This is a genomic window from Haloferax sp. ATCC BAA-644, assembly GCF_000336975.1.
Taxonomy (GTDB): domain Archaea; phylum Halobacteriota; class Halobacteria; order Halobacteriales; family Haloferacaceae; genus Haloferax; species Haloferax volcanii.
This window is the reverse complement of the sequence record NZ_AOLF01000032.1, coordinates 1-53,864: the sequence shown is the minus strand read 5'-3', so window position 1 is coordinate 53,864 and position 53,864 is coordinate 1. Positions and strand designations below refer to the sequence as shown.

Here is a 53,864-nt window from a genome sequence, read left to right as displayed (position 1 = left end):
GTCAGTTCTGCGAGAGCGCGAGCGACGCGAGGAGCGCTTCGAGCTGGACCTGCTCGTTCGCGCCCTCGGAGATGCGGTAGTCGGCCTCGCCGATGCGCTCCATGAGGCGGACGGCGTCGCGCTCGTCGAGGTCGAACTCCCAGACCGAGCGGTGGAGCTGGTCGATGATGTCGCCGCCGGCCATCCCGGTGTCGACGATGAGCGTCTCCAACTGCTTACGCGCGGCCGTGAACTCGCCGTCGATGGCGGCCCGGACCATCTCCTCGATGTCCTCGGGGCGGGCGGTCGAGGTAATCATGTAGACCGCTTCTTCGTCGACGACCTCGCCGGTCGTCGCGGCGGCCTGCAGGGAGTTGATGGCGCGGCGCATGTCGCCGCCGGCGGCGTAGACGAGCGCGTCGAGGCCGTCTTCCGTGACCTCGATGTCCTCGGCCGCGGCGATGTCGCGGACCTGCTCCGCGACGGCGTCGTCGCCGAGTGGGGAAAACCGGAACACCGCGCAGCGCGACTGGATGGGGTCGATAATCTTCGAGGAGTAGTTACACGAGAGGATGAATCGGGTGTTGTCGGAGAACTGCTCCATCGTCCGGCGGAGCGCCGACTGCGCGTCGTTCGTCAGCGAGTCGGCCTCGTCGAGGAAGATGACGCGGTAGTCGTGGCCGCCGAACGACGAGCGCGCGAAGTTCTTGATGCGGTCGCGGACCACGTCGATGCCGCGCTCGTCGGAGGCGTTGAGTTCGAGGAAGTTGCCGCGCCAGTCGTCGCCGTAGATGGCGCGGGCGATGGCCGTCGCGGAGGTGGTCTTGCCGACGCCCGCCGGCCCCGCGAACAGGAGGTGCGGCAGGTCGTCGCGCTCGATGTAGCTGCGCAGGCGCTCGACGATGTCGTCCTGCCCGTAGACGTCGTCGAAGGTCTGCGGTCGGTACTTCTCGATCCAGATTTCACGACCCGTCGGGGCGTCGCCCGACTCCGCGGCCTCGCTCATATCCGTTCTACCGACCGCCCCGCACATAAACCGTGCGAGACGGAGAGCCGAACAGACACCGCTCCGGCGGCGGGCCGAACGCCGGGGCGCGAGGCCGCCGGGGCGGCCGAAGCCGACGGACTGAAACCCGCGCCCGACCCACGAGCGACCATGAACGTGACCGTCGAGGTCGTCGGCGAGGAGACCCACGAGGTCGCCGTCGGCGACGGCGGGACCTACGCGGACCTCGTGCGGGCGGTGGACCTCAGCCCCCACGAGGTGACCGTCCTCGTCGACGGCCGCCCCGTCCCCGAAGACCAGCCCGTCGAAGTCGAGCGCGTGAAGGTGCTCCGCCTCATCAAAGGCGGGTAATCGCCGGTATGGAAGACGCCGAGAGCGACCGTGAGGCCGACGGAGTCGGCGACACTACCACGGTCCGCGAGGGCGACCCCGACGAACTGGTGGCCGTGATGCGCGTCCTCGACGCCGGACTGCTCGAAGCCGACGCGGGCGCGGTCCGCGACCGACTGGCCGCCGGCGACTGCCTCGTCGCGGAGGCGTCCGCCCGAGTGGTCGGCGCGCTGGCGCTCGACGGCGACTATATCGAGGCCGTAGCCGTCTCCCCGAGTCGCCGCGGTCGGGGGGTCGGAACCCAACTCGTCCGGGCGGCGCTCGGCCGCCGGGGCCGACTCGCCGTCGACTTCGATGGGGGCGTCAAGCCGTTCTACGAGTCGCTCGGATTCGACATCGAGGAGCGAAGCGACGACGAGGGGCGGTTTCGCGGCGTCCTGCGCGACGAGTGACGGCTGTGTCGCCGCGGATGTTAGGAGTTAACAATCGACACAGATTTAGCCGCCGGTCGTCAAGCGCTAGGGAGTCAAGGCCATGGCACACCGAGACCGGGGCGACCGTATCCTGACCGACTGGGACCGCGTGTTCGACGCGCTCGCGGACCCGTCGCGCCGCTACGTGCTGGAGTACCTCCACGACCGGTCGGAGCCGGCGACGGTCTGGGACCTCGCGGTCGCCCTCGCGGTCCGGACGACCGACCTCCCGCCCGACGAGGTGGACGTGCAGGTCGTCCAGCAGGCGGAGGTCGGCATCGTCCACGTCCACCTGCCGAAGCTTCAGGCCGCGGACCTCGTCGAGTCCGGGGGCGACGGCGTCTCGCTGACCGAGCACGCGGAGACGCTCCCGCTTTTCACGCCGGCGTACCGCGGGGTCGTCAGACCGGTCGGCGACGAAGAAGAGAGACGAGAGCCCTGAACCGTCCGCTCAGACGAGCGGTTCGACGAGTTCGCGGCCGGCTTCGAGGAGCGCCGAGACCGCGTCCTCGCTGCCGGCTTCCGCGTAGACGCGCATCTTCGGCTCCGTCCCCGAGGGGCGGACGAGGAGCCACGAGCCGTCTTCTAAGAGGAGTTTGAAGCCGTCGAGCGTGACGACCTTGGCGATGTCGCGGCCGGCGACCGTCTCCGGAAGCACGTCTTCGAGGTCGTCGATGACGCGCGCTTTTTCGGCATCGGGGCAGGCGACGCTTATCTTGTCGGCGACGATGTCGCCGTGTTCGGCCTCGATGCGGTCGAGGCGGGCGTCGAAGTCCTCCTCGGCGGTCGCGGCGGCCGCGAGCAGGCCCATGAGGACGCCGTCCTTCTCGCGGACGTGCCCGCGGACCGAGAAGCCGCCGGACTCCTCGCCGCCCATGAGCGCGTCGTGTTCGCGCATGCCGTCTGCGACCCACTTGAAGCCGACCGCGGTCTCGAACACCTCCTCGCCGTGGGCCTCGGCGATGCGGTCGATGAGGAACGTGGTCGAGACGGTCCGGATGGCCGGCCCGGCGTCGGATTCGAGCAGGTAGTCGTAGACGGCGGCGAAAAAGAGGTTCTCGTCGAGGACGCCGCGGTCGGGCGTGGCGATGCCGATGCGGTCGGCGTCGCCGTCGTTGGCGACCCCGAGGTCCGCGTCGTGTTCGGCCATCGCCTCGGCGAGGCCGTCGAGGTTCTCCGCGGAGGGCTCCGGCGAGATGCCGCCGAAGTCGGCGTCGCGTTCACAGCGCAGGCGGACGACCTCCGCGCCGGCGGCTTCGAGCAGCGCGTCGGTGACGCCGCGGCCGCTGCCGTGCATGGCGTCGTAGACGACCGTGAGGCCCGAGAGGTCGTCGCCGACGAGGTCCATCGCGTGGTCGGCGTGCGGCGAGACCACGTCGACGCGCTCGATGGTGCCGCGTTCTGACTCGGGCAGGAGGTCCGGTTCGGCGAGCCGCTCGGCGACCGCGTCGGTCACGTCGGGGAGCGCCGGCGCGCCGTCCGAGGGGATGAACTTCACGCCGTTGTACTCCGGCGGGTTGTGCGAGGCCGTGACCATGAGCGCCCCCGAGAGGCCGCGGTCGGCGATGGCGTAGGCGACCAGCGGGGTCGGGCAGTCCCGCTCGGGGAGGAGCACGTCGAAGCCGTTGCCGGCGACGACCTCCGCGAGCGACTCCGCGAAGCCGGGGGAAGTCTCGCGAGCGTCGTAGCCGACCAGCACCGGCGCGGTGAACCCCTCGTCGGCGAGGTAGTCCGCGACCGCCTGTCCGACGACGCGGACCCGGTCGTCGGTGAACGTGTCCAGCGTGGCGCGCCACCCGTCGGTCCCGAATGAGATTTCGTCCATACGCGCACCACTCCGCGGCGGGGCAAAAAACTACGTTACGAGCCGACGGGGAGGAGAGGCGCTCACGACTCGACGAGCCGCAGTTTCTCCCGGCGGCGGAGCTGTTTAATCTCGTACTCGCGGGACATCGCGGCCGACTTCGAATCGAACTCCTCGACGTGGACGAGTTCGACCGGGGTCCGACCGCGGGTGTACTTCGCGCCCTCGCCCGCGTCGTGTTCCGCGACGCGTCGCTCCACGTCGGTCGTGTAGCCGGTGTACAGCGAGCCGTCGGTACACTCGATGACGTAGACGAAGTGCACGAGAGAATGGTTCAGGGGCGCGGGTATGAACCCTACGCCCGACCTCGCGCACGGGATGTTGGCTTCGCGTGGTGGTCTTTTCTCGCTTCAGTGGTCATGCGGTGCGGGCACGCTGTCGAGCGACCTCCGCGATACCCGCGTTCGCCGAGCAGTTGGGACAGGCGAGAACCTGACCGTTCTTGTCGGCGAACACGCGTGCGAAGCGCTCGGAGACGTGTGACCCGCAGTGGTCACAGACTGGCATTGTTGCGGTCCGGCAGCCACCAAGCCGGTGTATGACATACGGTACCCCACCCATATGAGGGCTTCGCGCGTGTGCGTACGCACGCGAAATCGCGCACGACCACGAGGGGACAGACGCGGGCGGCGACGGGGAACGGACAGCGCCCGGTCAGGCGTCGCCGTCGCGGGCGTCGGCCACCGCGCGGGCGATGAGTCCGGCCTGTGCGCCGGCGATGTAGCCGGCGTCGACGTTCACCGCGGAGAGAACGGTACACGACTGGAGCATCCCGAGGACGGCCGCCTCGCCGTCGCCGCCGTGGCCGTAGCCCGTCGAGACGGGCAGTCCGATGACGGGCGTGTCGACGAGGCCGGCGACGACGGTCGGCAGCGCCCCCTCGCGGCCGGCGGCGACGACGACCACGTCGGCCGCGCGGAGCGTGTCGAGGTTGTCGAGCACGCGGCCGAGGTGGGCGACGCCAACGTCCTCGATTCGCTCGACATCCACGCCCATCTCGCGGAGGACCGCGGCCGCCTCGCCGGCGGCCTCGGCGTCGGAGGTGCCGCCGGTTGCGATGGCGACGGTCGCGTCGAGGTCGGGGCGCTCGAACTCCGGCGCGGCCGCGACGACCGTCTTCGCCCGGGCGTCGCGGTCGATATCGGCGTCCGGGAGGGCGTCGGCAACCGCCTCGGCGTGGGCGGTGTCGGCCCGGGTGACGAGCGCCCGCCCGCTCGTTTCGACCGCTGCGACGGCCAACGTCGCCGCCTCGTCGGGCGTTTTCCCCTCCGCGAGAATCGCTTCGGGGACGCCGCGCCGCGTCTCTCGGGCGGCGTCGAACCGTCCCGCGTCGGTTGTCGCGTAGCCGGAGAGTCGTACCTCCGCCTCGGCGGGCGAGAGCGAACCGTCCGCGACCGCCTCCAAGATGTCGCGCATGGTCGCACGTTGGCCCGAGGCGTACTCATACCCGTCGTTCCGAGCTCTCGGGGATAAAGCATATATAAGTGGAGATTGTTCCCGGTAAATCCGTCCTCATAGAAGCGCCATAACCCCCAAATCCGGCGGTATTAACGTCCAATATAGGAAAGTTTATTAAAGGAGAATCGGTAGGACATCCTGTATGGCAGACCTCATTGTCAAGGCAGCCGTCAAGGAAGCGCTCAAGGACAAGAACGTGGCCTCGGACTTCTACGACGCTCTCGACGAGGAAGTCAAGGAGCTTCTCGAAGACGCTGCTCGCCGCGCTGAGCAGAACGACCGTAAGACGGTCCAGCCCCGCGACCTGTAAACTCGGTCTTTAGACCTCTCGTTCTTTTATCGCCGGTCGGTGAGCGCCGGTTGTGTCTCCCAGAGAAAGCGACCCGCCCCGTGAGCCGAGGCGGTCGAGGTGGGACGTTCGAGCGCCGGACCACTCGGTCTGCCGGATTCCGTTCGAGCGCCGGACCAATCGAGTCAGAGTTCAGTGACTTCCACGCCGTCGTCGGCGCCGACGTAGACCGCGTCCGCGAGGCCGACGAACAGACCGTGTTCGACCGCGCCGGGGAGCGACGCGAGGTCGGTCGCGAGCGACTCGGGGTTCGGAATCGCGCCGAACTCGCAGTCGAGGACGAGGTTTCCGTTGTCGGTGACGACGGGGCCGTCCTTTCGCTCGGCGCGGCGGAGCGTCGCCTCGCCGCCGAGGTCCGAGACGCCCGCCGCGACGGTCGTCCGCGCCGACGGGAGCACCTCGACGGGGACGGCGTGCGAGAGCGTTTCCGCGATTTTCGAGGGGTCGGCGACGACGAGGAATCGGTCGGCGAAGGCGTCGACCACCTTCTCGCGGGCGTGGGCCGCGCCGCCGCCCTTGACGAGCGCGCTGTCCGCGAGCGAAACCTGGTCGGCCCCGTCGATGGCGAGGTCGATGGCGTCCACCTCGTCGAGGTCGACGACGGGGATGCCGCACTCGCGGGCGAGTTCGCGGGCCGCGAAGGAGGTCGGGACGCCCCGGACGTCGAGGCCGTCGGCGACGCGGTCGCCGATGGCGCGGATGGCGAACGCGGTGGTGCTGCCGGTGCCGAGCCCGACGACGGCCCCGTCTTCGACCGCTTCGACCGCCGCCGCCGCGGCGCGGCGCTTCTGCGCGTCGGTTCCGCCGGTAGTCTTCATGGCTCAGCCGACTCGGCCGGCGAGTAAAAATGGTCCCGAAACGGGGCGGGCGAGACGCCCTCAGAGGCGGTCCAAGACCGCGTCCGCGTCGTAGGCGAGCGAGATGGCGCGGGTACGACCGCGTCCCTCGATTTCGGTGTAGCGCGCCTCGATGACGCCCAGTTGGTCCAGTTTGTTCACGAGTTCGGAGTAGCGCGTGTAGCCGAGGCCGGTCGCCTCGTTGAAGGCGTCGTACACCGCACCGGCGCGCTCGCCGTCGTACTCGGCGACGACCCGGACGAGTTCGCGCTCGGGGTCTGAAAGCCCCTGCAGACACCGCGAGAGGTGGACGTACTTCGACTTGTCGTAGGCCGCCTCCACGTCCTCCATGTCGACGGTGCGGGAGGCGCGCATCTCGGCGTGGAGCCCGGCCCGTCGAAGCAGGTCGATGCCGACCCGGAGGTCGCCGCTGTCGGCGGTGAACTCCGCGACTTGGTCGAGTTCGGGCGCGCCGATAACGTCCTCGTGGAAGCCGCGTTTCGACCGCCCGCGGAGGATGTCGACGATTTCGTCCACGTCGTAGCGGGGGAAGAACACCTCCTCGGGCCGGAAGACGCTCTGGACGCGCCCGTCGAGTTCGTCGATGACGTCGAGCGAGAGGTCCGACGAGATGATGATGACGCCGATGCGCGCGCCGGAGTGCGCCTCGTGGGCGCGCAGCAGCGAGTAGAGCGTGTCGGACGCCTCGTTCTCGTAGAACAGGTAGTTCACGTCGTCGAGCGCGACGACGAGCACCTCGTCGTCCTCGACGAGGCGGTCGGTTATCTGGCCGAACAGCTTCTTGAACGAGATGCCCGACGACGGGGGTTCGTACTCGAAGATGTGCTCGAAGACGCGCGAGAACACCGCATAGCGCGTCGAGTCGACCTGACAGTTCACCCGGACGGTCCGAACGCCCGACTGCGTGCCCAACTCGCCGAACAGTTTCTGGACCGCGGTGGTCTTGCCCGTCCCCGGCGGCCCGCGCACCATCGTGTTCAGGGGGCGAGAGCCGCGGACCGCGGGCCGGAGCGCGTACTTCAGGCTCCGCAGTTGGCTCTCGCGGTGGTTGAACGTCTCCGGAACGTGGTCGATTTCGAAGACGTGTTCGTCGCGGAACACCGTCTCGTCCCACGACAGCATCCCCTCTTCGGGGTCCTCCCTCATCGAGTAAAGTACCACGCGCGGGGGACTTAATCGTTTACCGCGGCGGCGTCCGACGGGGGGCAGACGCGTTCGCGTCGTCGCCGTGCTCCGGTGGGAGGTCGCGAGCCGATACGTCACCTACTGAAGGAGCCGAACGATTCGGTAGCCGATGGCGACGAGCAGAATCAGTCCGACCGCGCCGATACCGAGGACGACCGGCGAATCGGCGGTCTGCGAGAACGCGCCCAGCGCCGGGAGCACGAAGACGGACAGCACGAGGAACCCGCCGAACAGCAAAAACAGCAGATACACCGCGGTCCCGAGCACGTCCCAGATGGCGTTCTTCGTGGCGTGGTAGACGAGGTCGTACTGCTGTCGTTCCTCGGGGGAGAGCGAATCGGAGGGCACGGGCGGAGTTGTCGGTGTACCTAAATAAATCGTGCGTCGCGGCGGGCGACCGCGTCAGTCGAATGTCGCCACAGACGGTCGCGTCAGTCGAATGTCGCCACAGACGGCCGCGTCAGTCGAACTTCTCCAGCAGTCGCCCGTAGAAGCTGGTCTCGTTCGCGCCGGCCAGTTTCTCCACGATGAGTTCCGGGGTCGACCGCGCGAGGTGGTCCTTCACGGGCGAGCGGTTGACGACGAGTTCGCCGTCCTCCAGTCCGACCGCCTCGATGCCGTCGACCGCGACCGACACGTCCGCGGCCTCCCGGATGCCGCCGGCGAGATGGGAGACGAACACGGCCGCCGCGCCCTGTTCCGCGAGTTCTTCGAGGATGCCCGCGATGATTTTGGCCGACGCACCGGGTTCGGTGATGCTCTCCAGTTCGTCCACGAGGACGAGTCGGTCGGCCGCGCCGTCGGTGAGCGCGGCGAAGTCGCGGAGCGTGCTCTCGAACGCGCCGGCGTCGAGGGTGCCCTGCGACTTGGCGTAGTAGTGGAGTTCGGAAAACCGCGAGAGCCGGACCGAGTCGGCGGGAACGGGAAGCCCCATGTGCGCGAGGACGACGACGAGGCCGACGAGGTCGAGCGTCGAGGTCTTGCCCCCGCTGTTGACGCCCGAGAGGAGCGTGACGCCCGACACCTCGTAGTCCACGGGGTCGACGGCCGCGAAGTCCACGTCGAGGAGGGGCGAGCGGCCGGCCTCGATGGCGAACGAACCGGCACCGTCGTTTCCGGCCGCGCCGGTGAACTCGGGGAAGACGCAGTCGAAATCCCGAGCGAACCGCGAGACTGCGAGGCGAACGTCGAGTTCGAGCGCGTCGCGGACCAGCGTCTCGACGGGGTCGCGCAGGTCCCCGAGGTCGGCCGCGAGGTCGGCTTTTAACTTCGCGGCGCGGCGGTCGCGGGCGGCCTTCAGTTCGGTTCGGAGGCGGCCGACCGCCTCCTCGTCGTGGCCGAGCGGGAACGACGGGTCCTCGGGGAACACCCGCTCCGTGAGGTCGGCCTCGCCGGGGCGGAGCGACAGCGACTCCACGAGGTGGTCGCGGGCGGCCGAAAGCGCCTCGTCGAACTCGTCTTCGAGTTCGCGCGACAGCAGGGAGTCGACGCGCGCGCCCTGCTCGACGAGCGACAGGAAGTCGGTCCCCTCGATGGTCACGTCGCGCTCGCGAATCGCGTCGCGGAGGCGGTCGTTGGCGACCGACTCGGCGGCCGAGACGGCAGTGTCGAGGTCGTCGACCGCGTTCGAGAGGCGTTCGAGTTCGTCGTCGCCGAGGACGGTCCCGTCGTCGGCCAGTCGGGAGAGGGCGTCGCGGAGGGCGGCGAGGTCACAGGGCGGGTCGAGTCCGGCCGCTTCGTGGACCGCGGCGGCCGCCTCCAAGGCCTCGCGGTTCGCGGCGAAGAAGGCCAGCAGTCGCTCGGGGACGACCTCGTCGGTCCGCTCGGCGGCGTCGGGGAGGACGCGCACGTCGCCGTCCACGTCGATGCCGGCGAACGACTCGTCCAACACGACCACCGTCGAGTACGACCGCGCGAGTTCGGCGATGTCGCGGCCGTCCTCGACGACCTCGATCGAGAGTTCGGGAAACGCCTCCTTGGCGGCGGCGTAGCGCTCCGCGTCGGCGGTGGCGATACAGCGCTCGCGGACGCGACGCGGCGTCGGGTCCGCGAGGGGTTCGACGCCCGACAACGCCGCGAGCACGTCGGGGTCGGGGTCGAGGTCGGTCGCGTCGGCGGCGAACGCCCGGACCTCCTCGATGCGCGAGGCCGACCCGGTGGGAAACAGCGTCTCCAGTCGCTTCTCGGCGTACGTCGTGACCGTCCGCGCCTGCAAGAGACCGAGCGCGTCGCGGTAGAGTTCCGAGGCGCGGTCGGTGGCGAGGAAGCCGCCGGGGTCGTCGTGGTCGCGGCGAATCGCGCCGCGGGCGATGGCCGCGGCCCTGCCCTCGGTGAGCCCCGGTGCCCGCGCGAGCGCCGCCACGTCGCCGTCGGTGAGGGCTCGCTCGGCGTCGTCGAGTTCCGCGAGCGCGGCGGCCGTCTTCTCGCCGACGCCCGGGATGGTCTCGAAGTCCATTCGGGCGGACCTATCGCGGCATAGGACAAAAAGTCGCGGGGTGGTGACTCCGGGACGACGGACGGGTCGCGCCGCCGCGGGAGCGCCCGTCGCGGCCGGTTTTACGGCGCGTGCGCCCTTCGCGGTCGTTCGCGCCGGGGGCGAGGGGCTTTTGCCCGTCGGCCGGGAAGGGAGGCCATGAGCGAGCGAGACGTCGCGGCGAAGGCCGACGCAGTACGCGAGGCGCTCGCGGAGCGCGAGAGCGTCCTCATCGCCTTTTCGGGCGGCGTGGACTCCAGCGTGGTCGCCGCACTCGCCCACGAGGCGCTCGGTGACGACGCGGTCGCCTGCACCGCGAAAAGCGAGACCCTGCCGGACGCCGAGTTGGACGACGCGAAGCGCGTCGCCGAGGAAATCGGCATCGAACACCTGACCGTCGAGTTCTCCGAGTTGGACAACCCCGACTTCGTCGCCAACGACGACGACCGGTGTTACCACTGCCGGACGATGCGCCTCGGCCGGATGTACGAGGCCGCCCGCGACCGCGGCATCGAGGCCGTCTGCGACGGGACCAACGCCTCGGACCCCGGCGAGGGCCACCGCCCCGGCCTCCGCGCCGTCGAGGAGTTAGAGGTGCTGTCGCCGCTTCTCGCCCACGACATCACGAAAGCGGAGGTCCGCGCCATCGCCGACGACTACGACCTGTCGGTCGCCGACAAGCCCTCGATGGCCTGTCTCTCCTCGCGGATTCCGACCGGCCTCGAAGTCACCGAGGAACGGCTCTCGCGGGTCGAGCGCGCCGAGACGATTCTGCGGACGTGGGGCTTCGAGCAGTTCCGCGTCCGCGACCACGACGGCCTCGCCCGCATCGAGGTCGCGCCGGAGGAACTCGACCGCGCCCTCGACGCCGACTTCGTCCGCGCCGCCCGCGACCACCTGAAGGACGCCGGCTTCGACCACGTCACGCTGGACCTCCACGGCTACCAGACCGGGAGCGTCAGCCCCGCGGCCGAAGCAGAGGCGGACGCCGACGCGGGCGACGACGACCTTCTCGTGGACGACGTGTTCGCGCAGGACTACCCGATGCGGAAGTGACTGAGAGACAGCAGTCAGAAACGCGGACCAGACCGCCGAATCGGCCTACGCCGTCAGAAATCGCGTCTCGTTCTCGGCGACGACGTGGACGAGCGGTTCGTCGCCGTCGTCGCTCAGTTCGACTTCGAACTCGCAGATGCCGCCGTTGTCGAGCGATTGCGACAGCATCGTCTCGACGATGTCGAGGCCCTTCACCTCACCGAGCGACAGCCGAATCGGCGCGCCGTGGCTGACGACGAGCACCGTCTCGTCGGCGTCGAGCGAGTCCGCGAGCCCCTCGTGGGCGTTGAGGACGCGGCGGCGGACCTCGACGAGGCTCTCTCCGCTCGGGGGGCGCTCGCGGGCGGCGGGCGCGCCGACCGCCGAGAGGGAGTACTGCGGGTACCGGTCGGTGAGTTCGTCGAATTCGAGCCCCTGAAACGACCCCACGTCGCGCTCGCGCCACGCCGAGTCGAGGACGGGTTCGAGGCCGAGTTCGCGGGCGACGGGGCGGGCGGTCTCTTGGGCGCGTTCGATGTCGGAGGAGACGAGGCGGTCGACCTCGTAGCTGTCCGCGACGTGGCGCGCGAGGGCGTCGGCCTGCTCGCGGCCGCGCTCTGTGAGCGACACAGGGGCCCACCCCTGTACGCGCCCGGCGCGGTTCCACGTCGTCTCGCCGTGTCTGGCGAGAAGGAGGGTTGCCATACGTCCGTCTCTCTCCTCACCGGCAATGAACGTTCCGCGCGAGATTCACGGTCTCGGCCGCCCAACTGTTAGATATGGCACACGAACTCGCAACGAGCATCGAGATAGACGCCCCGCCCGAACGGGTGTGGGAGACGCTCGTCGACTTCGACCGCTACCCCGAGTGGAACCCGTTCATGCGAATCGCCGGGCGGCCGAACGAGGGCGCGACGCTCACCGTCCACCTGCGACCGCCGGGCGGGCGCGAATCGGAGTTCGAACCCGACGTGACCCACTGCGAGAAGCACCGCGAACTGCGCTGGCTCGGCCACCTCGTCGTTCCGGGGCTGTTCGACGGCGAACACCGGTTCCGTCTCGAACCGCTCGGCGGCGGCGAGCGCACCCGATTCGAGCAGTCCGAGACGTTCTCGGGCGTCCTCGCCGGACTCCTGTTGCGGTTCGTCGGCGAGCAAACCCGGGCGGGATTCGTCGCCATGAACGAGGGGCTGAAGACGCGCGTCGAGGGCGTGGTCGCGGCCGAGAAGCGGGAGGCGACGGAGTCGTCGGACGCGGCGTGATTCCCCGCGGTCTCGGAGAGATTCGGCGCGTTACAGCGACTCGCCGCAGAAACGGCAGGTATCCCGGTCGGCTTCCTCCAGCGAGTGGCAGTTCGGACAGGGGACGGTCTCGGTACGGGCGGAAGGGACGCCGTCCGGCGACCGCGACTGACCCGCGCGGCGGCCCACCGCGGGTTCGTCGCGCCCGAGGTTGAGGTACAGCGCCAACCCGAGCAGTCCGCCGACGAACACCGAAAATCCCCAGAGAAAGGCGTTGTGCGAACTGTGTCTGGTCGCGTCGATGCCGGCCCAGACGCTCACGGCGAACCAGAGCGGGAGGGCGACCACCGACAGGGCGACGAGGTCGGCCATCGTGTATCTATTCTAACCACTCTGAAATAGGCCTTCTGAACGGTCGGCAGTCGGTGAAAGCGAGGCAGAACGACCCGGCCGAGGGAGCGACGGGAGGAAAACGAGACGCCGGTCAGTTCCCGGTCCAGCGTAAGGCCGCGAGCGTCCCCTCGAACAGGGTAATCATCGTCGCGCCGATGATGATGGGGGCCATCCCGGTCGGGTCGGGGCTGACGAGGAACGCGAGGCCGACGAACGCGCCCCAGAACAAGAGGCGACGGTCTTCGAGCCACCGTCGGGTGACGAGGTTCATCATGATGGCCAGTTCCACGAACAGCGGAATCTGGAAGACGACCGCCATGTAGCCCATCAGGATGAGGATGAGGTTGAACGTCTCCTTGAGGCCGAACGCGACGACCGCGGTCCCCTCGGTGTAGGAGGTGAAGTACGCGAAGATGGCCGGCAGCACCACGAAGTGAGCAAAGAGGACGCCGACGAGCGCGAGGACGAGGCTCGTCGGAACGGCCGCGAGGTAGTACTTGCGCTCTTTCGGGTAGAGGCCGGGGCGCATGAACAGGTACGTCTCGTAGACGAACACGGGGAGGCCGATGACGGTTCCGGCGAGGCCGGCGACCTTCAGTTTGGTGAGGATGAGTTCGAGCGGGCCGTAGAGCCGCGGCCGGCGGTCGACGATGGTCTCCGCGCCGGGGATGTGGGAGTTCCAGAGGAAGTTGATGACGTCGGTCGCGCTCGGGATGTGGACGCCGAAGGCGGCCTGCGTGTCCACGAGCGCGTTGAGGATGTCCGCGCCGGGAAACAGCACGAGCGTAATCGCGCCGGCGACGCCGAGGACGACCGCCAACCGGCGAATCATCTCCTCGATGTGCGCGGTCAGCGGCATCTCCTGGTCGCTCTCGGGGGCCTCGCCGACGAGGCCGCCGACGTCCTCGTCGTCGAAGTCGTCGCTCTCGAACTCGGGGTCGTCGAAGTCGGCGTCCTCGGCGGCGACGGACGACGGGGCCACACCGCCCATCTCGTCCTCGCCGGTCAGCGCCGGGGTCGCGCCGTCGGCCGCCGCGTCCGGGTCGGCGTCGTCAGCCGACTCGTCGCTCGAATCGTCGTACGTCCCCTCGGGAACGTGCGACGTGTGTTCGTCGTCAGCGAGGAGACGCGGTTCGTCGTCAGCGTCGGCGTCGGAATCGGTAGCTGAATCATCCGCGTCGTCGGGAGCCGCGTCGGAATCGGAATCGTCGCCGTCGTCGCCCGTCTCGGCGGCAGCGTCGGCAGAAGCGTCGTCGTCAGACCCATCGGTGGCGGTCTCGTCTCGCGGGGTGACTCGACCGTAAACCGGACCGTCGGACGACGAAGACGCGTCGTCGGCGTCGTCAGCGTCGTCGGCGTCGCCGTCGGACGAGCGCTGGTCGGTGTCGTCCGAGGCGTCCGTCTCGTCGTCGGCCGCAGAGAGCCCTGCGTCACGCTCCTCGTCCGCCATTCAGGTGTCCTACGCTTCCGGCCAGTTATAGGTCTTTTCGCATCGCCCCGAGGAGGCGCGCCGAGGGAGCCGAACTCACGCCCGCGGTGAAAAAGATTGATAACCGCCAGACTGCTTTCGCCACGTACGTATGTCCAGCGCCCTCGACGAGGACACCCAACAGACCATCGCGGCGGGCCGCGAGACCGCCGGTGCGATGCTCCGAGCGGCGCAAAAGGACCTCCAGAAGGTCTTTATCGTCTTCCTCGTCGGGTTCCTCGGCACGTTCTACGCGCTCCGACTCTACGTCTGGGAGTTCTTCCGTGGCGTGACCAAGGCGCAGATGGACGCCAGCGTCTCCGGCAACGTCAGCATCATCGCCCAGACCCCCTTCGACGTGATTCTCTTGCAGGCCAAAATCGGTCTCGTCGTGGGGGTGCTGTTCGCGCTTCCGCCGTTTATCTACGTCTCGCGGGACGCGCTGAAAGCCCGCGACGCGTGGCCCAAATCGCCCGTCGCGCCGTGGAAACTCGCGCTCATCGGGCTGACGATGGTCGCGCTGTTCGCCGCGGGGGTCGCCTACGGCTACTTCGTCTTCTTCCCGTTCACGTTCGCGTTCCTCGCGCAGAACGCGATTTCCGCCGGCTTCACGCCGAGCTACTCCATCGTGAAGTGGGCGCAGTTCATCTTCCTGCTCACGCTCTCGTTCGGCCTCGCGAGCCAACTCCCGCTCGCGATGACCGGGCTCTCGTACGCCGAAATCGTCCCCTACGAGCTGTTCCGCGACAAGTGGCGGCACGCCATCGTCGGCATCTTCGCCTTCGGCGCGCTGTTCACCCCGCCGGACCCGTTCACCCAAATCATGTGGGCGGTGCCCGTCATCTCGCTGTACGCCTTCAGCCTCTATCTCGCTCGCGTGGTCGTCACGGCCAAACGCGGCAGCGAGAAGATGGACGTCAAGGCGACGGCGGCCCACCACTGGAACCACCTCGCGGGCGTCGGCGTCGTCGGCGGCCTCCTCGTCTACGCCTTCTACGAGTACGGCGGCGTCGAACTCGCGAACGACGGCCTCGCCGCAATCGGCAGCGACTACGTGTTCCTCGCTCCCGGTTCGGGGGTCGCGTTGGGCGCGTTCGTCGTCGCCGGCGGCGTCGTCGGCCTCGCGTTCGGACTCGCCTACCTCGTCTACCGCGACATCGAGCGACTCGAACGGACCGAAGTCGGCGTCGGTGACCCGACGAAACTCGACCTCTCGGCGCTCGACGTGGCGGGCGTCCGCGCCGCGCCGCCGGAGGCGTTCGCAGACCTCGAAGAAGACGAGGTGATGGCCCTCGCGTCGGCCGCCATCGACGACGGCGACAAGGCCAAAGCGCAGGCGCTCATCGACCGGTTCGACGAGGCCGAGGCGGACCGCGAGGCCGAAGCGGCCGACGCCGAAGACGAACCGGGCGAACTCGAAGACCGGACGACCCGCGCGGGCGGCGCGTTCGTCTCCGAACTGACCGAGGGCGAGACCGACGAGGACGACATCGGCGGCTACTACACCGACATCGCGTTCATCGTCGACTCGCTCACCTCGCGGGCGTTCTGGGTCGTCGGCTGGTTCATGCTCGTCCTCGCGACGACGTTCGGCTGGCTCTACACCGGCGGTATCAGGGACGTGTACGACGACTTCCTCGGCCGACTGCCAGCCGCCGTGCGACCCGAGGAAGTCCTCAACGTCGTCGCGCTCCACCCGATGGAGGCGCTCATCTTCGAGGTGAAGTTCTCGACGATTCTGGCCGTGCTGGCGACGCTCCCGCTCGTCGCGTACTTCGTGTGGCCCGCACTCCGCGAGCGCAACATCATCCGCAAGCGACGCCGAACCGTCTTCGTGTGGACCGGCGCGCTCGCCGGCGGTCTCCTCGGCGGCTTCGCGCTCGGCTACACCTACGTCGCGCCGACGGTCATCACGTTCCTCGTCGAGGACGCGCTCGCGGCGAACATGATAATCTCCTACCGCATCACCAACTTCTTCTGGCTCATCTTCTTCACCACCGCGGGCATCGGCCTCCTCGCCGACGTGCCCATCCTGATGGTGCTTCTCAACACCGCCGGCATCAGCTACCGGATGATGCGGAATCGCTGGCGCGAGGTCACGGTGTTCATCCTCGCCATCTCGGCGGTGTTCACCCCGGCGAGCATCACGACGATGTTCATGGTGACGCTCCCGCTGATGGCGGCCTACGGCATCGGTCTCGGCGTCCTGTTCGTGCTGACGGTCGGCGGCCGGCGCGACCTCTCGCCCGCCCGCGGCGCGGCGGAGTGAGCGCGGCGCACCCGCGAGGGGCGTCGCGAACCCGTCGACTCGACGACGCGAAGACGCGCCAGATATCGCCGCTGAGGCCGTTGAAAAGGCGTTAAGTATTCTCACGAGAATCCCCGAGTATGGCCAAGATAAGCGTCGAGATACCAGACGAACTGCTCGCGGACTTAGACGAGCACGTCGGCGACGACAAGAAGTTCGTGAACCGAAGCGATGCGGTTCGGGCGTCCATCCGGAAGACGCTCGACATCCTCGACGAAATCGACGACCGACACAACCGCCTCGTCGAAGATGAGTGAGGGGCGCTCGGCCATCGGACAAGTCGCCCTCGTCGGCCTGTTCGTCACCGCGCTGACGACGGCGCAGTTGACGGCGTCGAAACTGCTCTCGATTCCCCTGCCGTCGGCGGTGGGCGAACTCCCGTTCGTCGGCGCGGCCATCCTCATGCCGGGGGCGGCGCTGGCGTACGCGCTCACCTTCTTCGCGTCCGACTGTTACTCCGAACTGTACGGCCGCCGGGCGGCGCAGGTCATGGTGAACGTCGGCTTCGCCATGAACTTCGTCCTCCTCGGCCTCGTCTGGAGCACCATCGCCGCGCCCGCCGCGAACCCCGAGTTCGCCGCGCAGTTCGCCACGGTGCTCTCGTCGGGAACGAACGTCGTCGCCGGGAGTCTGCTCGCGTATCTCGTGAGTCAGAACTGGGACGTCATCGTCTTCCACGGCATCCGCGAGCTGACCGACGGCTCGTTCCTCTGGCTCCGCAACATCGTCTCGACGGCGACGAGTCAGGCCATCGACACGGTCATCTTCGTCGGCGTCGGCTTCTACGCCGCGCCGACGGTCCTCGGCATCGGAGACGTGCTTCCGTGGAACGTCCTCGTCGGCCTCGCTATCGGGCAGTACCTCCTGAAGCTCCTCATCGCAATCGTGGACACCCCGTTCGTGTACGGGACCGTCGCGGTCCTCCGCGGCGACGACGAGTCCTCGACCGACGGCTGGGTCGCGGACTGAGACGCGACCGGGGCGACGGACGGCTTATCTCTTTTGGTAGCATACCACACGATGTATGGCCGACGAGCACCGCCACAGGCTCACCGAGCGAGACGGGATGGAGATGGGGATTCGCTGTCCGAACTGCGGGACCTACACGTCGTTCGGTGACATCCTCGCCACCGGGGCCTGTCGCGGCGGTTGGAAGGGCTGCCGGACGGGGCTTCGACTCGACCTCGTGGTCGTCGAGTGAAGATGCGACGGGGCGGCGGACCGCCAGAACGTCGAGACAGCGGGGCGACGGGTCGAACGCGGGACGTGGCTCAGGCGGCCCCGTCGGTCTCGGGCGAGTCGCTCAGATAGAGGTACGCCGCCGCGGCGCTGAAGACGGCCTCGCCGCCCTTCGAGAGAATCGCCATCTCGCTGACTCGCCCGCTCATGACGACCCACGCCACGATTTGAGCGAGCGCGAACGCGATGGCGACGAGGTAGAACTCGCGCCGCCAGAACTTGCTCAGGTAGACGGCGATGCCCGCGAGGAAGCCGACGCCCGCGAGGACGAACAGAATCGCCTGCGTCTGGTCGAACTGCATCAACACCGGCGCGAGCGAGAAGTGGGCGTACACGGACGCCAACGCCCCGAGGATGGCGACGTACGGAACGATACCCGACGGGAGGCCGGTGAACAACGGTTGGGACTCGGTGGTCGTCGTATCTGCTGACATGGGTGACACGAGCAGAGTCGTGTCAAACACGGATAATGGTTGCCCGAAGTTAGACACAAATTGCGGCGGGCGCGGAGCCGTCGGCGCGGTCGCGGGCGGGCACGGGACGCGCCGGACTCGACGTGAGAATCGGCGCGCAGTCGTCCTCTCAGTCTTCGTCGTCGATTGGTTCAGCGAACGCGAACCGCGGTTTCACGTCGGTGACGCGGACCGTCGGCGTGTCGCCCGCCTCCGTCCCGGAGACGAACAGCGTGAACTCCTCGACTTTGGCGATGCCGTCGCCCTCGCTCCCCACGTCGACGATTTCCACGTCGAGTTCGTCGCCCTTCCGAACCGGCGCGGTGAGGAAGTGCTTGCCGACGAGGTACTGCTCGGAGGAGCTATCGCGGGAGGCGTCGGGGCGCATCGAACGGACGTACTGGAACTCCCGTTCCATGTCGGCGCGGAGGTCCGCCACGTCCGGACCGTCGAACACCTTCACGGCGAAGTCGCCGCCGGTCGCCAACAGCTCCTGTGCGACCTCGAACGCCTGTCGGGCGAGGTAGACGGAGCGGGCGTGGTCCAGCGAGTACTCGCCGGTCATGTTCGGTGCCATGTCGGAGACGACGGCGTCGGCTCCGCGCTCACCGATGACGGCCGTCAGTTCCTCCTTCGTCTCGTCTTCGGTCATGTCGCCGCGAATCGTCTGGACGTTGTCGCGGTCGATGCCGCGGATTCGCTGGAGGTCGACGCCGACGACCTTGCCGTGGTCACCGACCGCCTCGGAGGCGACCTGGAGCCACCCGCCGGGGGCGGCACCGAGGTCGACGACGGTGTTGCCGGGGCCGAACAGACCCGCGTCGCCGTCGAGTTGCTTCAGCTTGTAGGCCGAGCGGGCGCGGTAGCCCTCCTGTTTGGCCTTGTTGTAGTAGTGGTCTTTCCGTGCCATGCTTACCTCGTTGAACTGCCCGTGATGTTCCGCGTGGGAACAGCCGGCGAATTCGCGTTCATATCGGGTGTGACGTGGTCAGCCCGGAAAGGCACATCGGATAGCGCCCGGAGACGGGGCGGCGCGGCTGCCAGCGCGGAAACCGCGGACGCGACACCGTCGAAGTCAGCCCGCAGACGACTCCGTCTGCGGACCGCGGAACGCCGACAGCGCGTCCGCATCCGCGTCCCCGCCGGCGCGGGAGAGAACCGTCACGATGTCGTCCGGCTCGATGACCGTGTCCCCGTGCGGGGTGAGTTCGCGGTCGCCCCGCTCGATGGCGATGACGAGCGTCTCGTCGTCGAGAATCCCCCGCTCGGAGGCGTCTTCGAGCGTGAGGCCGGCTATCGGCGCGTCGGACTGCACGGGGACCTCGACGACGCTCGCGTCGCCGGTGAGGCTGATGAAATCGTTGGCTTCGGGCGCGTGGCCGCCGTCGTCGGGGTCGAACGGGCCGTAGGGGGCGAACAGCTCCTCTTCGAGCAGGTCTTCGTCCTCGATGTGGATGCCGATGTCGGTGAGCAACCGCGCGACGCGCCGGAGGTCGCCGGTGCTCTCGCCGACCGCGAGGACGTGGAGGTTGCGGCGACCGGTCATCAGCGTCCGGACGTTGATGACGCCCGGAATCGCCCGCGCCTCGTGGGCGAGCGCCTCTCGTTCGGTCACGGGAACGTCGCAGAGATAGAGGTTCGTGAGCTTCCCGCCGGCGAGTTCGAAATCGACCTGCGCGGTGCTGCCGCGGATGATGCCGGAGTCTTCGAGCTTGTGGATTCGGTTCCGGATAGTGGCTCCGGAGACGCCGGCCTCCGCCGCGAGCGTGCTGGCGGACGTGTTACGCGCATCGTCCATCAGGGCGTAGAGGATGCGGCGGTCAATCTCGTCGAGCCGGTGGTCGGTGTTGCGATATGGCATCGGTGACTGTGTCGCGGTTCGGGTTGCGAAGTTAGCTACCCCGCGTTTTCATATAAGGCTTGTCTGGACGACGCCCGCCTTGCGAGACGGAACTGCTCGACCGAGGAGCCGCGAGGTGAGGACGGCCCCGTACCGGTCCGTGAGGGGCCGCGAAGACGAGCCAGTTCGGATACGGACGACTCACGAGTATTTCGTTCTTAGAAATTATATCCATTTCTATTTTCGAATTCGAAGTGAAAGGGTAGAACTTATATCGTTACACAACCGGGTAGCGACTATGCACGAGACGAACGTCACCGAGACGGCCGACAGCGCGTCGCTCCGACCCGAACAGCGGGTTCCGAAGCGACGGACCGAGGGTCCCAGCACGGAGGCCAACGGATGAGCGACGAGGAACTCGCGAAGGACCTCGGCCTCCTGTCGGCGCTGACTATCGGCATCGGGACGATGATCGGCGCGGGCATCTTCGTCCTGCCCGGCGTCGCGGCCAGCACCGCCGGCCCGGTCGTCGTCGCCTCGTTCGTCGTCGGGGGGCTCATCGCGCTGGTGAACGCGCTTTCGGTCTCCGAACTCGGCACCGCGATGCCGAAAGCCGGCGGCGGCTACTACTACGTCAACCGCGCGCTCGGGCCGCTGTTCGGCTCTATCGCCGGCCTCGGCGACTGGATGGGGCTGGCGTTCGCCTCCGCGTTTTACAGCATCGGCTTCGGGCAGTACCTCGCGACGCTCGTACCGATGCCGGCGTTCCTCTTTCTCAACGAGGTGCAGGTCGGCGCGCTCGTCGCCGGGGCCGTCTTCGTGGGCGTCAACTACATCGGTGCCAAGGAGACCGGCGGCGTGCAGACGGTCATCGTCACCGTCCTGTTGGCGATTCTGGCCCTGTTCGCGGTCCAGGGCTGGCTGTCGTTCGACTTCGCAACGCTCGTCGGTGACGGCGGTATCGCGCCGTTCGGCTACGGTGCCATCCTGCCGGGGACGGCGCTCGTGTTCGTCTCGTTTCTCGGCTACGCGAAGATTGCGACCGTCGCCGAGGAGCTGAAGAACCCCGGTCGGAACCTCCCGCTGGCGGTTATCGGGAGCGTCGCCATCGTCACCGTTCTCTACGCGATTCTCGTGAGCATCATGCTCGGCGTGGTGCCGTGGCCGGACCTGAGCCAGAGCGCGCCGCTGACGCAGGCGACGCAACTCGCGTTCCCCGGCGGGCTGGCCGGCCTCGCCGTCACCGTCGTGACGCTGGGCGCGCTCCTCGCGACCGCCTCCAGCGCGAACGCGTCGATTCTGGCGTCGGCCCGAATCAACTTCGCGATGGGTCGGGACCGAATCGTCACCAACTGGCTCAACGAGATTCACCCGAACTACGCGACGCCCTACCGGTCGATTCTCGTCACGGGTGCCGTCATCATCCTCTTCATCGCGGCGCTCGGCCGAGACATCGAGGTGTTGGCAAAAGCCGCGAGCGTGCTCCACCTCGTCGTCTACGCGCTCATGAACGCGGCGCTCATCGTCTTCCGGGAGACGGACCCGGAGTACGACCCGGCGTTCACCGTGCCGCTGTACCCGGTTACGCCGCTCGTCGGCATGGCGCTCTCGCTCGGACTGCTGGCGTTCGTCGGCGGGGAAGAACTCCTGCTTTCGGGGCTGTTCGTCGTCGGTGCCGTGGTCTGGTACTTCGTGTACGCACGCAACAACGCCGACAGACAGGGGCTTCTCGGTCGGCACATCCTCTCTCGGGGCGACGAGCTACCGGCCTCGGTCGTCGACGCCGCGGCGACGGTCGCGCCGAACGGGTCGGGTCGCATCGACGACGCGCCCGCGACGACGACGATGGTCGCGGTTTCGAACCCCCGAACCGAGCGGGCGCTCGTGACGCTCGCGGCCGCGCTCGCGAAGTTCGACGGCGGGCGGGTCCTCGCGACCCACGTCATTCAGGTCCCGGACCAGACCTCGCTGGCGGCCGCCGCCGACCAACGCGACCGCATCTCGAAGACGTCCGAGCGGCTCATGGCCGACGCGCGAGCCGACGTCGAACAGCTGGACGTGCCGGTCGATACGCGGACGATTCTCTCCCACGAGGGGCTCGCGGAGGTGTTCGACGCGGCGCGCCAACACGGCGTCGACAGGCTGGTCATGGGCCACAGCGGCGCGAAACTCGCCGGCGGGCGAGTCGAAGGCGCGCTCGACGAACTGACGCACGACCTCCCGTGCGACGTGGTCGTCCTCGACGGGGAGGAGTTCGACCCGAGCGAGGTGCTGCTTCCGACGGCGGGCGGGCACTCGTCGGACCTCTCCGCGGAGGTCGCACGAGCGCTGCAAGCGACGACCGACGCGCACATCTCGGTGCTGCACGTCGCTGACGAGGTCGCGGCCGGCCGGGAGTTCCTCGAACAGTGGGTCGCGGAACACGACCTAAACGGAGTGGAGCAACTGGTCGAGACGGGCGACGTGGAGACCGTCATCGGCGAGGCGGCGGCGGACAAGTCGCTGGTCCTCGTCGGCGCGACGGAGGCCGGCCTGCTGTCCCGACTCGTCGGCGGGTCGCTGGTGCTGTCCGTGCTCGACGACCTCGATACGACCGTGTTGCTGGCCGAGCGCCCCCGGCGACGGTCGCTCCGAGAGCGGCTGTTCGGCTAACCCGCGAGTTCGTCGAACAGCGCCGAAACGCGCCCCTCGATGTCGTCGCGAATCGCCCGGACCGCATCGAGGTCCCGGCCGTCCGGGTCGTCGAGGTCCCAGTCGCGGGCGTCGCCGCGCCACGTCATGGGACAGATGCCCTCGGCCGAACAGCCCATCGTGACGACGATATCCACGTTCATAATCTCGTCCTGCTCGATTGCGCGCGGCGTCTCGTCGGCGAGGTCGAAGTCCTTCTCGCGCATGACCGCGACGACCTCGTCGTGGACGCGGTCGGCGGGGTCGGTGCCGCCGGTGACGACCTCGATGCGGTCGACGACGCCGCGGTCGGCGCGCTCCCGGCGGGCGAAGGCCGTCGCCATCTGGCTCCGACCGGCGTTCTGGACGCAGACGAAGGCGACGCGGGTCGGCGTCGCGTCGGTGTCGGCGTCAACATCGACATCGGCGGCGTCGGTCATCGCTCGGCACCTCGTCGGCGGGCGGCTGGGTTCGTCTCGTCGTTCCCCATGGGCGGGAGTTACACAATCAGCTATTTGAGTGCTTTGAAGCCCTAGACCCTCGAAATCGACGGGTTAGATATGTACGAAAATAGTGACAACAACACCCATGGGGAGCCGGGGGAGCGGTGGGGTGCTCGCGGGGGCGCGCACGCGGGAGAGCGTGCGAACATCATATTGCGGTGAGTCCAAATCAGGAGTATTTTTAAGACCGCTGTCGTACGACGGCACATATGTTCAAGGCCATCGTGAGCGCCGCGACGCTCCGGGACGCGCTCGACTCCGTGAGCGTCCTCGTCGACGAGTGTAAGATTCGACTCAACGAGGAGAGTCTCTCCATCCGCGCCGTCGACCCCGCGAACGTCGGCATGGTGGACCTCACGCTCGACGCGGCGGCGTTCGAATCCTACGAAGCCGACGGCGGCGTCATCGGCGTCAACCTCTCTCGCCTCGAAGAGGTCGCCGGGATGGCGGGCTCGGGCGACCTCATCCACCTCACGCTCGACGAGGAGACGCGCAAGCTCAACATCCGCATCGACGGGCTGTCGTACACGCTCGCGCTCATCGACCCCGACTCGATTCGCCAGGAGCCCGACATTCCGGACCTCGACCTCGCGGCGAACATCGTCCTCGAAGGGACGCACCTCGACCGCGGTATCAAGGCGGCCGACATGGTTTCGGACCACATCCGCCTCCGCGTCGACGGCGCGGAAGAGACGTTCCACATCGAGGCCGAGGGCGACACCGACGACGTGGACCTGTCGCTTCCCCCGGCGGACCTCATCAGCATCGAGGCCGGCGCGGCCGACTCGCTGTTCTCGCTCGATTATCTCAAAGACATGAACAAGGCGATTCCGACCGACGCCGAGGTCACCGTCGAACTCGGCGAGGAGTTCCCGGTCAAGCTTCACTACCAAATCGCAGAAGGGATGGGCACCATCACGTACATGCTCGCCCCGCGCATCCAGAGCGACTGAGCGGACGTTTCGGCGGCCGCGTCGTTGTCCGACCGCTCGAGCCGTCCCATCCGTTTCTCTCGCTTCTCACCGGTCAGCGACCGCGCCGGCCGCCTCGCCTCGACGCCACCGTGTCTCGGTCGCGAGGGCGCGGCGCGTTTCCCGCGGCTCCTCGGGGGCCTCGGCGTCGAAAGGCACGGCGGACTCGGGGGCACTCACGACACCACAGCCGCGCGAGAAGCGCCTAACGGTTGCGCCGAGTCGGCGGGAGAATCGACGGGTAGGTCGGGGTCGGCGCTCAGGAGCGGTAGCGGTCGATGACGCGCTTGGCCGAGACGGCCTTTTCCTTCCAGCCGTAGCCCGCCTCGTAGACGTGGCGCTTCTTCTCGACGAGTTCGGCGGGCGTCGCCTCCTCGAAGCCGCCGCGGTCCCACGCGCCGGTGTCGCGGAGCCAGTTGACGACGTTCTCGCGCGTCTCGGGCCACGACAGGCCGACCATCTCGTACCACGCTATCATGGCGAAGACGGCGTTGTCGTGACAGCCGGGGACGCTCCCGTACCGGTGGAGCGTCCGCATCGGCTCCCGGGTCGGCTCCGAGACCTCCTCTCTGAACTCCTCGGCGGTGAGCAGTCGGAGGACGCCCGTGTTCGCTTCCGACACCCGCTCGTCGCGCTTGAGTCGGCGGAGCGCGGCCTGTTGGAGCGGCCCCCACTCGCCCGGCGCTTCGCGGCGAAGCGTCTCCTCGTCGCACGGGCCGCCCGCGAGGACGGAGACGATGTCGACGTAAGCCCGCTCGACTTCGACCCACGGCGTCCCCTCGAAGCGACAGTCGGCGTCGTGGAGACTGGTCGTGGCGCGGCAGTCCGGACACGGGTAGTCGAAGTGCGGCACATGAGAGCCTGAGGAAGCGGTCGGTAATAGGTTGTGTGATGCGCCGTCGTCGCGGGCGGCACCCGCCGCGAGAACCGACCGCGGGGATGGGCCGCACGGCCCACGGCCGCCACCGCCGAATCCGTCGCGTTTATCGGTGGGCACCCGGAACGTGGCGGTATGCGGATGCGCCCGCTCCACGCCCGATACCCGTTTTTCGCCGCGGCCAGAGAGGCGGTCGAATCGGCGGACGTCGCCATCGCGACGCTCGTCGCAGAGGACGCCCCGGCCGTCGAGCGTGGCGTCGAGCGCGTCGAACGCGCCCTCATGGAGGGCACCGTCGAACCCGACCCCGACGAGGCCTACCCGTGGGAGACCAAGACGGAACTGCTTTCCTACCCCATCTCCCGTATCATCGTCTCGCTCGTCGAGACGCCCGCGGCGGTGGACAAGTACGCCCGCGCCGAGGCCGACACGGCCTACGAGCGCATGCTCGCCGACTTCGACGCCGGCGACGACGACGTCCACGGCGAGGCCCGCGCGAGTCTCGACGACTTCCTCCGCGAGTTCGACCTCGACGGCGCGGTGCGGGCCGAGTCGAACCGGACCCGCAACAGCCGCCGCGCGCCCGACCACTACTGGGTCGACGTGGGGCCGTATCTCACCTACTCCGACACCGACTGGGGCGCCGACTGGCGACTCGTCAACCGCTCGCTGGCCGGCGGCGCGGTCCGCGTCACCCGCGAAGAACTCTCGGAACTGCTCCGCGAGGCGGTCCGCCGCCGGGTCGCAGAGGGGCTTCCCTTCGCCGTCCGCGGCAGCGACGCGGGCGACCGCCTCGCCGACGCGCTCAAACCCCACGTCGAGCGCCTGCGGAACCTGCTTTCGGACCGCGGCGCGGTCAACGCCGTCTACGTCGACGCGGTGGACCCCGACCACTTCCCGCCCTGCGTCGAGGCGCTGTTGGCGCGGGCGCAGGACGGCGAGTCGCTCCCGAACGAGGCGGCGTTCGCGCTCGCGGCGTTCCTCGTCGGCGTCGGTCTCGAACCCGAGGAAGTCGGCGGCGTCGTCGGCGACGCGAACGCCGAGGAGCTCCAAAAGCGGGCGACCGTCCTCGCGGACTCCAGCGGGTCGCAGTACGCGCCGCCGACCTGCGAGACGATGCAGGCGTACGACCTCTGTGTGAACCGCGACGACCGCTGTGACACCATCAAGCACCCGATGAACTACTTCGAGACGGCGACGAACGACGCGGACGCGGCCGCCGCGGACCCCGCGGACGAAGCCGCCGACTAACCGGACCACGAGAGACGGTTCTGCGAGCCGTCAGCCGACTGACGAGCGCCGCCGCTGCGTGTCGAGCGCCCCGCGACGGCGAACCCGTCGTCGAAACCGACCAGCCGGGTTAGGAAGAACGCGACAGCCAAACGCCGATACCAGCCATCACGAGCACGAACGCCGTGATAGCGCCGACGAGTGCGAGCCCGCCGGTGGAGACGAGTCCACTCTGGTTGTAGGTCGCACCGATGCCGACGATGAGGGCGATAAACACCCCGACCGCGACGATGGAGACGGCAATCTTCCGCCGCATCTCCGCTTCGATAGCCATGCGACGACGTATCCGCGGCCGTTCTAAAAGGTCTTCGATGGGCGGATGCCCGACGAGAGCCACTCACGCGGCCGATTTTCCACGCGAAACGAGGGTTTAGGTCGTTCGAGAACCTACATTCGGGTGACGGAAACCGACCCCCAACAGCCGCTGGTACGGTCGGAATCCCGCACCACCATGACGCACATCGCACACACACCCGCGTCGACTCGCCGCCCGGTGCGCCGCAAGACAACGCTCCCGTCCGACGGACTGGTCGGGCGCGCCCGCCGCGCCCGCGTCGAGCCGATGGCCGTCCGGCCGCTCCGCGACGGGCGCTACGTCGTCGAAACCGACGGCGGCACCTACGTCGTCGACGTGGAGGCGCGAACCTGCACCTGCCCCGACAACGCCATCCGGCACGCCCGCTGTAAGCACCTCCGCCGGGTCGCCATCGAAATTACCCGCGGCGAGGTCCCGCCGCCGGACCGCCGGCGCGCCACCTGCGCCGTCTGCGGCGACGAGACGTTCGTCCCGATGGACGCGACGGGGCCGCAGCTCTGCCGCGACCACGAACACCGCGCCGGCGACCTCGTCCGCGACCGCGAGAGCGGGGGCCTCCTCGTCGTCACCCGGGCGCTCGGCACCCGAGCCGACGAGACGCCGACGGAGACGGGGAAACTCGTCGCCGCGTTCGAGAGCAACCGCGACTACGGCGGCCACGAACCGACGTTCGAGGCGGTCTATCTCGACTCGCTGCCGGTGAACGCCGGTCTTTCCGACCTCGGTGAACTGCACGCCTACCGGTTCCCCGCCTCGCGGCTCAGCCGCGTCGAGCGCGGCTTCGTGGGCGCGAACTCGCTCGGCGAGCGACTCGCTCGGGCGTGAGCGAGCGGGGAGAACGAGACGCCGCGTCGCGACCTCAGTCGCCGCCGAGTTTGGTCTGCGTCGGGCCGCCGGTGAACGATTCGAAATCCTCACCTTCCGCCAGCGCCGTCTCTTTTTTCACGCGGTAGTTCCCGCCATCGGTCACGTAGAGTTCGCTGGGATGAAAGAAGTACCAGTCCTCGCGGTCGAATCGGACGGCGATGCGGGCCTTCGCGCCGAAGTTCCGCGAGAAGTAGACGAGCGCTTCGACCTCCTCGCCGCTCAGGTAGATGGGGCGGCCGCTGGAGGCCTTCGCCTCGATGGCGTAGAACACCTCGCCGTTGCCCGCGAGCACGTCGGGGAGTTCGCGCGTCGTCGCGCTCCCGGAGGCGGGCGCGCGCATGACCGCGAACCCGGCCTCGTCGAGAGCGTTGACGAGTTCGCGCTCGCGTCGGTCCCCCTTTCTGTTCGAAGACATGGTCGGGAGTCGGCCGCGGGCGGTGATAAATGGGGCGACCGGCGTCCGAGAGCGCAGACGAGATGCGCGGCGTCACTCGAAAAGCGGGACGGCGTCCCCCCACAGCGCCCGGAACTGGCGGTCGAACTCGTCGACGACGCCCGCGTCCGTCACCACGACGACGCCGAGGCGGTCGGCGGCGGACTGCGGGTGCGGAATGTCGACCGACGCGACCGATTCGTCGACGACATCGAACGAGACCGGTAGGTGCGGCAGGACGCCGATTCGAACCGTCTGCGGCTTCGACGCCACGAGGTCCGGAAACTCGTCGGGGAGCGAGTCGAGCACGGGGTCGCTGAGGAGCAGCCATACGTCGAGGTCGTCGCGAGCGCCCTCGAAGAACGCGTCGAACTCGGTTCTGAGCGTCTCCCACGGGGCCCGCTCGTACGGCGGGCCGACCGCGGCCGAGACGGATTCCGTCGCCGCCCGGACGTGTTCGTGCATCGCCGTCCGCATCTCGTCGCCGCCGAGGCGGCCGAGCCAGACGCTCCCGTCGGCCGGCGGCGTCGGCAGGAGGTTCGACCGGACCGCGTCGGCCACGTCGCGGTATCGCGTCCACTCCTCGCGCAGTTCCGCCGCGCGCTCGGCCAGCAGTCGCTCGACCGCCGCGCCCGGGTCGACGGCGACGTACCGCGTCGGCTGGGTCGACTGCGCGCGGACCAGTCGGCGCGACCGGAGCCCGTTGAGCACGTCGTAGACCCGGCCGTTCGGGACGCCGCTCGCGTCCGAGACGGTCGCGGCCGTCGCGGCTCCCGTGACGAGGAGCGTCCGATACACCTTCTCCTCGTAGGTCGACAGGCCGAGTTCCCCGAGTTCGGTCATGGTCGGGACTCTCTCGCCCACGAGTTAGTAGTTTGATATTTCTTGTTCGGCGGCGAGCAACGGACCGCAAGTGGCGGGCGATTGCAGAACGCTCATTCGGGTCGTGGCGGGACCGACGGGCATGAACCCGTACGCGTTACTCGCCGGCGCAATCGCGTCGGAACTCGTCGGAACGACCGCGCTCAAACTGTCCGCGGGGTTTTCGAAGCCCGTGCCGAGCCTCGGCGTGGTGGTCGGCTACGGCCTCGCGTTCTACCTCGTCTCGCTGACGCTGGAAGAACTCCCCATCGGCGTGGTGTACGGGACGTGGGCCGCGCTGGGCATCGTCGGCGTCGCGGCCATCGGCGTCGTCGTGTTCGACGAACCGGTCGACCTGACGGGCGTCGTCGGCCTGCTTCTCATCCTCGCCGGAATCTACTGCGTCAACGTCCTCTCGGAGATGGCCGCGCACTAACGCCGGCGGGTGGGCCGAACGCGGTCGCTGACGGGAGGCAGCTGTGAGAAACGAGAGAGAGAGAGAGCGTGGGCGCGGTCGCTTACGTCCCGTGGGCCCAGCTACCCATGTACTCGCGCTGCTCGTCGGTCATCGAGTCGAACTCGATGCCCTCGGCTTCGAGTTTGATTTCAGCGACTTCGCGGTCCAGTTCGTCGGGCACGTCGTGGACGCCGGCGTCGTAGTCCTCGCCGTTTTCGACGAGTTCGCGGACGACGACGGCCTGCACGCCGAACGACTGGTCCATGACCTCGACCGGGTGGCCGAGCGCGATGGGCGACGCGAGGTTGACGAGGCGGCCCTCGGCGAGGACGTTCAGGCGGCGGCCGTCCTCGAGTTCGTAGGCGTCGACGCCGTCGCGGGCCTCGTACTCGTCGACCGCGAGGTCAGACAGCGCGTCGAGGTCGATTTCGATGTCGAAGTGGCCGGCGTTGGCGAGGAGGACGCCGTCTCTCATGTTCTCGAAGTCCTCGCGGGTGATGACGTCGCGGTTGCCGGTGGTCGTGATGAACACGTCACCGACCTTCGCGGCCTCCTCCATCGGCATCACGTCGTAGCCCTCCATGTGGGCTTCGAGCGCGCGGCGGGGGTCGACCTCGGTGACGATGACGTTCGCGTTCTGGCCGGCGGCCTTCTTGGCGACGCCCTTGCCGCAGTAGCCGTAGCCGCCGACGACGACGTTCTTGCCGGCGTACGAGAGGTTCGTCGTCATGGCGATGGTGGCCAACGACGACTCGCCCGTGCCGTGGACGTTGTCGAACAGGCGCTTCATCGGCGTGTCGTTGACGGCGAAGACGGGGTAGTTCAGTTCGCCGTCCTCGTCCATCGCGCGGAGGCGGTGGACGCCGGTCGTGGTCTCCTCGGCCCCGCCGACGATGGTGTCGATGAGTTCGGGGTACTCCTCGTGGATGGTAAAGACCATGTCCATGCCGTCGTCGACCGTGACGGTCGGCTCGTGGGCGATGACGGCGTCGATGGCCGCGTAGTAGTCCTCCTCGTCGACGCCGCGGACGGCGTAGGAGGTGATGTCGTCGTTGGCGTCGAGCGCCGCCGACACGTCGTCGTGGGTCGAAAGCGGGTTGCAGCCGGTGATGGCGACTTCCGCGCCGCCGAGCGCCAGCAGTTCCACGAGGTTCGCCGTCTTCGCCTCGACGTGCATCGCCATGCCGACGACCTCGCCGGCGAGCGGCTGTTCCGACTCGAACTGCTCGCGGAGTTCCTGCAGGATGGGCATGTGCTGGAGCGCCCAGTCCATCTTGCGTCGTCCCTCGGTCCGGGCGGCCTCGACATCGTCGAGGTGCTCGGAGACGGGAGCGTAGTGTTCGCTCATACCCGTGGGTTCGGAGAGGGGTCCGAAAACCCTACCGAAGGCGGTCGCCGCCCCCCGAATCTACAAGTGTCAACCGTGAGATTGTACCGCCGAGGGCCGATGCTCGTCATAGATAACGGCAAGACGCTCGCCGAACAGGAGTTGTTCGCCCTGATGAGCGCCCCCGCGGTTCCGGACCTCTTGCGCGTCGCCGACGAGCCGCTGACGGTCAAGGAGCTGAGCTGTCGGGCCGACGTGCCGCTGTCGACGGCCTACCGGGAGGTCAAGCGGCTCCACGAGGCGTCGCTGTTCGAGAAGTCCATCATGGTGGACCACAGCGACGGCCGACACGTCGCGCAGTACCACCGGACGTTCGAGCGCATGGAGGTCAGCGTGACCGACGACGGACTGCGCATCGAGTTGGCCGGGTAGCGGGGTCGGAGGTCGGTGCGGCGGCGGAGGCGGCGGCAGAATCGGAGGCGGCGACAGAACCGGCGGCAGTGGGCCGGACGGGCGATTCAGACGCGCTCGCGGAGCGACGCGACCGCCTCGCGGGCGCGGGCCATCACGGCGTCCTCGTCGAGCGTCAGCACCTCGCGGTCCCGCATCAGCACCCGGCCGTCACAGACCGTGTGGCGAACGTCGGAGCCGCGGGCGGCGTACGCGAGGTGGCTCACGAGGTCGTTCGGGGGCGTGAGATGCGGCGCGTCGAGGTCGACGACGGCGAGGTCGGCCGCGCCGCCGACTTCGAGCGCGCCGCCGGGGAGGTCGACGGCGGCGGCGGAGCCGGCGGTCGCCATCCGTACCACGTCGGGGGCGGCGACGGCGCTGGCGTCCTCGGCGGCGAGTTTGCCGAGCATCGCGGCGTCGCGCATCTCGTCGAACATGTCGAGGTCGTTGTTCGAGGCCGCGCCGTCGGTGCCGAGGCCGACCGTGACGCCCGCGTCGAGCAGTTTCTGGACGGGGGCCATGCCGGAGGCGAGCTTCATGTTCGACGCCGGGCAGTGGACGACGCCGGTGCCCGCCTCGGCGAGCAGGTCGATTTCCGCGTCGTCGACGTGGACGCCGTGGGCGAGGAAGTCGTCGGCGGTGAGCATGCCGAGGTCCGTCGCGTACGACAGGGGGCGCTCGCCGCGCTCGTCGACGATGGGGTCGACCTCGTCGGTCGTCTCGTTGGCGTGGTAGTGGACCGGAATGCCCTCGTCGTGGGCGTCGGCGACGAACTCGCGGAGGTACTCCTCCGCGACCGTCGTCAGCGAGTGGGGCATCGCGGCGGTCCGAATCCGGCCGTCGGCCGCGCCGTCGAACTCGCGGGCCACGTCGAGGCTCTCGTCGATGTCGGCCCGCGCGTCCGCGTCGTCCTTCCCGAGCGTGACGACGCCGTGGCCGAGGCGGGCGCGGACGCCGGCCTCGTCGACCGCGGCGGCGATTTCGGGGACGTGGAAGTACATGTCCGCGAACGCGGTGGTCCCCGACTTAATCATCTCCACGAGACCGAGTTCCGCGCCGGCGCGCACGTCCTCGGGCGTGAGCGCGCCCTCGGCGGGCCAGATGTCCTCGCGGAGCCACGCGTCGAGCGGCTTGTCGTCGGCGTAGCCGCGCAGGAGCGTCATCGCCGCGTGGCAGTGGGCGTTCACCAGACCGGGCGTGACGAGACAGCCCGCGGCGTCGAGCGTCTCGTCGGCGTCGGCGTCGAGGTCCGCGCCGATGTCGAGGATGGTTCCCTCGTCTCGGTCCACGAGTACGTCCGCGTCCTCGACCGTCGCGTCGGGGCGGAGCACCTGTCCGCCCGCGATTCGGAGCGTGTTCATGTCGCTCGTTCGGGGCGGCGGGGTGGTGAATCCACCGTCTCGCGGCCGCGAGGCGTGGTCGTCGGGTTCGCCGGTGAGCGGGCCGAATACCGGCGGTAGTCCGATTCCCGAAAATCGAGAACGAGCACCCCCCCTTAGGTCCGAACCCCCAGTATCGGGGGACATGGAGCCCCCGTCGAACCTCGCGCTCGTTCCGGGGCACGTCCAAGGCAGTCCGTGGATGACCGCGGTCGTCGTTCTCGCGGGCGTCTCGTCGGTCACGCTGGCCGCGCTCGGCGTCGCCGTCTTCCTCCGGCGGCGGACGCGGTCGCACCTGCTCGTCGCGCTGGCGCTGTTGGCGTTCGCGTCGCGGGCGGCCGTCGCGGCGCTGACGCTCGGCGGCGTCCTCTCCGATTTCGACCACCATGTGGTCGAACACCTCTTGGACCTCGTGATGGCCGGCCTCGTCCTCGCGGCCATCTACTACGCCCGGAGCATCGAGCGCGAGGCGGGGGTCAACGACCCATGAGTGAGACACGAACCCGCGTCGCCGACCACATCAAGCACAACCCGGGAGTCCACTTCAACGAGCTCGTTCGCGCGCTCGACCTCGCTCCCGGCCAGGTACAACACCACGTCCGCAGACTGCTCTCCGACGAGACGGTCCGCCGCTCCGAGTTCTACGGACGGACGCACTACTTCCCCCCCGAGTTCGACGCGTGGGAGCGCGGCGCGCTCGCGCTCGTCCGCCGGGAGACCGCCCGCGACATCCTCGGCCACCTCCTCGAACACGGCGACGCCCGCCCCGACGACGTGGCCGACGACATCGGCGTCGCCCGCAGCACGCTGGAGTGGCACCTCGACCACCTCGTCGAACGCGACGTGGTCCGCAAGGAACGCGACCTGCACAACCGCGTGACGCTCGTCCTCACCCACCCCGAGCGGACGACCCGGCTGTTGGACGACGTGTCCCCGTCGCTCCCCGAGCGGTTCGTCGACCGGTTCGACCGCCTGCTCGACCACCTCGTCGAAGGATAACTTCGGGTCCGAAAAGCGGCGCCTCTACGCGCCCGTTTCGTCCGCCCCGGAGCCGTCTCGGAGCCGTTCGATGCGCGACGCCAGCGACGGCTCGAACGAGAGACGCGACCCCGCGCGGCCGGTGTCGACCTCGTCCGCGGTCGCGGCGAGCGCGTCGGCGACGGCCGCGCGTCCGACCCGCTGCGCCGCCGCCTCGTCGGCCCGGCAGACGAGCCGTTTGCTCGCGTACTCGCCGGTCACGAGCAGTATCACGCCGACTCCGGCGAAGACCAAGAACGACAGTGCGAACCCGAACGGCGGCCACGCGACGCCCAAGAAGACGAGCCCGGCCGCCGCGCCCACGGTGAACAGTCGAAGCTCGTAAACGGACCGAGCGACCCGTCCAGCGTCGACCGCGAGAAGCGCCGAAACCGTCTCGTCGTCGTAGCGGTCGAGCAGCGAGTCGGTGAGAAAGAGCGTCCGCCGACCGACCGGGCCGCGGACGAGGTGGTCCGAGCGGTGACCGCCGCCGTCGAGGAGGCGAATCCGAGCGACCGAGAGACCGGCGCGGTCGCACAGGCGGTCGAGTCGCTCGCGCGTCGCGTCATCGGGGGCCGCCGTCGTCTGCGAGACGCCCACGAGCGGTGCCGAAAAGACGTACGCGGCGGCTGCGAACGCGAGCAGGGTGAGCAGGCCGCTGGTCTCCAAGACCCGGAATTCGACGTGTAGCACGGTCACCACGCAGAGGACGAGCGCCGCGATGAAGAGCTGATAGCGGAACATCTTCGCGGCGGCCGTTCCCGCAGCTATATCGGCGTCTCGAACGCGCCTCGCCACGGGGAACGCGCCCAAGTACGAGACGGTCGCCACGACCGCGGCACCGACAGCCACGAGCGCCCAGCCGAAAATCGCCCACGGCCAGTCGGTCGGGAGACCGACGGAAGTGAGGACCGCCCGGTCGGCGTTCGTCCACCAGACGACGCCGACGAACAGGACGGCGGCGGAGAGCCAGTTGCTTCGCACTCGCTGTCTGAACCGCTGGGCCGACGAATCGCGGCGCTCGTGGAAGCCGGCGCTGACGCGGGACCAACCGGCCCCGAGGAGGGAGACGCCGACGAGCGCGCCGGCGAACGTAAGGGGAGCCATGAAATGACATTTCGAAGACGTATCAAAAACCGTTCCGGCTTGCGAAAGTCAATTACCTCCGGGACGTGACGGAGAGGTATGCGAATCGCCGTGCCCAACAAGGGCCGCCTGCACGAACCGACGATTGAAATCCTGGAGCGTGCGGGACTGCACCTCGACAACGGTGCCGAGCGCAAACTCTACGCCGGGACCGTCGACCCCGACGTGACCGTGCTGTTCGCCCGCGCCGCCGACATCCCCGAGTACGTCCGCGACGGGGCCGCCGAGGTCGGCATCACCGGTCTCGACCAGGTCCGCGAGTCCGGCCACGAACTCGAAGACCTGCTCGATTTGGAGTACGGCAACTGTCGGCTCGTCCTCGCCGCGCCCGAGGACGGCGACATCGAGACCGTCGACGACGTGTCGGGCAAGGTCGTCGCCACCGAATTCCCGCACATCGCGCGGACTTACTTCGAGGAGGCGGGCATCGACGCCGAAGTCGTCGAGGTCACGGGCGCGACCGAGCTGACGCCGCACGTCGAGATGGCCGACGCCATCATCGACATCACCTCGACCGGGACGACCCTGCGGGTGAACCGCCTCGCCGTCGTCGACGAGGTGCTGGCGTCGTCGGTTCGGCTGTTCGCCCGCCCCGACGTGGTCGACGACCCGAAGGTCCAGCAGTTGCTCATGGCGCTCGAATCCGTCCGCTCCGCGGAGGGCAAGCGCTACCTGATGATGAACGCGCCGCGCGAGAAACTCGACGAGGTGAAGGAGGTCATCCCCGGCCTCGGCGGCCCGACCGTGATGGACGTCGCCGGCGACTCGACCGTGGCCGTCCACGCCGTCGTGAACGAACGCGACGTGTTCGAGGTCGTCAGCGACCTGAAGAACGTCGGCGCGAGCGGTATCCTCGTCACCGAAATCGAGCGGTTAGTCGAGTAAGCGGCGCGCCGATTTTCACTGTTTCCAGCGCAGGTCCGGCACCGTGACCGACGGCTCGAACCCGAGGTCGCCGCGGCGCGCTCGGACGTACGCCGCGATGCAGACCGCGCCGAGGACGATTGCGCCGACGCCGAGCAGACCGGCCTCCGGGCCGAACGCGCCGCCGGTAATCACGTCGGGGCCGCGTGCCGTCGTCTCGACGAGCGACGTGCCGAAGTCGAGGCCGCTGACCGCGAAGCCGAAGACGCCGCCCTGCACGAAGTTCCACGAGATGTGGATGCCCGTCGGGATGGCGAGGTCGCCGGTGAGCGCGTAGCCGAGGCCGAGCATGACGCCCGCGAGCGTGATGCTCGTCGTGCTGGCGAACCCCGCGTTCGGGTTCGTGTAGTGGGCGACGCCGAACACCGCCGACGAGACTGCGAGGCCGCCGGCGACCGCTACGTCCGGGCTGAACCGCCAGCGAAGCCCCTCGGCGACATCGGTGAGGACGATTCCCCGAAGCAGGAGTTCCTCGGCGATGCCGACGACGACGAAGAACGCGAGGAGCGACCCGACGCCGAGCAGTCGGTCGACGCCGAGCGGGGCGGGAGAGACCGCAATCCAGCCGGCCGCGACGCCGACGACGAAGACGGCGGTCATCAGGCCCGTTCCGAGCGCGAGGCCGAATCCGAGGTCGACCGCCCACTCGCGGTCGAACCCGAGGCCGAGGTCCGCGACGGTCCGCCTATCGACGTACCGCGCGACGACGAGCGCGGCGAGACCGCTCGCGCCGACTGAGACGAGCGAGACGACGAGCGACACGAGGCGGCTCGACCCGTCGAGGCCGCCGAGCGCGGTCGAAAGCGAGAATCCGACCACCAGCGAGACGGCCACGAAGACGACGGGCGTCAAGAGCAGGCGAAACGGGGCGCGCGGCCGGCGTTCCGCGTCGTTCCAGAGGAGTCGGCGGGGAGACACGAACGGGGGTTCGGCGGCCTCGGGCAAGAAAGTACGGCGGGTGGCTCAGAATGGCGCGGTCAGCAGGATGGCGGAGAGGCCGAACAGGACGAGACCCAGAAGCACCGAGACGACGAAGTGGATGACGACCACGTACGCCGACAGGCGGTTCGACCGGCCGTAGAGGTACTTGACGAAGCCGAAGTCGAAGCCGATTGCGAGCGCGAGCGCGACGAAGGAGTTCCAGCCGAAGGAGGTGAAGACGACGGCGATGGCCGCCGGGACCGGGCCGACGGCGAACGCCTTTTTCAACTCCACGTCGCCGAGGACGTTCCGCGCGGCGATGTGGGCGGTGAGAGAGAGGAACAGCGCGAACAGCGCGAACGTTCCGGCGACGGCCGTGACCGGCGCACCGGCGGCCGTCTGCAAGGTGAGCGCGTCCATACCGGCCCGAAGGACGCGACTGACTTAGATTCGGTCGATTCGAGTCCCGGTTACGCGACGCAGTCGAGGTTCGGTGGGTTAGAACGACCCGTTCAGGAGGCCCAGTTCGGAGAGCCGCGAGATGATGACGTCGACCGCGGCTTCGGCGTCTGTCGGCTGTTTGCCGCCCGTGATGACGAGCTTGCCCGACCCGAAGAGGAGCGCGACGACGCTCGGTTCGTCGAGGCGATAGACGAGGCCGGGGAACTGCTCCGGCTCGTACTCGATGTTTTCGAGACCGAGCCCGATAGCGATGGCGTTGAGGTTCAGGTTCTCGCCGAGGTCCGCGCTCGTGACGATGTTCTGCACGGTGATTTCGGGGTCGTCGTCGACCGGAATCTGAAGCTCGCGGAGCTTGTCGAAGACGATTTCGAGGCTCTCGTGGACGTCATCGGTCGACTTCGCGCCGGTGCAGACGATTTTCCCGGACCGGAAGATGAGCGCCGCGGACTTCGGCTCCTGGGTGCGATAGACGAGTCCCGGAAACTGCTCGGGGTCGTAGTCGGCACCCTCGAGGTCCATCGCCACGCTCTGGAGGTCGAGCTCTTGGCCGATTCCCGTGGAGGCGACGACGTTTTCGATGTTGATTGTGTCCTTGGGGTCGGTCATACAACGATTTAAGTCACGTATTTAAGGGTTAAAAAGATTGGTGCGAGGGAATGACAGCTTACGCGCGGCGGTGAATAATCCGGGCGTTTCGAGCGGTGACGACCGCGCCGAGAACTGTCAGTGAAAGTGGAACTGCGAGTCGGGCGACCGCCGGCTTGAGCACCCAGTAGGCGGCGAAGAACAGCGCGACCGAGACGAGTTTCAGCACCGCAAACGAGCCGGGACCGGGGTCGCCGCCGGAGAGGCGCCGCACGATGGGGTTTCCTTCCTGCACACCCGCCGTCCTGACACCGAGGACGGTCGTGACGTAGTCTCCGAGCCCGTAGGTGAGTGCCGCCGCGCCCCAGAGGATGGCGTCGAGAGAGGTCATGCGAGTGGATTCGGAGCGCCCGATATAAGTCTCGCCGTCGTCGAGGTGTCAGGTTCAGCGGAGTCGCGGTCGGTCCGGGCCGGCCGACGCCCCCGCGGGCGCGACGACGACCGATACCCTCATTTCCGCGGCCCGTCAGGTCCGAGCGTGTACGGATTGGAACTCGCCGGCGAGGAAGACGCCTTCGCCGCCCGCGAGGCCGAGGCGGCCGCGACGGGCGTGACGGTCGTCGCCCCCGGCCTCGCCACCGCCCGCGGCGTCGACCCGGAGCGCGCGAGGCGACTCGCCTACACCCGGCGCGTCGTCGAACTGGTCGGTCGATGCGAACCCGATATCGAGGCCGCCCGCGCCGTCGTCGCGGCCGCGAACGTCGACCGCGAGGGGACCGTCGCCGTCCGCGCCCGCGACGTGCGAGGACTCACCGGTATCAGCACGACCGACGCCGAGCGCGAACTCGGGTCGGCGCTCGTCGGCCGCGGCTTCGGCGTCGATTTGGACGACCCCGACCACGAGCTACGGGTCTACTTCTCCGAGGGCGCCTGTCTCGTCGGCTGGACCGCCGTCGAGGCCGTCCGCGACTTCACCGACCGGAAACCGACCGACCGGCCGTTTTTCCAGCCGGGCAGCATGGCCCCCGTGGACGCCCGCGCCTTCGTCAACATGGCCGGCGCGGAGCCCGGTGCCCGAATTTTGGACCCGATGTGCGGCACCGGCGGCGTCCTCCTCGAAGCCGGCCTCGTCGGTGCCGACGTGGTCGGCGTCGACGCCCAAGCGAAGATGGTCGGCGGCGCGCGGGAGAACCTGCGCCACTACGTCGGCTCCGGCGACGTAATCCGCGGCGACGCCACCGCGCTCCCCCTCCGCGACGATTCGATGGACGGCGCGGTGTTCGACGCCCCCTACGGCCGGCAGTCGAAAATCGCCCGCCACTCGCTTGCGGACCTCGTCGGCGGGGCGCTGGCGGAGGTCCGCCGGGTCGCCCCCGGCTGCGTGATGGTTGCCGACCGGTCGTGGGCTGAGGCGGCCGAGGACGCCGGCTGGGAGGTCGAACGGGTGTTCGAGCGCCGAGTCCACCGGTCGCTGGTGCGGTACGTGCATCTGCTGCATCGGTAGTCGGAATCGGCGGCGGTGCGGCGACTCCGACACGGCCGCAGCCGAGACGGGTTTGTTCAACCGCGCGACAAGACTATGAGCGAGCGCGTCGAAGCGGAGGCATGTCGCGCACGGTTCGAGAGACCCTCGCCGAGGCGTACGACCCCGACCCGCGGGCGATGGCTATCGTCGCGATGGGGTCGTCGTTCCTGCTGGTGTCGCTCCTGTCGAATCCCGACGTGTCGAACCCGTCCTACCTGTTCGGTCTCGTGGCGGCGGTCCTCTCGCTCGTCGTCTCGGTCGCGGTGCTGGCCGTCGAGACGCGCCGGTAGCCGAGGCGACCGGAGATGACTGGAGGCGACTGAGACCGTTAGAGGACTTCCTTCTGCAGTGAGATTTCCCCGTCCGAGCCGACGCGCACCATCACGTACTCGTAGTCCTGAATCCGCCCGTCGTAGGCCACTTCGCCGTCGACGAGGAGTTCCACGTCGCAGGTCTCGGCGTCGGTCTGTCGGACGAGCGTCTCCGTCTCGCCGGGCGAGAGTTCGATGTCGCTCTCGCGGCACGCGGGGTTCAACACGACTTCGCCGGAGAAGCCACCGTCGACCCGGACGCGAACGAGCTCCGACCCCTCGCAGAACTCCGTCCGCCCGCAGTCGTCCGTGGTGGTCGCGGCCCGTCCGGATTCGGTCGACTCCGACTCGGAGGTGTTGGTTCCGCTCGTGGTCGTCGTCTCGGTCGAGGGTTCGTCGGGGCCCCCGAGACATCCCGAGAGGAGGGCGAGCGAGCCGAGAGACGCGAGGACTCGTCTTCGCTGCATGAAATGTAGTTTCTATGTCACAATAAATGTCTTGTGCCGGCGGGACAGCCCGGGGCGCTCGTCCGGCTATCGCCGCGCCAACACCGTCTCGCCCGCCCGCACCGACTCGCCTTTTTCGACGACCACGTCTTCGGAGCCGTATTCCGACGGCAACAGCACGTCCGCCCGCGAGCCGAAGTCGATGTGGCCGAGTTTCTGCCCGCGGGCGAGTTCGTCGCCGGGGGCGACGTACGAGTGAATCCGGCGGGCGAACGCGCCGGCGATGAGCGACACCCCGTGGTCGCCCTCGTCGGTGTCGAGTTCGATATCGACGCGCTCGTTGCGGTCGGAGTCCTTCGAGAACGCCGGTTTGTGCGCGCCGGGGCGGTGGGTGACGGTTCGGACCGAACCGGAGACGGGCGCGCGGTTGACGTGCACGTCGGTGACGTTCATGAACACGCCCACGCGGACGCGGCCGTCCTCGACGCGAATCACGGAGACGCGCCCGTCGGCGGGGGCGACGACGCCCGGTTCGTCGGGCGGCGAGCGCTCGGGGTCGCGGAAGAACCAGAGGACGAACGCGCCGACCGCGAGCAGCACGGCCCCGAGGGGCGGGAAGACGACCGCCGCGACTGCCGCGCCGAGGAACGCGGGGAGCGCGAACCGTTGGTAGCCGGGTGCGAACTGCATCTATGCCTCGCCGCGGACGTCCGCGCCCCAACTCGTGAGGAGGTGGGTGATGTGCAGTCGGTCGTCGATGCCCGTCGAGATGTCGAGGTCGACCTGCCCCGCGAGTTCGTGCAGACGGGCGAGTTCGCCGTCGGCGAAGCGCTCGGGCGTCGAGTCGGCGACGCGGAGGATGTCGCGGAGGAGCTCCTGCCCCTCGTAGCCCTCGTCGTCGAGGAGCGTCGTGAGGGTCTTGCGGGCGTCCTTGATGTCGCCCTCGCGGGCGTTGATGAGGAGCGTCTTCAGCTCGTCGTCGAAGCCCACGTCGCCGAGGGCGGCGTGGACCGTGGACATCGTAACCTCGTCGGCCTCGGTGGCCGTCCGCTGGGCCGAGAGGATGGCCTTGCGGACGTTCCCGTTGGAGGCGTCGGTGAGGAACTGGAGGCCGCCGTCGTCGTACTCGACGCCCTCGGCGTCGAGGATGTCGGCGAGGAGGGCTTCGAGGGTGTCGTCGTCGGGGGCGGGCATGGGAACCGGGAAACACCGCGACCGAATCGGCGGGATGAGCTTCGAGGGCTGGCGCGTGGTGATGACGAACTGCGTGGTCCGGTGGTGCTGTTCCATCACGCGGCGGAGCGCCTGCTGGAAGTCCTCGCGGATGGATTCGGCGTTGTCGAGGACGATGGTCTTGTACTCGCCTGACATCGGGGCGTAGCCGGCGGACTCCTTGAGCACGCGGTTTATCATGTCGCGTTTCGCCATGCGACTGCGACCGTCGAGGAACTGCTCGAACCGCGGGTCGGCGCGAATCTGCTTTTTCGTCCGGTTGAAGAAGTCCGCGACGTTGAGTTCGATGAGGTCGTTTTCGGGGTCCGAATGCGCCTCACGGGCCAGCGCGCGGACGGCGGCGGTCTTGCCGACGCCCGGCGGCCCCTGCACGACGAGGTTCATCGGTTCGTCCACGGCGCGTCGGAGGCGGTCGCGGACCTCCGGCTGTGGGAGGTCGTCGAGCCCCGGCGCGTGCGTCTCGGTCCACAGCGGCGCGTCCATTGGACTCCGGTAGCAGACGGTCGGGTAAGAATCGGTCGGTCCGGGGCGTCGGGCGGACTCGGCTTCTCGTGGGGCGAGCCCCGAGGCCGGGACGGATTCGACGCACGTTTAGTCCCGCCGGTATCATTCTGGAGCATGTCCATGCGCGCGACCTTCCTCGGGACCGGCGGGGCCGTCCCCACCACGGCGCGTGCGCCGAGCGCGTTCCTCGTGAACCGCGACGGCGAGCGCCTGTTGTTCGATTGCGGGGAGGGAACCCAACGCCAGATGATGCGCTACGGGACCGGGTTCGGCGTCAGCCACCTGTTCGTCACCCACCTCCACGGCGACCACATCCTCGGCATCCCCGGGCTGATTCAGACGCTCGACTTCAACGACCGCGACGCCTCGCTGGCCATCCACGGCCCGCCGGGGAGCAAACGCCACCTCGAAACACTCGTCCACGCCGGCGGCTATCAGCCCGGTTTCCACGTCTCCGTCCACGAGGTCCGCCCCGGCAACGTCGCCTACCGCGCCGACGACTACGAGGTCCGCGCGTTCGACACCGAACACCGGACCGCCTCGGTCGGCTACGCACTCGTCGAAGACGACCGCCCCGGGCGGTTCGACCGCGAGAAGGCCGAGGAACTCGGCGTTCCCGTCGGCCCGGCGTTCGGCCGCCTCCACGCCGGCGAGGACGTGGAACTCGAAGACGGAACCGTCGTGCGCTCCGAGCAGGTGGTCGGTGACCCCCGGCCCGGGCGAACCGTGGTCTACACCGGCGACACCCGGCCGCTCGACTCGACCGTCGAGGTCGCCCGCGACGCCGACCTGCTCGTCCACGACGCGACGTTCACCGACGAGGAGGCCGAGCGGGCGAAACAGACCGCGCACTCGACCGCCCGCGAGGCCGCCCGAATCGCCCGCGACGCCGACGTGCGGCGGTTCGCGCTGACGCACGTCTCCGCCCGGTACGCCGCCGACCCGAGCCCGCTTCTCGAACAGGCCCGCGAGGTGTACGACGGCGAGGCGTTCGTCGCCGAGGACGGCCAGAAACTGGAGGTCCCGTACGCCGACAGCGACGGCGGCGGGGCCGAGACCGGGGAGTAGTCCGGGGGCGCGGTACGCTTTTCTCCCGGCCGGGCGCATCCGTCGATGTGCCGCAGAACGCCTTCCACACCGTCGACGTGTTCGCCACGGCGAAGTACGCCGGGAACCAACTGGCTGTCTTCGAGGACGGGGACGCGCTCAGTTCCGACCAGATGGCCGCGCTCGCCAACGAGATGAACTACTCGGAGACGACGTTCATCGAGGGCGGGTCGCCCGACGACGGCTACGACGTTCGCATCTTCACGCCGGACGGGGAGATTCCGTTCGCCGGACACCCGACGCTCGGGACGGCCGCCGTCCTCCGCGACCACTTCGGCGCGGGCGACGAGGTGACGCTGAACCTCGGCGTCGGTCCGATTTCGGTCGAGGTCCGGACCGACGGCAGCGACAGCGAGCAGTACTGGATGACGCAGAACGCGCCGAGGTTCGGCGCGGAACTCGACCGCGAGACGCTCGCGGAGGTGCTGTCGCTCGACGCGAACGACTTCGACGCCGACTGGCCGATACAGGTCGTCTCGACCGGCCTCCCGGCGGTGATGGTGCCGCTCCGCGACCGCGACGCGCTCGCCCGGAGCGAGGTGTTTACCCCGGCGTACCGGTCGTTCTTCGACGACGTGGGCGTCGAGAACCTCTTTCTGTTCTGTCCGGACCCCCGCGACGACGCGAACGACTTCGCGGCGCGGATGTACGCGCCCGGCCACGGCGTCGCCGAGGACCCCGCGACCGGGAGCGCGAACGGCTGTTTCGCGGGCTATCTCGCCCGCCGTCGCTACTTCGGAGACGACGAAATCGAGGTCACGGTCGAGCAGGGCTACGAGATGGGCCGGCCGTCGCACCTCCACCTCGAAGCCGAGGACCGCGGCGACGAGGTGGCGGTCCGCGTCGGCGGGCGCGTCGAGTTCGTCTCGACGGGCAGGCTCATCTGAGCGGCCGCTGAACGGGCAATCGAGCCGAAAGACGGGGTCGGGTCAGTCGCGGTGGGCGTCGCAGACCGGGTTCTCGCCGTCGTCGAGGAGGACGACGGGAACCCCGAGGACGGCCCACTCGCGGACGTAGCGCCGGCGCGTCGTCGCGGGCGACCCGCACTCGACGCAGACGATGTCCGCGGACTCGACGGCCGACTCGATGATTCTCGTCCGCGGGCCGACGGTCGTCCGTGGGTACGCCGGCCGTTTGGACAGAAGCGCCACGAGCGCCGCGGCGACCGCGAGGCCGGCGACCGGCAGGACGAACCGGCCGACGCCGGAGCGCGCGAGGACGCCGACGATGACGAGCAACGCGACCGCGACGGCCAGTTCACGGAGGAGACGCATCGACGGCGTCAGGTGCTCGTCTCGTTTTCGGAGCCGGACGAAGATGACGAACTGGACGACGCGGAGCGAGCGTCCGACGACGAGCCGGTGGACGACGAGGACGAATCCGACGACGACGACGAGCCGTCGTTATCGAGCGACCGGACGAACTGCGGGTAGCCGCCGTCACCGACCGGGATGTAGACGGTGTCCGTCTCGTCGAGCTTCTCGATGTACTTCTGGGCCAGCACCTCGTCGGACAGCGACTGGGCGATGATGCGGTTGGCGTCGGCCTGCCCCTGGGCCTCGATGCGCTTGCGCTCGGCCTCCAGCTCCTCGACGGCGAGTTCGTCCTGCTTCTGCTGGCGGCGCTGTTCGGTGATTTCCTTCTGCTCGACCGCTTGGGCGTACTCGGCTGGGAGTTCGACGTTGCGGACCTGCACCGCTTCGAGGATGAGGCCGTCGTCGGCGAACTCCTCGGCGAGTTCCCGCTCGGCAGCGGCCTTCAACTGGGTCTGGCCCTCGCCGGTGTAGATGACGGTGACGGGGAGCCGACCGGCCTCGGTCCGGAGCACCGACCGAATCGACGGGCGAATCAGGCGCTCTTCGGCGGTGCCGAGCGTCCGGTAGTTGCGGTAGAACTCGACGGCCTGTCCGGCGTCGATGCGGTAGCGGACGGTCACGTCGATATCCGTCCGGAGACCGTCTTCGGTCAGGACGGTGATGGCGTCGTCGCCCCGTTTGTCACCTTCGCTCGTCGACGACGACATCGTGTACGACTGCGGTCGCACCGACAGCGACGAGGTCGACTGCGAGACGGGGTTGACGAAGTGCGCGCCGGGTTCGAAGACGGTGCCGGTGGTCGCGCCCCACTTCTTGACCACCTTGACGTTCCCCTCCTCGACGGGTTCCCACGCGAGGAGCCCGGCGATGGGGGCGGCGATAAGGAGGAGGGCGACGACACCGATGAGGGCGATGCGCGTCAGCGACCGGGAGGTCACCGACGGCGGGTCGGGGATGTCAGAACTCATCACTCTGTTTTCAAATAGCCGAGACTTGTTTGTTTCGTGTCAAACGTAGGTCGCGGCGGCGACTGTCCCCGGTGGTAGCGGCGTCAGTGGCCGAGTCGCGCAACCGCGACACCCGGCCGCGTCGGCACCCGCGACCGGCGTGGAGTATATATCCGGCGCGGCCCTAGTCGCCGTCGTGAACGACCGGACGAGTGCGCTCGACTCGGTCGTCTTCGGCGTCGACATCCAGAGCGGCGATATCCGCGGCGACTCGCCGTCGTACGCGCTGGTCGTGTTGGACACCCGAGACACCGAGTCAGACGAGGTCCGAATCGAACGAGACGTGGTCTCCTTCCGAAAGTTACGCCGCCTCATCGAGCGCGACGAACCGCGCGTCGTCGCCACGGACAACATGTACGAGTTGGCGACCGACAAGGACGATTTAGTCCGCTTCCTTCGGTGGCTTCCCCACGGGACGAAGTTGGTGCAAGTGACCGGCGCGGAGCGACCGGAACCCCTGTCGCGGGTCGCCTCGCGCCACGGCGTCCCCTACGGCAAAGACCCGATGAAGGAGGCCGAGGCCGCGGCGCGCCTCGCCCTCGGTAACGTCGGCTACGAGGTCGCCGCCTTCGAGAACACGACGACGGTGAAGGTCTCTCGCGGCCGCTCGACCGGCAAGGGCGGGTGGAGTCAGGACCGCTACACGCGCCGCATCCACGGGTCGGTCAAACAGCAGTCCCGCGAGGTCGAGTCCGCGCTGAAGGAGGCCAACCTCGACTACGAACGGGACGTGACCGAGAAGTACGGCGGCTACTCGCAGGCGCTTTTCACCGTCGAGGCGCGGCCCGAGGACATCCCCGTGTCCACCCACCGCTCGGGCGACACCCGCGTCGAAATCGAGCGCGAGCGACGCGACGGCATCGAGTTCGAACCGCTCGTGAAGCGCCGCGACCGCGTCATCGTCGGCATCGACCCCGGTACGACCACGGCCGTCGCCGTCGTCGGCCTCGACGGGCGCGTCCTCGACGTGCACTCGACGCGCACCGCCGACACCGCCGCCGTCATCGAGTGGCTCATCGAGCGCGGGCGGCCCAGCCTCGTCGCCGCCGACGTCCAGCCGATGCCCGAGACGGTCGAGAAGTTCCGCCGGAGCTTCGACGCCGCCGGCTGGGCCCCCGCCAGCGACATCCCCGTGGACGAAAAGCTCCACCGCACCCGCGACATCGACTACGAAAACGACCACGAGCGCGACGCCCTCGCCGCGGCGCTGTTCGCCTTCGACGACCACGAAGACCAGTTCGAGCGCATCTCCCGGAAGGTCCCCGCCGACGTGGACAGAGAGGAGGTCATCGCCCGCGTCCTCACCAGCGAGGAGTCGGTCGAGGCCGCCCTCCGCGAGATGGACGACGACGCCGACGACGGCGGCGACGACGTCGACGACGAATCCCACGAGGAGCCCGAACTCACGCCCGAAGAACGCGAGATTCGGGAGTTGCGGTCGCGGGTCGAGCGCCTCGAATCGCACGTCGAGGACCTGAAATCGACCATCGAGGAGAAAGACGAGACAATCGAGGAGTACAAAGAGGAACTGTCCGACGCCCGCCGCGAGGAGCGCCGCGAGGCCCGCGAGCGCCGAGAAGTCACCCGGCTCGAACGCGAGAACGGCCGGTTAGAGCGGACGGTCGAATCGCTCGAAGCCGACAAGGCGGAGCTCGCAGACAAGCTCGACCAGCTGAAGTCGCTGTGGAAGCTCGACCACTCGAACTTCGCGGACGTGAACACCGACGGCAGTTTGGTGCCGGTCAAAATCGTCGAGCAGTTCACCAACGGCGCGCTCGACCACACCGTCGAGGAGTACGGTATCGCCGCCGGCGACGTGGTCTACCTCCGCGACGCCAGCGGGGCGGGGCGGACGACCGCCGAGCGACTCGCCGAGTTCGACCCGCGGGTCGTCCTCCGGTCGGGCAACCTCTCGGAGGCCGCAGACGAGGTGCTGTTCGAGGCCGACGTGCCGGTCGCGCCCGCCGACGGCGTGACGATTCGGGAGATAGACGAACTCGCGGTGGCGAAGGAGTCCGAGGTCGAAGCCGCCATCGACGACTGGGAAGACCGGGCCGAGGAGCGACAGAAGGAACAGCGCGAGGAGATGGTGGACCAGATTATCTCCGAACACCGCGCCGAGAACCGGCGCGGATAGCGTCGGGAGTTCTCAGTCGGTCGCGTCGTGGCCGACGACGACGACCGCAACGAAGTACAGCGCCGCGCCGACGAGCGGGAGGAGGAAGGCGAGGACGGCCCAGAACGTCGCGTTTCGCCCCTTGAGCGTCGCGTCTTTGTGGACCCGGTACGGCAGGTAGACGTGAAACGCGAGGAAGTAGACGGCGAAGCCGAGGATGTACGGGAGGAGGTCGCCGCCGCGGACCGACGCCCACATGACCGCGAGCAGGCCGAAGACGACGAGGATGAGCGCGGCGAAGATGATGACGGGCGCACGCGTCGTGGTTCCTGAGTCGGACATCACCCGGAGTTGGGACCGGTGGATGTTGTCCGTTTCGCCCGCGAACGGCTTCCAGAAGTCATATCCCACATCACCGACACCGAACAGGTATGGACGCATACGACCTGATCACTCGGAACGCCTCCGAAGTGGTCACGGAGGACGAAGTGCGCGCGCTGGCCGACGACCCCGAGGGCAAGCGAGCGTACGTGGGCTACGAGCCCTCCGGCGTCCTCCACATCGGTCACATGCTCACCGCCAACAAGCTCATCGACCTCCAAGAGGCGGGCTTCGAGGTAGTCGTACTCCTCGCGGACGTACACGCCTACCTCAACGGCAAGGGCACCTTCGAGGAGATTCGCCAGACGGCCGAGCGGATGAAAGCGCAGTTCATCGCCTACGGCCTCGACGAGAGCCAGACGGAGTTCGTCCTCGGCTCGGAGTACCAGCTCGACGAGAGCTACGTCCTCGACCTGCACGCGCTCGAACTGGAGACGACGCTCTCGCGCGCCGAGCGCGCCATGGCCGAAATCAAAAGCGGCGACGGCGTCACCGTCGCGCAGGCGGTCTACCCCATCATGCAGGCGCTCGACATCGTCTACCTCGACGTGGACCTCGCCATCGGCGGGATGGAACAGCGCAAGGTCCACATGCTCGCCCGCGACACCCTGCCGAGCATCGGCGAGGAGTCGCCGACCTGCATGCACACGCCGCTCATCGCGGACCTCGGAACGGGCATCGGCAAGATGTCCTCCTCCGAGGGCGTCACCATCTCGATGGAGGACACCACCGAGGACATCGAGGACAAGGTCAACGGCGCGTTCTGCCCGCCGACGGCCGACCCCGAGCCGACCGACGAGGGCGAGGAGCGCGAGAACCCCGTCCTCCAGATTTTCGAGTACCACGTCTTCCCGCGCTTCCAGCGGGTCGTCGTCGAGCGCCCCGAGCAGTACGGCGGGAACCTCGACTACGACGACTACGAGACGCTGGAGGCCGACCTCGAATCCGGCGAACTCCACCCCGCCGACGCGAAGGGCGCGCTCGCGGACTACCTCGACGAACTCATCGAGCCGGGCCGCGCGAAGATAGCGGAGTAGTCGCCGCGCCTCGCCGGTAGGTCACCCTTCTTGACGATCCGCCGCTCGTCGCTCGCCGCCGCCCAAACCAATAGGGGCCCGCCGCACCGACGAGTCGGTATGCCCCGCCCTGCCGACGTTCTCGTTCATCGAAATCGCACTATCACGGACCGCAAGGAGCGCACGCTGACCGCGGACGTGTACTGCCCCGACTCGCCGGCGGCCGAGGTGGGCGGCCCGGCCGAGACGACCGAACCGGCCCGTCCGCTCGTCGTCTTCGTCTACGGCGGCGCGTGGGAGACCGGGTCGACCGGCCAGTTCGCCCGCTGGGCGCTCGACGCCGCCGACGAGGGGTTCGTCGCGGCCGAGGTGTCGTACCGACTCGGCCACGAAGCGCCGTTTCCCGCGCAAATCGAAGACGTGTGCGAGGGCATCGACTGGCTGACGGAGCGCGCCGACGAGTTCGGAATCGACACGGACGCCGTCGCCGTCGTCGGTCACTCCGCGGGGGCGCACCTCGCGTTACTGGCGGCGCTTTCGGACGGCGAGTTCGGTCGCCGGACCGACATCGACGCCGCGGTCGGCGTCTCCGGGGTCTACGACCTCCGAGCCGACGACCACGAGCGCGCCGGCGAGTCGCTGCCGCTGTTCGAGAACCGGCCGTCGGCCGCCGAGTTGCGCCGGTGTTCGCCGATTACCTACGTCGCTGACGGCACCGACGCCGATGCCGACGCGCCGCCGACGCTGTTGCTCCACGGGAGCGAGGACTCGGTCGTCGCACCGGACCAGAGCGCCCGGTTGGCGGACGCGCTCGAAGCGGCCGGAACACAGGTCGAGTACGACGCCGTCGACGCGGCCGACCACGTCTTCTTGCACTCGTCGTACCACTATCCCGCGGTGCGAAAACGGGTGTTCTCGTTCCTCCGCGAATCGCTGTGAGCCGAGGGCCGGAGTAAGGCCCGTCAGGCCATCCCGAACATCTTCATGACGCCCTCGGCGAGGCCGCCGGCGACGAGGCCGAGCCCGGCGACGACGAACGCGAGGCCCGCCGCGACGACGGGGGCCTGAGAGGCGACGATACCGATACCCACGAGCAGCGAGACGACGCCGGCAATGCCTTTCGTGCCGAGTTTGTCGAGCATACGAGACGGCGGGTCGGGACGGCCCTAAACGCGTCGTTCCGTCGGACGCTTCCTACCGGCCGAACGTCGGCGGATTTAACCATGCCCACGTCGAACGCTCGCGCATGAGCGACGACGAGAACGAGAGCCGCCGAGACCTTCGAATGCCGAACGACGACGAAGTGTTCGCCGTCGTGACGAACATGCTCGGGGCCAATCGTATTCGCGTCCGCTGTGCCGACGGCGTCGAGCGGACCGCTCGCATTCCCGGACGGATGCAGAAGCGTATCTGGATTCGAGAGGACGACGTGGTGCTCGTCGAGCCGTGGGACTGGCAGGACGAGAAAGCCGACGTGAGCTGGCGCTACGAGAAGTCCGAAGCCGACCAGCTCCGCCGCGAAGGCCACATCCAGTAACGCGCACGTCCGAGACGGCGCGCCGTTTGTTGTTTGTTCCCCGAAGACGCCGAACCCGGAGCCTGTGCCCTTTTCATCTCGCCTCTCGTAGCCCTAGTCCAATGACTGACGAGTTCGGCATGGTCGAACCCCAGGAGGGCGAGGCGTTCGGCGACGAGTGGGAGGAGATAGACGTCTCCGACGACGAGGCGGACCGCATCGCGCGCCGCAAGGACCGCGACTTCGACGAGTTCCGGATGCGGTTGAAAGACGCCGACCAGTTCAAAGTCGAGCAGTCGGTGTTCGACGACGCGACCTTCGCCGCCATCTACAAACTCGTCCAAGACGGGCACATCGACGCGTTCGGCGGGCCGATTTCGACGGGCAAGGAGGCCAACGTCTTCGAGGCGCTCGGCGGCGACGACGCGGACGTGGCGGTCAAGATATACCGCATCAACGCCTCCGACTTCCGGCACATGCGCGACTATCTCGAAGGCGACCCGCGCTTCGAGAACATCGGCCACGACAAGGGACAGGTCGTTCGCGCGTGGGTCAGAAAGGAGTTCGCCAACCTCGAACGCGCCCAGCGCGCCGGCGTCCGCGTGCCGAAACCCATCGCAGTCCAGCGGAACGTCCTCGTGATGGAGCTCGTCGGCGTCGTCGAGGACCGGGCGCGGCGGCTCTCGGAGGTGCGCGTCGAGAACCCGCAGACCGCCTACGAAGTGGTCCGCGAGTACATGCGCCGACTCCACCGCGCCGGCCTCGTCCACGGCGACCTCTCGGAGTACAACCTCATCATCCACGACGGCGAACTCGTCGTCATCGACCTCGGACAGGCCGTCACGGTCCACCACCCCAACGCCGAGGAGTTCCTCCGGCGGGACTGCCGCAACGTGGCCAACTTCTTCCGGCGGCAGGGGGCCGACGCCGACGGCGACTCGCTGTACGAGTTCGTCACGGCCGACGAGGGCGAAGACAGAGCGGAAGACGGAGTCGAGTGAGCCGCGCAGGGACACAGACCAGCCGCGAGACGGGTGTGCGACCGAGACACGCGGCGACCCGCCGAGCGAACGCTTAAACCACTCCGACGGGTATCGGGTGATATGCAGCACGTCAAGGTGCCGCAGGACCGTATCGGTGTTCTCATCGGCGAAGGTGGCTCGACGCTCCGAGAGATAGAGAGTCGCGCGGAAGTCCGACTCGACGTGGACTCGGAGAACGGCAGCGTCGCCATCGACAGCGTCGGCGACCCCGTGCTCGGCATGGTCGCCCCCGACGTGGTTCGAGCGGTCGGCCGCGGCTTCGCCCCGGAGGACGCGATGGCGCTCCTCGACGACGACATGATGATGTTCGAACTCATCGATATCGACCGGCACACCCGAAACAAAAACGACATGCGGCGACAGAAGGGCCGCCTCATCGGCGAGAACGGCCGCACCCGCGAGCTCATGGAGGAGCTGACGGGGGCCGACGTGGTCATCTACGGCTCGACGCTCGGCATCATCGGCCAGCCCGAGGAGGTCGAGGTCGTCCGCCGGGCCGTCGAGATGATTCTCGACGGTGCCCCCCACGGCGCGGTGTACTCCTTCCTCGAACGGAAGCACAACGAACTGACTCAGGGCTTCAACGTCCGACAGAACAACTGAGACGCCACCGCCGACGAGTCCACCCGACGCGACACGGCACTCGCCCGCATCGTCTTTTCACCGCACCCACTTCGGGACTGGCGAGACCGCCCGGCGAAAACCGCACATAAACCGCCGAAATCGACCGCCGTCGCCGGGTCTCGACCACCCCACCGTGTTGCGTTTTGGCATACCAATAACCGAAGCGTTTTTATAGAATCACAAACAATCAGGCGATGACTATGAGCCAGCGAATGCAGCAGGGTCAGCCCATGATCATTCTGGGCGAAGACTCCCAGCGCACATCCGGACAGGATGCGCAGTCGATGAACATCACGGCCGGGAAGGCCGTCGCAGAGGCCGTACGCACGACGCTCGGCCCCAAAGGGATGGACAAGATGCTCGTCGACTCCGGCGGGCAGGTCGTCGTCACGAACGACGGCGTCACTATCCTCAAGGAGATGGACATCGACCACCCCGCGGCCAACATGATCGTCGAAGTCTCCGAGACCCAAGAGGACGAGGTCGGAGACGGAACGACGACGGCCGTCATCAACGCCGGTGAACTCCTCGACCAGGCCGAGGACCTCCTCGACTCCGACGTTCACGCGACGACCATCGCGCAGGGCTACCGTCAGGCCGCCGAGAAGGCCAAGGAAGTCCTCGAAGACAACGCCATCGAAGTCACCGAGGACGACCGCGAGACCCTCCAGAAGATCGCCGCGACGGCGATGACCGGTAAGGGTGCGGAGTCCGCGAAGGACCTGCTCGCCGAACTCGTCGTCGACGCCGTGCTGGCCGTCAAGGACGAAGGCGGTATCGACACCGACAACGTCTCCATCGAGAAGGTCGTCGGCGGCACCATCGACAACTCCGAACTCGTCGAGGGCGTCATCGTCGACAAAGAGCGCGTCGACGAGAACATGCCCTACGCCGTCGAGGACGCGAACATCGCCATCCTCGACGACGCGCTGGAAGTCCGCGAGACCGAAATCGACGCGGAAGTCAACGTCACGGACCCCGACCAGCTTCAGCAGTTCCTCGACCAGGAAGAAAAGCAGCTGAAAGAGATGGTCGACCAGCTCGTCGAGGTCGGCGCCGACGCCGTCTTCGTCGGTGACGGCATCGACGACATGGCGCAGCACTACCTCGCCAAAGAGGGCATCCTCGCGGTCCGCCGCGCCAAGTCCTCCGACCTCAAGCGCCTCGCCCGCGCGACGGGCGGTCGCGTCGTCAGTAGCCTCGACGACATCGAGGCCGACGACCTCGGCTTCGCCGGCTCCGTCGGACAGAAGGACGTCGGCGGCGACGAGCGCATCTTCGTCGAGGACGTCGAGGACGCCAAGTCCGTCACGCTCATCCTCCGCGGCGGCACGGAACACGTCGTCGACGAGCTCGAGCGCGCCATCGAGGACTCCCTCGGCGTCGTCCGCACGACGCTCGAAGACGGCAAGGTCCTCCCCGGCGGCGGCGCTCCCGAGACGGAGCTCTCCCTGCAGCTCCGCGAGTTCGCTGACTCCGTCGGCGGCCGCGAGCAGCTCGCCGTCGAGGCGTTCGCCGAAGCGCTGGACATCATCCCGCGCACCCTCGCCGAGAACGCCGGTCTCGACCCCATCGACTCCCTCGTCGACCTGCGCTCGCGCCACGACGGCGGCGAGTTCGCAGCCGGCCTCGACGCCTACACGGGCGAGGTCATCGACATGGAAGAAGAGGGCGTCGTGGAGCCCCTCCGCGTCAAGACCCAGGCTATCGAGTCCGCGACCGAAGCCGCAGTCATGATTCTCCGCATCGACGACGTCATCGCGGCTGGCGACCTCTCCGGTGGCCAGACCGGCAGCGACGACGACGACGGCGGCGCGCCCGGCGGCATGGGCGGCGGCATGGGTGGCATGGGCGGTATGGGCGGCATGGGCGGCGCAATGTGAGCGCCCCAGTAGGCCACCACACACCCACACCCTGATTCGCATCGACTCGACTCGCTCGGCCAAATTCACGACGTTTTTTGCGGCTTTACACCCGTTAGCAGCTGCTTTGTCAACCCACGCGCCGGTTGGGATGCCGTTAATCGAGCGCCCGTGCCGCGCCGTCGGCTACCGCCCCGAGACGGCGGGCGTATCGACACTTGATTCGTGGCAGAAATTGACGAATTGCCATAAATTATCCGATGTGATTCGTGAAACGCCGGTAGTCCGCTCTATACTTATCTCCCGAGACAGCGAATCTCACATCGTATGTCCCCACCCGAGAGCCCGGCGACCAACGCCGACTCGGACGCGACCACGCCCGCGAATCGGCCGCCGTTTCTGGCCGTCGTCGCGCCCCGCATCTCCGAGGCGGCGGCGCTCGCGGGACCGC

63 protein-coding genes are annotated in these 53,864 nt (G+C 68.4%); 30 read left to right on the top strand and 33 right to left on the bottom strand.

All coding sequences use genetic code 11. The features are described from left to right. Position 1: 1 nt before the first annotated feature. Entirely contained in the window at positions 2-985 is a 984-nt protein-coding gene (locus C458_RS14480; RefSeq protein ID WP_008576795.1) for a replication factor C small subunit, read from the bottom strand. Between the two features lie 150 nt (positions 986-1,135). Here C458_RS14480 and C458_RS14475 point away from each other — a divergent pair, with 150 nt between their 5' ends. From C458_RS14475 to C458_RS14465, 3 genes are all read left to right on the top strand, one after another. After that, positions 1,136-1,336 carry a ubiquitin-like small modifier protein 2 gene (locus C458_RS14475; protein ID WP_008576794.1) on the top strand — a complete coding sequence of 67 codons (201 nt, stop codon included), beginning with the start codon at positions 1,136-1,138 and terminating at the stop codon, positions 1,334-1,336. An 8-nt stretch (positions 1,337-1,344) separates the two neighbouring features. Further along, positions 1,345-1,767: a GNAT family N-acetyltransferase gene (locus C458_RS14470; protein WP_008576793.1), complete on the top strand. Its 423-nt coding sequence runs from the start codon at positions 1,345-1,347 to the stop codon at positions 1,765-1,767. Positions 1,768-1,849: 82 nt separating this feature from the next. Continuing rightward, positions 1,850-2,230, top strand: coding sequence for a helix-turn-helix domain-containing protein (locus C458_RS14465; RefSeq protein WP_008576792.1), 381 nt, complete (start codon positions 1,850-1,852; stop codon positions 2,228-2,230). A 9-nt stretch (positions 2,231-2,239) separates the two neighbouring features. Here C458_RS14465 and C458_RS14460 read toward each other — a convergent pair whose 3' ends face one another. The 3 genes from C458_RS14460 to larB form a co-directional block, all read right to left on the bottom strand. Then, complete coding sequence (locus C458_RS14460; RefSeq protein ID WP_008576791.1) at positions 2,240-3,613, bottom strand: phosphoglucomutase/phosphomannomutase family protein; 1,374 nt, start codon at positions 3,611-3,613, stop codon at positions 2,240-2,242. Positions 3,614-3,675: 62 nt separating this feature from the next. Next, positions 3,676-3,915 carry a GIY-YIG nuclease family protein gene (locus C458_RS14455; RefSeq protein ID WP_008576790.1) on the bottom strand — a complete coding sequence of 80 codons (240 nt, stop codon included), beginning with the start codon at positions 3,913-3,915 and terminating at the stop codon, positions 3,676-3,678. A 391-nt stretch (positions 3,916-4,306) separates the two neighbouring features. Continuing rightward, entirely contained in the window at positions 4,307-5,068 is a 762-nt protein-coding gene (larB, locus tag C458_RS14450; protein WP_008576789.1) for a nickel pincer cofactor biosynthesis protein LarB, read from the bottom strand. Positions 5,069-5,252: 184 nt separating this feature from the next. Here larB and C458_RS14445 point away from each other — a divergent pair, with 184 nt between their 5' ends. Further along, on the top strand, positions 5,253-5,420 hold the full coding sequence (locus C458_RS14445; RefSeq protein WP_004045310.1) for a DUF1931 family protein: 168 nt from the start codon (positions 5,253-5,255) through the stop codon (positions 5,418-5,420). 164 nt (positions 5,421-5,584) lie between these two features. On the opposite strand, the gene rpiA is transcribed toward C458_RS14445, so the two are convergent. From rpiA to C458_RS14425, 4 genes are all read right to left on the bottom strand, one after another. Next, entirely contained in the window at positions 5,585-6,277 is a 693-nt protein-coding gene (rpiA, locus tag C458_RS14440; protein ID WP_008576788.1) for a ribose-5-phosphate isomerase RpiA, read from the bottom strand. Between the two features lie 60 nt (positions 6,278-6,337). Further along, on the bottom strand, positions 6,338-7,462 hold the full coding sequence (locus C458_RS14435; RefSeq protein ID WP_004045308.1) for an ORC1-type DNA replication protein: 1,125 nt from the start codon (positions 7,460-7,462) through the stop codon (positions 6,338-6,340). A gap of 117 nt (positions 7,463-7,579) precedes the next feature. Beyond that, on the bottom strand, positions 7,580-7,849 hold the full coding sequence (locus C458_RS14430; protein WP_008576786.1) for a hypothetical protein: 270 nt from the start codon (positions 7,847-7,849) through the stop codon (positions 7,580-7,582). 112 nt (positions 7,850-7,961) lie between these two features. Next, positions 7,962-9,956, bottom strand: coding sequence for a DNA mismatch repair protein MutS (locus C458_RS14425; RefSeq protein ID WP_008576785.1), 1,995 nt, complete (start codon positions 9,954-9,956; stop codon positions 7,962-7,964). A gap of 177 nt (positions 9,957-10,133) precedes the next feature. Here C458_RS14425 and larE point away from each other — a divergent pair, with 177 nt between their 5' ends. Then, positions 10,134-11,030, top strand: a complete 897-nt coding sequence (larE, locus tag C458_RS14420; protein ID WP_008576783.1) for an ATP-dependent sacrificial sulfur transferase LarE — start codon at positions 10,134-10,136, stop codon at positions 11,028-11,030. A 45-nt stretch (positions 11,031-11,075) separates the two neighbouring features. On the opposite strand, the gene C458_RS14415 is transcribed toward larE, so the two are convergent. After that, positions 11,076-11,714: a histidine phosphatase family protein gene (locus tag C458_RS14415; protein WP_008576781.1), complete on the bottom strand. Its 639-nt coding sequence runs from the start codon at positions 11,712-11,714 to the stop codon at positions 11,076-11,078. Between the two features lie 74 nt (positions 11,715-11,788). Here C458_RS14415 and C458_RS14410 point away from each other — a divergent pair, with 74 nt between their 5' ends. Next, the gene (locus C458_RS14410; protein ID WP_008576778.1) at positions 11,789-12,271 is read left to right on the top strand and encodes an SRPBCC domain-containing protein; all 483 of its coding nucleotides are present in this window, start codon (positions 11,789-11,791) and stop codon (positions 12,269-12,271) included. A 30-nt stretch (positions 12,272-12,301) separates the two neighbouring features. Here C458_RS14410 and C458_RS14405 read toward each other — a convergent pair whose 3' ends face one another. Both C458_RS14405 and tatCo read right to left on the bottom strand, forming a co-directional pair. Further along, entirely contained in the window at positions 12,302-12,622 is a 321-nt protein-coding gene (locus C458_RS14405) for a hypothetical protein (RefSeq protein ID WP_008576776.1), read from the bottom strand. Positions 12,623-12,734: 112 nt separating this feature from the next. Then, complete coding sequence (gene tatCo, locus C458_RS14400; protein WP_008576775.1) at positions 12,735-14,093, bottom strand: Sec-independent protein translocase protein TatCo; 1,359 nt, start codon at positions 14,091-14,093, stop codon at positions 12,735-12,737. Between the two features lie 130 nt (positions 14,094-14,223). On the opposite strand from tatCo, the gene tatCt reads away from it, so the two are divergent. The 4 genes from tatCt (at position 14,224) to C458_RS18530 (ending at position 17,620) form a co-directional block, all read left to right on the top strand. Next, positions 14,224-16,380, top strand: coding sequence for a Sec-independent protein translocase protein TatCt (gene tatCt, locus C458_RS14395; RefSeq protein ID WP_008576773.1), 2,157 nt, complete (start codon positions 14,224-14,226; stop codon positions 16,378-16,380). A 119-nt stretch (positions 16,381-16,499) separates the two neighbouring features. Next, positions 16,500-16,676 (top strand): ribbon-helix-helix domain-containing protein, encoded by a 177-nt coding sequence (locus tag C458_RS14390; RefSeq protein WP_004045298.1) that lies wholly within the window; start codon positions 16,500-16,502, stop codon positions 16,674-16,676. Next, a complete protein-coding gene (locus tag C458_RS14385) occupies positions 16,669-17,388 on the top strand; it encodes a queuosine precursor transporter (RefSeq protein ID WP_008576764.1) in 720 nt (239 codons plus the stop codon). The genes C458_RS14390 and C458_RS14385 overlap by 8 nt, the downstream gene beginning before the upstream one ends. A 55-nt stretch (positions 17,389-17,443) precedes the next feature. Beyond that, positions 17,444-17,620 (top strand): hypothetical protein, encoded by a 177-nt coding sequence (locus tag C458_RS18530; protein WP_004065585.1) that lies wholly within the window; start codon positions 17,444-17,446, stop codon positions 17,618-17,620. 70 nt (positions 17,621-17,690) lie between these two features. Here the strand turns inward: C458_RS18530 and C458_RS14380 are convergent, their stop codons facing one another. The 3 genes from C458_RS14380 to C458_RS14370 all read right to left on the bottom strand — a co-directional run bounded on the left by C458_RS14380 (position 17,691) and on the right by C458_RS14370 (position 19,971). Further along, positions 17,691-18,092: a hypothetical protein gene (locus tag C458_RS14380; RefSeq protein WP_008576747.1), complete on the bottom strand. Its 402-nt coding sequence runs from the start codon at positions 18,090-18,092 to the stop codon at positions 17,691-17,693. A 148-nt stretch (positions 18,093-18,240) separates the two neighbouring features. Then, positions 18,241-19,020: a 23S rRNA (uridine(2552)-2'-O)-methyltransferase gene (locus C458_RS14375; RefSeq protein WP_008576746.1), complete on the bottom strand. Its 780-nt coding sequence runs from the start codon at positions 19,018-19,020 to the stop codon at positions 18,241-18,243. 165 nt (positions 19,021-19,185) lie between these two features. Further along, on the bottom strand, positions 19,186-19,971 hold the full coding sequence (locus C458_RS14370; RefSeq protein ID WP_008576745.1) for an Lrp/AsnC family transcriptional regulator: 786 nt from the start codon (positions 19,969-19,971) through the stop codon (positions 19,186-19,188). Positions 19,972-20,352: 381 nt separating this feature from the next. On the opposite strand from C458_RS14370, the gene C458_RS14365 reads away from it, so the two are divergent. Beyond that, positions 20,353-22,602 carry an amino acid permease gene (locus C458_RS14365; RefSeq protein WP_008576743.1) on the top strand — a complete coding sequence of 750 codons (2,250 nt, stop codon included), beginning with the start codon at positions 20,353-20,355 and terminating at the stop codon, positions 22,600-22,602. On the opposite strand, the gene C458_RS14360 is transcribed toward C458_RS14365, so the two are convergent. Further along, positions 22,599-23,060: a low molecular weight phosphatase family protein gene (locus C458_RS14360; protein ID WP_008576741.1), complete on the bottom strand. Its 462-nt coding sequence runs from the start codon at positions 23,058-23,060 to the stop codon at positions 22,599-22,601. The genes C458_RS14365 and C458_RS14360 overlap by 4 nt on opposite strands. Before the next feature lie 272 nt (positions 23,061-23,332). Between C458_RS14360 and C458_RS14355 the strand changes: the two genes are divergently transcribed. Next, on the top strand, positions 23,333-24,076 hold the full coding sequence (locus tag C458_RS14355; RefSeq protein ID WP_004065599.1) for a DNA polymerase sliding clamp: 744 nt from the start codon (positions 23,333-23,335) through the stop codon (positions 24,074-24,076). A gap of 277 nt (positions 24,077-24,353) precedes the next feature. Here C458_RS14355 and C458_RS14350 read toward each other — a convergent pair whose 3' ends face one another. After that, positions 24,354-24,947, bottom strand: a complete 594-nt coding sequence (locus C458_RS14350) for a hypothetical protein (RefSeq protein ID WP_008576732.1) — start codon at positions 24,945-24,947, stop codon at positions 24,354-24,356. Between the two features lie 165 nt (positions 24,948-25,112). Here C458_RS14350 and C458_RS14345 point away from each other — a divergent pair, with 165 nt between their 5' ends. Continuing rightward, on the top strand, positions 25,113-26,222 hold the full coding sequence (locus C458_RS14345) for a DNA primase eukaryotic-type large subunit (RefSeq protein ID WP_008578545.1): 1,110 nt from the start codon (positions 25,113-25,115) through the stop codon (positions 26,220-26,222). A gap of 109 nt (positions 26,223-26,331) precedes the next feature. Here C458_RS14345 and C458_RS14340 read toward each other — a convergent pair whose 3' ends face one another. Then, positions 26,332-26,535 (bottom strand): hypothetical protein, encoded by a 204-nt coding sequence (locus C458_RS14340; protein WP_004065604.1) that lies wholly within the window; start codon positions 26,533-26,535, stop codon positions 26,332-26,334. A 219-nt stretch (positions 26,536-26,754) separates the two neighbouring features. Here C458_RS14340 and C458_RS14335 point away from each other — a divergent pair, with 219 nt between their 5' ends. Further along, positions 26,755-27,402: an SWIM zinc finger family protein gene (locus C458_RS14335; protein ID WP_008576727.1), complete on the top strand. Its 648-nt coding sequence runs from the start codon at positions 26,755-26,757 to the stop codon at positions 27,400-27,402. Between the two features lie 34 nt (positions 27,403-27,436). Here C458_RS14335 and hjc read toward each other — a convergent pair whose 3' ends face one another. Both hjc and C458_RS14325 read right to left on the bottom strand, forming a co-directional pair. Beyond that, a complete protein-coding gene (hjc, locus tag C458_RS14330; RefSeq protein ID WP_008576726.1) occupies positions 27,437-27,859 on the bottom strand; it encodes a Holliday junction resolvase Hjc in 423 nt (140 codons plus the stop codon). Positions 27,860-27,931: 72 nt separating this feature from the next. Next, a complete protein-coding gene (locus tag C458_RS14325) occupies positions 27,932-28,720 on the bottom strand; it encodes a TrmB family transcriptional regulator (protein ID WP_008578548.1) in 789 nt (262 codons plus the stop codon). Between the two features lie 121 nt (positions 28,721-28,841). Between C458_RS14325 and C458_RS14320 the strand changes: the two genes are divergently transcribed. Beyond that, on the top strand, positions 28,842-29,174 hold the full coding sequence (locus C458_RS14320) for a multidrug efflux SMR transporter (protein WP_008576724.1): 333 nt from the start codon (positions 28,842-28,844) through the stop codon (positions 29,172-29,174). Between the two features lie 82 nt (positions 29,175-29,256). On the opposite strand, the gene C458_RS14315 is transcribed toward C458_RS14320, so the two are convergent. Continuing rightward, positions 29,257-30,543: an adenosylhomocysteinase gene (locus C458_RS14315; RefSeq protein WP_008576723.1), complete on the bottom strand. Its 1,287-nt coding sequence runs from the start codon at positions 30,541-30,543 to the stop codon at positions 29,257-29,259. 99 nt (positions 30,544-30,642) lie between these two features. On the opposite strand from C458_RS14315, the gene C458_RS14310 reads away from it, so the two are divergent. After that, a complete protein-coding gene (locus tag C458_RS14310; protein WP_004045280.1) occupies positions 30,643-30,954 on the top strand; it encodes a helix-turn-helix transcriptional regulator in 312 nt (103 codons plus the stop codon). Between the two features lie 86 nt (positions 30,955-31,040). Here C458_RS14310 and C458_RS14305 read toward each other — a convergent pair whose 3' ends face one another. Further along, positions 31,041-32,333, bottom strand: a complete 1,293-nt coding sequence (locus tag C458_RS14305; RefSeq protein ID WP_008576722.1) for an amidohydrolase — start codon at positions 32,331-32,333, stop codon at positions 31,041-31,043. Positions 32,334-32,496: 163 nt separating this feature from the next. On the opposite strand from C458_RS14305, the gene C458_RS14300 reads away from it, so the two are divergent. Further along, on the top strand, positions 32,497-32,841 hold the full coding sequence (locus C458_RS14300; protein WP_008576721.1) for a hypothetical protein: 345 nt from the start codon (positions 32,497-32,499) through the stop codon (positions 32,839-32,841). Further along, entirely contained in the window at positions 32,838-33,350 is a 513-nt protein-coding gene (locus C458_RS14295; RefSeq protein ID WP_004045277.1) for a winged helix-turn-helix transcriptional regulator, read from the top strand. Before C458_RS14300 ends, C458_RS14295 begins: the two co-directional genes overlap by 4 nt. Before the next feature lie 24 nt (positions 33,351-33,374). On the opposite strand, the gene C458_RS14290 is transcribed toward C458_RS14295, so the two are convergent. Then, positions 33,375-34,475 carry a hypothetical protein gene (locus C458_RS14290; protein WP_008576719.1) on the bottom strand — a complete coding sequence of 367 codons (1,101 nt, stop codon included), beginning with the start codon at positions 34,473-34,475 and terminating at the stop codon, positions 33,375-33,377. A 78-nt stretch (positions 34,476-34,553) separates the two neighbouring features. Between C458_RS14290 and hisG the strand changes: the two genes are divergently transcribed. After that, positions 34,554-35,399 carry an ATP phosphoribosyltransferase gene (gene hisG / locus C458_RS14285; protein ID WP_008576718.1) on the top strand — a complete coding sequence of 282 codons (846 nt, stop codon included), beginning with the start codon at positions 34,554-34,556 and terminating at the stop codon, positions 35,397-35,399. A gap of 15 nt (positions 35,400-35,414) precedes the next feature. Here the strand turns inward: hisG and C458_RS14280 are convergent, their stop codons facing one another. From C458_RS14280 to C458_RS14265, 4 genes are all read right to left on the bottom strand, one after another. Continuing rightward, a complete protein-coding gene (locus C458_RS14280) occupies positions 35,415-36,383 on the bottom strand; it encodes a CPBP family intramembrane glutamic endopeptidase (protein WP_008576717.1) in 969 nt (322 codons plus the stop codon). 18 nt (positions 36,384-36,401) lie between these two features. Then, on the bottom strand, positions 36,402-36,779 hold the full coding sequence (locus tag C458_RS14275) for a hypothetical protein (RefSeq protein ID WP_008576716.1): 378 nt from the start codon (positions 36,777-36,779) through the stop codon (positions 36,402-36,404). A gap of 78 nt (positions 36,780-36,857) precedes the next feature. Further along, complete coding sequence (locus C458_RS14270) at positions 36,858-37,427, bottom strand: TATA-box-binding protein (protein WP_004045271.1); 570 nt, start codon at positions 37,425-37,427, stop codon at positions 36,858-36,860. A gap of 58 nt (positions 37,428-37,485) precedes the next feature. After that, positions 37,486-37,797: a DUF5658 family protein gene (locus tag C458_RS14265; RefSeq protein ID WP_008576715.1), complete on the bottom strand. Its 312-nt coding sequence runs from the start codon at positions 37,795-37,797 to the stop codon at positions 37,486-37,488. Positions 37,798-37,953: 156 nt separating this feature from the next. Between C458_RS14265 and C458_RS14260 the strand changes: the two genes are divergently transcribed. Further along, complete coding sequence (locus C458_RS14260) at positions 37,954-38,910, top strand: methyltransferase domain-containing protein (RefSeq protein WP_008576714.1); 957 nt, start codon at positions 37,954-37,956, stop codon at positions 38,908-38,910. A gap of 101 nt (positions 38,911-39,011) precedes the next feature. Beyond that, positions 39,012-39,221 carry a hypothetical protein gene (locus C458_RS14255; protein ID WP_008576713.1) on the top strand — a complete coding sequence of 70 codons (210 nt, stop codon included), beginning with the start codon at positions 39,012-39,014 and terminating at the stop codon, positions 39,219-39,221. Between the two features lie 38 nt (positions 39,222-39,259). Here C458_RS14255 and C458_RS14250 read toward each other — a convergent pair whose 3' ends face one another. From C458_RS14250 to C458_RS14240, 3 genes are all read right to left on the bottom strand, one after another. After that, positions 39,260-39,709: a hypothetical protein gene (locus C458_RS14250; protein WP_008576710.1), complete on the bottom strand. Its 450-nt coding sequence runs from the start codon at positions 39,707-39,709 to the stop codon at positions 39,260-39,262. A gap of 66 nt (positions 39,710-39,775) precedes the next feature. Beyond that, positions 39,776-40,378 carry a protein sorting system archaetidylserine decarboxylase gene (locus C458_RS14245; protein WP_008576709.1) on the bottom strand — a complete coding sequence of 201 codons (603 nt, stop codon included), beginning with the start codon at positions 40,376-40,378 and terminating at the stop codon, positions 39,776-39,778. Continuing rightward, complete coding sequence (locus C458_RS14240; protein ID WP_008576708.1) at positions 40,379-41,404, bottom strand: AAA family ATPase; 1,026 nt, start codon at positions 41,402-41,404, stop codon at positions 40,379-40,381. A 141-nt stretch (positions 41,405-41,545) separates the two neighbouring features. Here C458_RS14240 and rnz point away from each other — a divergent pair, with 141 nt between their 5' ends. After that, positions 41,546-42,493, top strand: a complete 948-nt coding sequence (gene rnz, locus C458_RS14235) for a ribonuclease Z (protein WP_008578549.1) — start codon at positions 41,546-41,548, stop codon at positions 42,491-42,493. Between the two features lie 47 nt (positions 42,494-42,540). Then, positions 42,541-43,419, top strand: coding sequence for a PhzF family phenazine biosynthesis protein (locus C458_RS14230; protein WP_008576705.1), 879 nt, complete (start codon positions 42,541-42,543; stop codon positions 43,417-43,419). A gap of 42 nt (positions 43,420-43,461) precedes the next feature. Here C458_RS14230 and C458_RS14225 read toward each other — a convergent pair whose 3' ends face one another. Beyond that, complete coding sequence (locus C458_RS14225; protein ID WP_008576703.1) at positions 43,462-43,806, bottom strand: hypothetical protein; 345 nt, start codon at positions 43,804-43,806, stop codon at positions 43,462-43,464. Positions 43,807-43,814: 8 nt separating this feature from the next. Beyond that, positions 43,815-44,816, bottom strand: coding sequence for a prohibitin family protein (locus C458_RS14220; RefSeq protein ID WP_008576694.1), 1,002 nt, complete (start codon positions 44,814-44,816; stop codon positions 43,815-43,817). A 175-nt stretch (positions 44,817-44,991) separates the two neighbouring features. Between C458_RS14220 and C458_RS14215 the strand changes: the two genes are divergently transcribed. Next, the gene (locus tag C458_RS14215; protein ID WP_008576693.1) at positions 44,992-46,992 is read left to right on the top strand and encodes a DUF460 domain-containing protein; all 2,001 of its coding nucleotides are present in this window, start codon (positions 44,992-44,994) and stop codon (positions 46,990-46,992) included. Positions 46,993-47,004: 12 nt separating this feature from the next. Here C458_RS14215 and C458_RS14210 read toward each other — a convergent pair whose 3' ends face one another. Beyond that, positions 47,005-47,382: a hypothetical protein gene (locus C458_RS14210; RefSeq protein WP_008576692.1), complete on the bottom strand. Its 378-nt coding sequence runs from the start codon at positions 47,380-47,382 to the stop codon at positions 47,005-47,007. Between the two features lie 20 nt (positions 47,383-47,402). On the opposite strand from C458_RS14210, the gene C458_RS14205 reads away from it, so the two are divergent. Next, positions 47,403-48,389: a tyrosine--tRNA ligase gene (locus C458_RS14205; protein WP_008576691.1), complete on the top strand. Its 987-nt coding sequence runs from the start codon at positions 47,403-47,405 to the stop codon at positions 48,387-48,389. Between the two features lie 99 nt (positions 48,390-48,488). Then, positions 48,489-49,307 (top strand): alpha/beta hydrolase, encoded by an 819-nt coding sequence (locus C458_RS14200; protein WP_008576689.1) that lies wholly within the window; start codon positions 48,489-48,491, stop codon positions 49,305-49,307. Between the two features lie 23 nt (positions 49,308-49,330). On the opposite strand, the gene C458_RS14195 is transcribed toward C458_RS14200, so the two are convergent. Then, on the bottom strand, positions 49,331-49,510 hold the full coding sequence (locus C458_RS14195) for a hypothetical protein (RefSeq protein ID WP_004065675.1): 180 nt from the start codon (positions 49,508-49,510) through the stop codon (positions 49,331-49,333). 104 nt (positions 49,511-49,614) lie between these two features. Here C458_RS14195 and eif1A point away from each other — a divergent pair, with 104 nt between their 5' ends. The 4 genes from eif1A (at position 49,615) to thsA (ending at position 53,434) form a co-directional block, all read left to right on the top strand. Next, entirely contained in the window at positions 49,615-49,905 is a 291-nt protein-coding gene (gene eif1A, locus C458_RS14190) for a translation initiation factor eIF-1A (RefSeq protein WP_004045248.1), read from the top strand. Positions 49,906-50,006: 101 nt separating this feature from the next. Then, complete coding sequence (rio1, locus tag C458_RS14185; RefSeq protein ID WP_008576687.1) at positions 50,007-50,885, top strand: serine/threonine-protein kinase Rio1; 879 nt, start codon at positions 50,007-50,009, stop codon at positions 50,883-50,885. A 102-nt stretch (positions 50,886-50,987) separates the two neighbouring features. Then, positions 50,988-51,530 (top strand): KH domain-containing protein, encoded by a 543-nt coding sequence (locus C458_RS14180; RefSeq protein ID WP_004065679.1) that lies wholly within the window; start codon positions 50,988-50,990, stop codon positions 51,528-51,530. Positions 51,531-51,781: 251 nt separating this feature from the next. Beyond that, entirely contained in the window at positions 51,782-53,434 is a 1,653-nt protein-coding gene (gene thsA / locus C458_RS14175) for a thermosome subunit alpha (protein ID WP_004065681.1), read from the top strand. Positions 53,435-53,864: the final 430 nt, after the last annotated feature.

Excerpts from the sequence above, each read along its gene's own strand:
- C458_RS14275 (WP_008576716.1), bottom strand. The coding sequence starts at position 36,779 with ATGGACGCGCTCACCTTGCAGACGGCCGCCGGTGCGCCGGTCACGGCC.
- C458_RS14460 (WP_008576791.1), bottom strand. The coding sequence starts at position 3,613 with ATGGACGAAATCTCATTCGGGACCGACGGGTGGCGCGCCACGCTGGAC.
- C458_RS14265 (WP_008576715.1), bottom strand. The coding sequence starts at position 37,797 with ATGACCTCTCTCGACGCCATCCTCTGGGGCGCGGCGGCACTCACCTAC.
- C458_RS14425 (WP_008576785.1), bottom strand. The coding sequence starts at position 9,956 with ATGGACTTCGAGACCATCCCGGGCGTCGGCGAGAAGACGGCCGCCGCG.
- C458_RS14320 (WP_008576724.1), top strand. The coding sequence starts at position 28,842 with ATGAACCCGTACGCGTTACTCGCCGGCGCAATCGCGTCGGAACTCGTC.
- C458_RS14480 (WP_008576795.1), bottom strand. The coding sequence starts at position 985 with ATGAGCGAGGCCGCGGAGTCGGGCGACGCCCCGACGGGTCGTGAAATC.
- C458_RS14225 (WP_008576703.1), bottom strand. The coding sequence starts at position 43,806 with ATGCGTCTCCTCCGTGAACTGGCCGTCGCGGTCGCGTTGCTCGTCATC.
- tatCo (WP_008576775.1), bottom strand. The coding sequence starts at position 14,093 with ATGGCGGACGAGGAGCGTGACGCAGGGCTCTCTGCGGCCGACGACGAG.
- eif1A (WP_004045248.1), top strand. The coding sequence starts at position 49,615 with ATGAGCGACGACGAGAACGAGAGCCGCCGAGACCTTCGAATGCCGAAC.
- hisG (WP_008576718.1), top strand. The coding sequence starts at position 34,554 with ATGCGAATCGCCGTGCCCAACAAGGGCCGCCTGCACGAACCGACGATT.
- C458_RS14325 (WP_008578548.1), bottom strand. The coding sequence starts at position 28,720 with ATGACCGAACTCGGGGAACTCGGCCTGTCGACCTACGAGGAGAAGGTG.
- C458_RS14340 (WP_004065604.1), bottom strand. The coding sequence starts at position 26,535 with ATGGCTATCGAAGCGGAGATGCGGCGGAAGATTGCCGTCTCCATCGTC.
- C458_RS14385 (WP_008576764.1), top strand. The coding sequence starts at position 16,669 with ATGAGTGAGGGGCGCTCGGCCATCGGACAAGTCGCCCTCGTCGGCCTG.
- C458_RS14290 (WP_008576719.1), bottom strand. The coding sequence starts at position 34,475 with ATGGCTCCCCTTACGTTCGCCGGCGCGCTCGTCGGCGTCTCCCTCCTC.
- C458_RS14365 (WP_008576743.1), top strand. The coding sequence starts at position 20,353 with ATGAGCGACGAGGAACTCGCGAAGGACCTCGGCCTCCTGTCGGCGCTG.
- C458_RS14355 (WP_004065599.1), top strand. The coding sequence starts at position 23,333 with ATGTTCAAGGCCATCGTGAGCGCCGCGACGCTCCGGGACGCGCTCGAC.
- C458_RS14245 (WP_008576709.1), bottom strand. The coding sequence starts at position 40,378 with ATGCAGTTCGCACCCGGCTACCAACGGTTCGCGCTCCCCGCGTTCCTC.
- C458_RS14310 (WP_004045280.1), top strand. The coding sequence starts at position 30,643 with ATGCTCGTCATAGATAACGGCAAGACGCTCGCCGAACAGGAGTTGTTC.
- C458_RS14345 (WP_008578545.1), top strand. The coding sequence starts at position 25,113 with ATGCGCCCGCTCCACGCCCGATACCCGTTTTTCGCCGCGGCCAGAGAG.
- C458_RS14435 (WP_004045308.1), bottom strand. The coding sequence starts at position 7,462 with ATGAGGGAGGACCCCGAAGAGGGGATGCTGTCGTGGGACGAGACGGTG.
- rio1 (WP_008576687.1), top strand. The coding sequence starts at position 50,007 with ATGACTGACGAGTTCGGCATGGTCGAACCCCAGGAGGGCGAGGCGTTC.
- C458_RS14470 (WP_008576793.1), top strand. The coding sequence starts at position 1,345 with ATGGAAGACGCCGAGAGCGACCGTGAGGCCGACGGAGTCGGCGACACT.
- C458_RS14405 (WP_008576776.1), bottom strand. The coding sequence starts at position 12,622 with ATGGCCGACCTCGTCGCCCTGTCGGTGGTCGCCCTCCCGCTCTGGTTC.
- C458_RS14380 (WP_008576747.1), bottom strand. The coding sequence starts at position 18,092 with ATGTCAGCAGATACGACGACCACCGAGTCCCAACCGTTGTTCACCGGC.
- thsA (WP_004065681.1), top strand. The coding sequence starts at position 51,782 with ATGATCATTCTGGGCGAAGACTCCCAGCGCACATCCGGACAGGATGCG.
- C458_RS14415 (WP_008576781.1), bottom strand. The coding sequence starts at position 11,714 with ATGGCAACCCTCCTTCTCGCCAGACACGGCGAGACGACGTGGAACCGC.
- C458_RS14300 (WP_008576721.1), top strand. The coding sequence starts at position 32,497 with ATGGAGCCCCCGTCGAACCTCGCGCTCGTTCCGGGGCACGTCCAAGGC.
- C458_RS14270 (WP_004045271.1), bottom strand. The coding sequence starts at position 37,427 with ATGACCGACCCCAAGGACACAATCAACATCGAAAACGTCGTCGCCTCC.
- C458_RS14305 (WP_008576722.1), bottom strand. The coding sequence starts at position 32,333 with ATGAACACGCTCCGAATCGCGGGCGGACAGGTGCTCCGCCCCGACGCG.
- hjc (WP_008576726.1), bottom strand. The coding sequence starts at position 27,859 with ATGTCTTCGAACAGAAAGGGGGACCGACGCGAGCGCGAACTCGTCAAC.
- larB (WP_008576789.1), bottom strand. The coding sequence starts at position 5,068 with ATGCGCGACATCTTGGAGGCGGTCGCGGACGGTTCGCTCTCGCCCGCC.
- tatCt (WP_008576773.1), top strand. The coding sequence starts at position 14,224 with ATGTCCAGCGCCCTCGACGAGGACACCCAACAGACCATCGCGGCGGGC.
- C458_RS14390 (WP_004045298.1), top strand. The coding sequence starts at position 16,500 with ATGGCCAAGATAAGCGTCGAGATACCAGACGAACTGCTCGCGGACTTA.
- C458_RS14255 (WP_008576713.1), top strand. The coding sequence starts at position 39,012 with ATGTCGCGCACGGTTCGAGAGACCCTCGCCGAGGCGTACGACCCCGAC.
- C458_RS14200 (WP_008576689.1), top strand. The coding sequence starts at position 48,489 with ATGCCCCGCCCTGCCGACGTTCTCGTTCATCGAAATCGCACTATCACG.
- larE (WP_008576783.1), top strand. The coding sequence starts at position 10,134 with ATGAGCGAGCGAGACGTCGCGGCGAAGGCCGACGCAGTACGCGAGGCG.
- C458_RS14360 (WP_008576741.1), bottom strand. The coding sequence starts at position 23,060 with ATGACCGACGCCGCCGATGTCGATGTTGACGCCGACACCGACGCGACG.
- C458_RS14220 (WP_008576694.1), bottom strand. The coding sequence starts at position 44,816 with ATGAGTTCTGACATCCCCGACCCGCCGTCGGTGACCTCCCGGTCGCTG.
- C458_RS14410 (WP_008576778.1), top strand. The coding sequence starts at position 11,789 with ATGGCACACGAACTCGCAACGAGCATCGAGATAGACGCCCCGCCCGAA.
- C458_RS14370 (WP_008576745.1), bottom strand. The coding sequence starts at position 19,971 with ATGCCATATCGCAACACCGACCACCGGCTCGACGAGATTGACCGCCGC.
- C458_RS14240 (WP_008576708.1), bottom strand. The coding sequence starts at position 41,404 with ATGGACGCGCCGCTGTGGACCGAGACGCACGCGCCGGGGCTCGACGAC.
- C458_RS14375 (WP_008576746.1), bottom strand. The coding sequence starts at position 19,020 with ATGGCACGGAAAGACCACTACTACAACAAGGCCAAACAGGAGGGCTAC.
- rnz (WP_008578549.1), top strand. The coding sequence starts at position 41,546 with ATGCGCGCGACCTTCCTCGGGACCGGCGGGGCCGTCCCCACCACGGCG.
- C458_RS14250 (WP_008576710.1), bottom strand. The coding sequence starts at position 39,709 with ATGCAGCGAAGACGAGTCCTCGCGTCTCTCGGCTCGCTCGCCCTCCTC.
- C458_RS14295 (WP_004045277.1), top strand. The coding sequence starts at position 32,838 with ATGAGTGAGACACGAACCCGCGTCGCCGACCACATCAAGCACAACCCG.
- C458_RS14465 (WP_008576792.1), top strand. The coding sequence starts at position 1,850 with ATGGCACACCGAGACCGGGGCGACCGTATCCTGACCGACTGGGACCGC.
- C458_RS14475 (WP_008576794.1), top strand. The coding sequence starts at position 1,136 with ATGAACGTGACCGTCGAGGTCGTCGGCGAGGAGACCCACGAGGTCGCC.
- C458_RS14445 (WP_004045310.1), top strand. The coding sequence starts at position 5,253 with ATGGCAGACCTCATTGTCAAGGCAGCCGTCAAGGAAGCGCTCAAGGAC.
- C458_RS14180 (WP_004065679.1), top strand. The coding sequence starts at position 50,988 with ATGCAGCACGTCAAGGTGCCGCAGGACCGTATCGGTGTTCTCATCGGC.
- C458_RS14315 (WP_008576723.1), bottom strand. The coding sequence starts at position 30,543 with ATGAGCGAACACTACGCTCCCGTCTCCGAGCACCTCGACGATGTCGAG.
- C458_RS14195 (WP_004065675.1), bottom strand. The coding sequence starts at position 49,510 with ATGCTCGACAAACTCGGCACGAAAGGCATTGCCGGCGTCGTCTCGCTG.
- rpiA (WP_008576788.1), bottom strand. The coding sequence starts at position 6,277 with ATGAAGACTACCGGCGGAACCGACGCGCAGAAGCGCCGCGCCGCGGCG.
- C458_RS18530 (WP_004065585.1), top strand. The coding sequence starts at position 17,444 with ATGGCCGACGAGCACCGCCACAGGCTCACCGAGCGAGACGGGATGGAG.
- C458_RS14205 (WP_008576691.1), top strand. The coding sequence starts at position 47,403 with ATGGACGCATACGACCTGATCACTCGGAACGCCTCCGAAGTGGTCACG.